General features: G+C 63.9%; 55 protein-coding genes (2 of these 55 running past the window's edge). 29 read left to right on the top strand and 26 right to left on the bottom strand.

Annotated elements, in window-relative coordinates; all coding sequences use genetic code 11:
- Both AC5RTE_RS02125 and AC5RTE_RS02120 read right to left on the bottom strand, forming a co-directional pair.
- Positions 1-92, bottom strand: the start of a protein-coding gene (locus tag AC5RTE_RS02125) for a DUF4870 domain-containing protein (protein WP_494039754.1). It extends 328 nt beyond the left edge of the window; the window shows 92 of its 420 coding nt (coding positions 1-92); it begins with the start codon at positions 90-92; its stop codon lies beyond the left edge, outside the window.
- A 160-nt stretch (positions 93-252) separates the two neighbouring features.
- The gene (locus AC5RTE_RS02120) at positions 253-1,107 is read right to left on the bottom strand and encodes a DUF3097 domain-containing protein (protein WP_494039753.1); all 855 of its coding nucleotides are present in this window, start codon (positions 1,105-1,107) and stop codon (positions 253-255) included.
- A gap of 175 nt (positions 1,108-1,282) precedes the next feature.
- Here AC5RTE_RS02120 and hrcA point away from each other — a divergent pair, with 175 nt between their 5' ends.
- The 3 genes from hrcA to AC5RTE_RS02105 all read left to right on the top strand — a co-directional run bounded on the left by hrcA (position 1,283) and on the right by AC5RTE_RS02105 (position 4,288).
- Complete coding sequence (gene hrcA / locus AC5RTE_RS02115; RefSeq protein ID WP_494039752.1) at positions 1,283-2,296, top strand: heat-inducible transcriptional repressor HrcA; 1,014 nt, start codon at positions 1,283-1,285, stop codon at positions 2,294-2,296.
- A 79-nt stretch (positions 2,297-2,375) separates the two neighbouring features.
- Entirely contained in the window at positions 2,376-3,503 is a 1,128-nt protein-coding gene (gene dnaJ / locus AC5RTE_RS02110) for a molecular chaperone DnaJ (protein WP_494039751.1), read from the top strand.
- 2 nt (positions 3,504-3,505) lie between these two features.
- A complete protein-coding gene (locus AC5RTE_RS02105; RefSeq protein ID WP_494039750.1) occupies positions 3,506-4,288 on the top strand; it encodes a 16S rRNA (uracil(1498)-N(3))-methyltransferase in 783 nt (260 codons plus the stop codon).
- Positions 4,289-4,307: 19 nt separating this feature from the next.
- Here AC5RTE_RS02105 and AC5RTE_RS02100 read toward each other — a convergent pair whose 3' ends face one another.
- On the bottom strand, positions 4,308-5,258 hold the full coding sequence (locus tag AC5RTE_RS02100; RefSeq protein WP_494039749.1) for a GerMN domain-containing protein: 951 nt from the start codon (positions 5,256-5,258) through the stop codon (positions 4,308-4,310).
- Positions 5,259-5,617: 359 nt separating this feature from the next.
- On the opposite strand from AC5RTE_RS02100, the gene AC5RTE_RS02095 reads away from it, so the two are divergent.
- The 5 genes from AC5RTE_RS02095 (at position 5,618) to AC5RTE_RS02075 (ending at position 11,114) form a co-directional block, all read left to right on the top strand.
- Positions 5,618-6,706, top strand: a complete 1,089-nt coding sequence (locus AC5RTE_RS02095; protein ID WP_494039748.1) for a PhoH family protein — start codon at positions 5,618-5,620, stop codon at positions 6,704-6,706.
- Positions 6,703-7,176 carry an rRNA maturation RNase YbeY gene (gene ybeY / locus AC5RTE_RS02090; RefSeq protein ID WP_494039747.1) on the top strand — a complete coding sequence of 158 codons (474 nt, stop codon included), beginning with the start codon at positions 6,703-6,705 and terminating at the stop codon, positions 7,174-7,176. Before AC5RTE_RS02095 ends, ybeY begins: the two co-directional genes overlap by 4 nt.
- Entirely contained in the window at positions 7,173-8,504 is a 1,332-nt protein-coding gene (locus AC5RTE_RS02085; RefSeq protein ID WP_494039746.1) for a hemolysin family protein, read from the top strand. The genes ybeY and AC5RTE_RS02085 overlap by 4 nt, the downstream gene beginning before the upstream one ends.
- Complete coding sequence (era, locus tag AC5RTE_RS02080) at positions 8,488-9,447, top strand: GTPase Era (RefSeq protein ID WP_494039745.1); 960 nt, start codon at positions 8,488-8,490, stop codon at positions 9,445-9,447. The genes AC5RTE_RS02085 and era overlap by 17 nt, the downstream gene beginning before the upstream one ends.
- Positions 9,448-9,542: 95 nt before the next feature.
- Positions 9,543-11,114: an LCP family protein gene (locus AC5RTE_RS02075; RefSeq protein WP_494039744.1), complete on the top strand. Its 1,572-nt coding sequence runs from the start codon at positions 9,543-9,545 to the stop codon at positions 11,112-11,114.
- 76 nt (positions 11,115-11,190) lie between these two features.
- On the opposite strand, the gene AC5RTE_RS02070 is transcribed toward AC5RTE_RS02075, so the two are convergent.
- On the bottom strand, positions 11,191-13,143 hold the full coding sequence (locus AC5RTE_RS02070) for a M13 family metallopeptidase (RefSeq protein WP_494039743.1): 1,953 nt from the start codon (positions 13,141-13,143) through the stop codon (positions 11,191-11,193).
- A gap of 252 nt (positions 13,144-13,395) precedes the next feature.
- Between AC5RTE_RS02070 and leuA the strand changes: the two genes are divergently transcribed.
- The 3 genes from leuA to AC5RTE_RS02055 all read left to right on the top strand — a co-directional run bounded on the left by leuA (position 13,396) and on the right by AC5RTE_RS02055 (position 16,835).
- Positions 13,396-15,135: a 2-isopropylmalate synthase gene (gene leuA / locus AC5RTE_RS02065; protein ID WP_494039742.1), complete on the top strand. Its 1,740-nt coding sequence runs from the start codon at positions 13,396-13,398 to the stop codon at positions 15,133-15,135.
- Positions 15,136-15,237: 102 nt separating this feature from the next.
- Positions 15,238-15,990 (top strand): DNA repair protein RecO, encoded by a 753-nt coding sequence (recO, locus tag AC5RTE_RS02060; protein ID WP_494039741.1) that lies wholly within the window; start codon positions 15,238-15,240, stop codon positions 15,988-15,990.
- Between the two features lie 2 nt (positions 15,991-15,992).
- On the top strand, positions 15,993-16,835 hold the full coding sequence (locus AC5RTE_RS02055; RefSeq protein WP_494039740.1) for an isoprenyl transferase: 843 nt from the start codon (positions 15,993-15,995) through the stop codon (positions 16,833-16,835).
- A 37-nt stretch (positions 16,836-16,872) separates the two neighbouring features.
- On the opposite strand, the gene AC5RTE_RS02050 is transcribed toward AC5RTE_RS02055, so the two are convergent.
- Positions 16,873-17,898 (bottom strand): alpha/beta hydrolase, encoded by a 1,026-nt coding sequence (locus tag AC5RTE_RS02050; RefSeq protein ID WP_494039739.1) that lies wholly within the window; start codon positions 17,896-17,898, stop codon positions 16,873-16,875.
- 91 nt (positions 17,899-17,989) lie between these two features.
- On the opposite strand from AC5RTE_RS02050, the gene AC5RTE_RS02045 reads away from it, so the two are divergent.
- Positions 17,990-19,060: a quinone-dependent dihydroorotate dehydrogenase gene (locus AC5RTE_RS02045; RefSeq protein WP_494039738.1), complete on the top strand. Its 1,071-nt coding sequence runs from the start codon at positions 17,990-17,992 to the stop codon at positions 19,058-19,060.
- 132 nt (positions 19,061-19,192) lie between these two features.
- On the opposite strand, the gene AC5RTE_RS02040 is transcribed toward AC5RTE_RS02045, so the two are convergent.
- Complete coding sequence (locus AC5RTE_RS02040) at positions 19,193-19,795, bottom strand: DUF3043 domain-containing protein (protein ID WP_494039737.1); 603 nt, start codon at positions 19,793-19,795, stop codon at positions 19,193-19,195.
- A gap of 90 nt (positions 19,796-19,885) precedes the next feature.
- Between AC5RTE_RS02040 and AC5RTE_RS02035 the strand changes: the two genes are divergently transcribed.
- The 5 genes from AC5RTE_RS02035 (at position 19,886) to AC5RTE_RS02015 (ending at position 25,109) form a co-directional block, all read left to right on the top strand.
- The gene (locus AC5RTE_RS02035; RefSeq protein WP_494039736.1) at positions 19,886-21,325 is read left to right on the top strand and encodes a dipeptidase; all 1,440 of its coding nucleotides are present in this window, start codon (positions 19,886-19,888) and stop codon (positions 21,323-21,325) included.
- Positions 21,326-21,525: 200 nt separating this feature from the next.
- Entirely contained in the window at positions 21,526-21,915 is a 390-nt protein-coding gene (locus AC5RTE_RS02030) for a HesB/IscA family protein (RefSeq protein WP_387554394.1), read from the top strand.
- 185 nt (positions 21,916-22,100) lie between these two features.
- A complete protein-coding gene (ctaC, locus tag AC5RTE_RS02025) occupies positions 22,101-22,973 on the top strand; it encodes an aa3-type cytochrome oxidase subunit II (RefSeq protein ID WP_494039735.1) in 873 nt (290 codons plus the stop codon).
- 10 nt (positions 22,974-22,983) lie between these two features.
- The gene (ctaD, locus tag AC5RTE_RS02020; protein ID WP_494039734.1) at positions 22,984-24,711 is read left to right on the top strand and encodes an aa3-type cytochrome oxidase subunit I; all 1,728 of its coding nucleotides are present in this window, start codon (positions 22,984-22,986) and stop codon (positions 24,709-24,711) included.
- Positions 24,708-25,109, top strand: a complete 402-nt coding sequence (locus AC5RTE_RS02015; RefSeq protein ID WP_494039733.1) for a cytochrome c oxidase subunit 4 — start codon at positions 24,708-24,710, stop codon at positions 25,107-25,109. Before ctaD ends, AC5RTE_RS02015 begins: the two co-directional genes overlap by 4 nt.
- A gap of 115 nt (positions 25,110-25,224) precedes the next feature.
- On the opposite strand, the gene AC5RTE_RS02010 is transcribed toward AC5RTE_RS02015, so the two are convergent.
- Positions 25,225-25,518 carry an HPr family phosphocarrier protein gene (locus AC5RTE_RS02010; protein ID WP_494039732.1) on the bottom strand — a complete coding sequence of 98 codons (294 nt, stop codon included), beginning with the start codon at positions 25,516-25,518 and terminating at the stop codon, positions 25,225-25,227.
- Positions 25,519-25,683: 165 nt separating this feature from the next.
- Between AC5RTE_RS02010 and AC5RTE_RS02005 the strand changes: the two genes are divergently transcribed.
- Positions 25,684-26,454 (top strand): GntR family transcriptional regulator, encoded by a 771-nt coding sequence (locus tag AC5RTE_RS02005; RefSeq protein WP_494039731.1) that lies wholly within the window; start codon positions 25,684-25,686, stop codon positions 26,452-26,454.
- 127 nt (positions 26,455-26,581) lie between these two features.
- On the opposite strand, the gene qcrB is transcribed toward AC5RTE_RS02005, so the two are convergent.
- From qcrB to ctaE, 4 genes are all read right to left on the bottom strand, one after another.
- Positions 26,582-28,252, bottom strand: coding sequence for a cytochrome bc1 complex cytochrome b subunit (gene qcrB / locus AC5RTE_RS02000; RefSeq protein ID WP_494039730.1), 1,671 nt, complete (start codon positions 28,250-28,252; stop codon positions 26,582-26,584).
- Positions 28,230-29,303, bottom strand: coding sequence for a cytochrome bc1 complex Rieske iron-sulfur subunit (qcrA, locus tag AC5RTE_RS01995; RefSeq protein ID WP_494039729.1), 1,074 nt, complete (start codon positions 29,301-29,303; stop codon positions 28,230-28,232). Before qcrA ends, qcrB begins: the two co-directional genes overlap by 23 nt.
- Before the next feature lie 102 nt (positions 29,304-29,405).
- Positions 29,406-30,194 carry a cytochrome bc1 complex diheme cytochrome c subunit gene (gene qcrC, locus AC5RTE_RS01990; RefSeq protein ID WP_494039728.1) on the bottom strand — a complete coding sequence of 263 codons (789 nt, stop codon included), beginning with the start codon at positions 30,192-30,194 and terminating at the stop codon, positions 29,406-29,408.
- 86 nt (positions 30,195-30,280) lie between these two features.
- Positions 30,281-30,919, bottom strand: coding sequence for an aa3-type cytochrome oxidase subunit III (ctaE, locus tag AC5RTE_RS01985; RefSeq protein ID WP_494039727.1), 639 nt, complete (start codon positions 30,917-30,919; stop codon positions 30,281-30,283).
- Between the two features lie 148 nt (positions 30,920-31,067).
- Between ctaE and trpD the strand changes: the two genes are divergently transcribed.
- Positions 31,068-32,126 (top strand): anthranilate phosphoribosyltransferase, encoded by a 1,059-nt coding sequence (gene trpD, locus AC5RTE_RS01980; RefSeq protein WP_494039726.1) that lies wholly within the window; start codon positions 31,068-31,070, stop codon positions 32,124-32,126.
- Positions 32,127-32,132: 6 nt separating this feature from the next.
- On the opposite strand, the gene AC5RTE_RS01975 is transcribed toward trpD, so the two are convergent.
- Positions 32,133-32,414 carry an Lrp/AsnC family transcriptional regulator gene (locus AC5RTE_RS01975; RefSeq protein ID WP_494039725.1) on the bottom strand — a complete coding sequence of 94 codons (282 nt, stop codon included), beginning with the start codon at positions 32,412-32,414 and terminating at the stop codon, positions 32,133-32,135.
- Positions 32,415-32,535: 121 nt separating this feature from the next.
- A complete protein-coding gene (locus AC5RTE_RS01970) occupies positions 32,536-32,937 on the bottom strand; it encodes a DUF3054 domain-containing protein (RefSeq protein ID WP_494039724.1) in 402 nt (133 codons plus the stop codon).
- Between the two features lie 97 nt (positions 32,938-33,034).
- On the opposite strand from AC5RTE_RS01970, the gene AC5RTE_RS01965 reads away from it, so the two are divergent.
- On the top strand, positions 33,035-33,406 hold the full coding sequence (locus tag AC5RTE_RS01965; protein WP_494039723.1) for a VOC family protein: 372 nt from the start codon (positions 33,035-33,037) through the stop codon (positions 33,404-33,406).
- Positions 33,407-33,468: 62 nt separating this feature from the next.
- Here AC5RTE_RS01965 and AC5RTE_RS01960 read toward each other — a convergent pair whose 3' ends face one another.
- From AC5RTE_RS01960 to AC5RTE_RS01950, 3 genes are all read right to left on the bottom strand, one after another.
- Complete coding sequence (locus tag AC5RTE_RS01960; protein WP_494039722.1) at positions 33,469-33,963, bottom strand: hypothetical protein; 495 nt, start codon at positions 33,961-33,963, stop codon at positions 33,469-33,471.
- A 101-nt stretch (positions 33,964-34,064) separates the two neighbouring features.
- Entirely contained in the window at positions 34,065-35,165 is a 1,101-nt protein-coding gene (locus tag AC5RTE_RS01955; RefSeq protein WP_494039721.1) for a chitinase, read from the bottom strand.
- 98 nt (positions 35,166-35,263) lie between these two features.
- Positions 35,264-37,609, bottom strand: coding sequence for a bifunctional polysaccharide deacetylase/glycosyltransferase family 2 protein (locus tag AC5RTE_RS01950; protein ID WP_494039720.1), 2,346 nt, complete (start codon positions 37,607-37,609; stop codon positions 35,264-35,266).
- Between the two features lie 273 nt (positions 37,610-37,882).
- Here AC5RTE_RS01950 and AC5RTE_RS01945 point away from each other — a divergent pair, with 273 nt between their 5' ends.
- The 9 genes from AC5RTE_RS01945 to AC5RTE_RS01905 all read left to right on the top strand — a co-directional run bounded on the left by AC5RTE_RS01945 (position 37,883) and on the right by AC5RTE_RS01905 (position 45,472).
- Positions 37,883-38,032, top strand: coding sequence for a hypothetical protein (locus AC5RTE_RS01945; RefSeq protein ID WP_494039719.1), 150 nt, complete (start codon positions 37,883-37,885; stop codon positions 38,030-38,032).
- Positions 38,033-38,522: 490 nt separating this feature from the next.
- A complete protein-coding gene (locus AC5RTE_RS01940) occupies positions 38,523-39,716 on the top strand; it encodes a type III polyketide synthase (protein WP_494039718.1) in 1,194 nt (397 codons plus the stop codon).
- 17 nt (positions 39,717-39,733) lie between these two features.
- Entirely contained in the window at positions 39,734-40,417 is a 684-nt protein-coding gene (locus tag AC5RTE_RS01935) for a methyltransferase domain-containing protein (RefSeq protein ID WP_494039717.1), read from the top strand.
- Between the two features lies 1 nt (position 40,418).
- Complete coding sequence (locus AC5RTE_RS01930; RefSeq protein WP_494039716.1) at positions 40,419-41,591, top strand: FAD-dependent oxidoreductase; 1,173 nt, start codon at positions 40,419-40,421, stop codon at positions 41,589-41,591.
- A 102-nt stretch (positions 41,592-41,693) separates the two neighbouring features.
- The gene (locus AC5RTE_RS01925) at positions 41,694-42,374 is read left to right on the top strand and encodes a peptide deformylase (protein WP_494039715.1); all 681 of its coding nucleotides are present in this window, start codon (positions 41,694-41,696) and stop codon (positions 42,372-42,374) included.
- Between the two features lie 54 nt (positions 42,375-42,428).
- Positions 42,429-43,316 (top strand): methyltransferase domain-containing protein, encoded by an 888-nt coding sequence (locus AC5RTE_RS01920; protein ID WP_494039714.1) that lies wholly within the window; start codon positions 42,429-42,431, stop codon positions 43,314-43,316.
- 124 nt (positions 43,317-43,440) lie between these two features.
- Complete coding sequence (locus tag AC5RTE_RS01915) at positions 43,441-43,905, top strand: NfeD family protein (protein WP_494039713.1); 465 nt, start codon at positions 43,441-43,443, stop codon at positions 43,903-43,905.
- 33 nt (positions 43,906-43,938) lie between these two features.
- Positions 43,939-44,883, top strand: coding sequence for an SPFH domain-containing protein (locus AC5RTE_RS01910; RefSeq protein WP_494039712.1), 945 nt, complete (start codon positions 43,939-43,941; stop codon positions 44,881-44,883).
- Between the two features lie 241 nt (positions 44,884-45,124).
- Positions 45,125-45,472, top strand: coding sequence for an RNA polymerase-binding protein RbpA (locus tag AC5RTE_RS01905; RefSeq protein WP_013600997.1), 348 nt, complete (start codon positions 45,125-45,127; stop codon positions 45,470-45,472).
- Between the two features lie 93 nt (positions 45,473-45,565).
- Here AC5RTE_RS01905 and AC5RTE_RS01900 read toward each other — a convergent pair whose 3' ends face one another.
- The 10 genes from AC5RTE_RS01900 to pafA form a co-directional block, all read right to left on the bottom strand.
- A complete protein-coding gene (locus AC5RTE_RS01900; protein ID WP_494039711.1) occupies positions 45,566-46,309 on the bottom strand; it encodes a polyprenol monophosphomannose synthase in 744 nt (247 codons plus the stop codon).
- A gap of 95 nt (positions 46,310-46,404) precedes the next feature.
- Positions 46,405-48,060 (bottom strand): amidohydrolase, encoded by a 1,656-nt coding sequence (locus AC5RTE_RS01895; protein WP_494039710.1) that lies wholly within the window; start codon positions 48,058-48,060, stop codon positions 46,405-46,407.
- 52 nt (positions 48,061-48,112) lie between these two features.
- Positions 48,113-51,040 (bottom strand): DEAD/DEAH box helicase, encoded by a 2,928-nt coding sequence (locus tag AC5RTE_RS01890; RefSeq protein ID WP_494039709.1) that lies wholly within the window; start codon positions 51,038-51,040, stop codon positions 48,113-48,115.
- A gap of 20 nt (positions 51,041-51,060) precedes the next feature.
- Positions 51,061-51,855 (bottom strand): twin-arginine translocase subunit TatC, encoded by a 795-nt coding sequence (tatC, locus tag AC5RTE_RS01885; protein ID WP_494039708.1) that lies wholly within the window; start codon positions 51,853-51,855, stop codon positions 51,061-51,063.
- A gap of 48 nt (positions 51,856-51,903) precedes the next feature.
- Positions 51,904-52,176, bottom strand: a complete 273-nt coding sequence (tatA, locus tag AC5RTE_RS01880) for a Sec-independent protein translocase subunit TatA (protein ID WP_494039707.1) — start codon at positions 52,174-52,176, stop codon at positions 51,904-51,906.
- A 26-nt stretch (positions 52,177-52,202) separates the two neighbouring features.
- Positions 52,203-52,556: a hypothetical protein gene (locus tag AC5RTE_RS01875; RefSeq protein WP_494039706.1), complete on the bottom strand. Its 354-nt coding sequence runs from the start codon at positions 52,554-52,556 to the stop codon at positions 52,203-52,205.
- 10 nt (positions 52,557-52,566) lie between these two features.
- On the bottom strand, positions 52,567-54,573 hold the full coding sequence (locus AC5RTE_RS01870) for a helix-turn-helix transcriptional regulator (RefSeq protein ID WP_494039705.1): 2,007 nt from the start codon (positions 54,571-54,573) through the stop codon (positions 52,567-52,569).
- A gap of 105 nt (positions 54,574-54,678) precedes the next feature.
- Positions 54,679-55,074, bottom strand: coding sequence for an FKBP-type peptidyl-prolyl cis-trans isomerase (locus AC5RTE_RS01865; RefSeq protein ID WP_104997974.1), 396 nt, complete (start codon positions 55,072-55,074; stop codon positions 54,679-54,681).
- A gap of 77 nt (positions 55,075-55,151) precedes the next feature.
- Complete coding sequence (locus tag AC5RTE_RS01860; RefSeq protein ID WP_494039704.1) at positions 55,152-56,114, bottom strand: FKBP-type peptidyl-prolyl cis-trans isomerase; 963 nt, start codon at positions 56,112-56,114, stop codon at positions 55,152-55,154.
- A gap of 113 nt (positions 56,115-56,227) precedes the next feature.
- Positions 56,228-57,373 carry the 3' portion of a Pup--protein ligase gene (gene pafA / locus AC5RTE_RS01855; protein ID WP_494039703.1) on the bottom strand. The gene runs 219 nt beyond the window's last position, so 1,146 of the gene's 1,365 nt are visible here — the last part of the coding sequence; its start codon lies beyond the right edge, outside the window; the stop codon is at positions 56,228-56,230.

Below are 57,373 nucleotides of genomic sequence, written 5' to 3'. Positions count from 1 at the left end.
GTCAGGGGCAGGGCATTCGCCGGAACGCCGTGGTACTCCGAACGGGCCTGGCCCACCGGGCTGTCCCTGTGATCGCGTGCATTTTCTGCCACAGTCTGTTCCTTCTGGAGTGCAATGGTGCTGACTAAGAATGCCATGCCTGCTGGCGGTCCTGCGGTCGGCAGGCACCGCAGTACCAAGAATACTGGGTGCAACGCCGATGCCCGACCCTATCCGCCTTCCGGCAGCGCGACAGCCCGGCCCGCGGCGGGCTCAGGGGACGGTGAGGAAATCGATGACTTCCTCCACCCTCCCCAGCAGCGACGCCTCCAGATCGGCGTAGCTGCGGACGGCGCCCAGCAGCTTCTGCCACCCGAGGCCGATGTCCTCTTTGGTCTCGTGAGGCCAGCCGAAGGCGGACAGGATGCCGGTTTTCCAGTCCTGCCCGCGCGGCACCACCGGCCATTTCTCGATTCCCAGCACAGCCGGGCGGATTGCCTGCCACACGTCAACGTAGGGGTGCCCCACAATCAGCACATTGCCTGCAGCGCCGGGAGAGGACATCACGGATTCGGCAATGCGCGACTCCTTTGAGTCGGGCACCAGGTGGTCCACGAGCACCCCCAGGCGCCTGGCCGGGCCCGGCTTAAAATCGGCCACAGCGGCAGCGAGGTCATCAATGCCGTGGAGGGGTTCGACGACGATGCCCTCCACCCGAAGGTCATCGCCCCATACCTTCTCGACGAGCTCGGCGTCGTGCTTTCCCTCCACCCAGATGCGGCTCGCCTTGGCAACCTGGGCCCGCTGCCCAGCCACCCGGACAGAACCCGACGCCGTCCTGCCGGCCGCGGCCCCGGAGCCCGCGGCCGGCCGCGGGGACGGGGGCATCAGCCGGATTGCCTGCCCTTCAAGGAGGAACCCGAAACCCAGCCGGAAGGACCGGGACTTGCCGCGGCGGTCCTCCAGGGCCACCACATGCATTCCACCCGATTTCTCTACCCGGGTCACCGCGCCCACCCAGCCGGACTGGACATCCTCCAGCACCATGCCCCGCTCCACGGGTACTTCCGGCAGTTGCGTCCGGGCAGGTGCGGACAGGTCCTGGGCTCCCCAGTTCTGGTAATGCATGGAATCACTCCGCTTCGTGCTGGATGGTGGCCCGGAATTTCGCCCGGAGCGGTACCAATGCTAACAACGGGGCGAGTCATATTAGACTGTTAGCACTTGGGCATGTCGAGTGCTAACCCCTGGAGAGATACGGTGCGGGCAGAACGACTGCCCTGAACCTGGATGGAGGTGGAGTGTGAGCGAGCCGCGCAAACTGGAAGTATTGCGGGCCATAGTGGAGGACTACGTCCACTCCCGTGAGCCCGTCGGGTCCAAGGCCCTGGTGGAGCGGCACCATCTCGGTGTCTCCAGCGCAACCATCCGCAACGACATGGCAGCGCTTGAGGACGAAGGACTGATCACCGCACCGCACACCAGCGCAGGCCGTATCCCCACCGACAAGGGCTACCGGCTCTTCGTCGACCAGATTTCCGCAGTAAAGCCTTTGTCCCAGGCTGAGCGGCGTGCCATCCAGTCACTGCTCGAAGGCGCGGACGACCTTGACGACGTGCTGGAACGCACCGTCCGGCTCCTGTCCCAGCTGACAAACCAGGTGGCGGTGGTCCAGTACCCACACCTCAACCGGGCACTGGTCCGCCACATCGAATTCGTTCTCCTTGCCCCGCGGAAGGTGCTGGTGGTACTGATCGCCGACAGCGGCAAGGTTGAACAGCGGGTCATCGACGTCGGGCAGGACCTCGCGGATGATGCCATCGCTGCTTTGCGCGGCCGCTTCCTCGGATCGCTCGCCGGAACTCCCCTGGCGCAGCTCGGACAGTCCCTGCCCGCAGTGGTGTCCGGGGCTGCCCCCGGTCAACGCCAGGCAGCCCAGGCACTTGCGCACGGGCTGGAGGCCCTGGCCCACAGCAGCCGCGAAGACCGGATGGTGATGGCCGGCACAGCAAACCTTGCGCGGTCCAACGTTGATTTTCCGCTAAGCATCGGACCTGTGCTGGAGGCGCTCGAGGAGCAGGTGGTGATGCTGCGCCTGCTGAGCGAGATGGCGCAGGACCACCGCGGAGTTGCCGTGAGCATCGGGCGTGAAAACCCCTACGATGGCCTGGCGGAGGCATCCGTCGTGGCCACGGGCTACGGCCCGGACAGTGTCGCCAAAATCGGCGTGCTGGGTCCCACCAGGATGGATTACCCCACCACCATGGCGGCAGTGAGGGCTGTGGCCCGTTACCTGTCACGGATCCTGGGACCCTGACCGCAGTACAGCGCCCCTGGGCGCACAGCAGTGTATGCAGCACGACTGCAGGCAGAACAACAAGGAAGAGATACAAACTTTGAGCAGCCACTACGAAGTCCTTGGAGTCGCACCGGATGCCACCGGGGAAGAGATCAAGAAGGCCTACCGCAAGCTGGCCCGAACCCTTCACCCGGATGTGAATCCCGGTGAAGATGTTGCGGACCGCTTTAAGGCAGTAACCCACGCCTACGAGGTTCTCTCGGATCCCCAGAAGCGCCGGGTCTACGACACCACCGGCAACGAGAACGGCACGGACAACGGATTCGGCGGCGGGGCCTACGCCGGCCAGGGCTTCGCTTTCCAGGACATCTTCGACACCTTCTTCGGCGCAGGTGGCACCACGGGCCCCGCCTCAAGGGTCCGGCGCGGGCAGGATGCGCTCATCAGCGTCAGGATCGAGCTCCGCGACGCCGTATTTGGGGTCAACAAGAAGCTCGAAGTGGACACGGCAGTACTCTGCCCCACCTGTGAGGGCTCCTGCTGCCGGCCCGGAACCCATCCTGAGCGCTGCGATATTTGCGGCGGCAGCGGCCAGGTCCAGAGGGCTGTCCGCTCAATCCTGGGCCAGGTCATGACCGCCGCGCCCTGCGGCACCTGCGAAGGTTTTGGAACTGTTATCAAGGACCCCTGCAACGAGTGCAGCGGGCAGGGCCGGATCCGCAGCCGCCGTTCCCTGACCATCAAGGTTCCTGCCGGCGTCGCCACAGGGACACGCATCCAGCTGTCCGGCCAGGGCGAAGCCGGTCCCGCCGGCGGTCCCGCCGGCGACCTGTACGTGGAAATCCGCGTCAACAACGATGCCACCTATGTCCGGGAAGGCGACGACCTGCACGCCACCCTGAACATTCCCATGACGGCGGCTGCCCTGGGCACCGACGTAACCCTGGAAACCTTCGACGGGCCCCAGGAGATCGACGTGAAGGCCGGCACCCAGTCCGGCGAAATCATCACCCTGCGCGGACTGGGCGTCACCCATCTGCGCGGGTACGGCCGCGGCGACCTGAAGGTCCATCTCCAGGTGGAGACTCCCGCCAAGCTCGATGCGCAGCAGGAGGACCTGCTGCGGCAGTTGGCCAAACTTCGCGGCGAGCAGATCACCGATGGCAAACTTGCTGCCGGCGGCGGCATGTTCGCCAAGCTCCGGGACCGGCTCGGTAACCTGTAGCGGTGAGCAACCCCGTCTTTTTCACCGCGCCCGGGTCACTGGACCGGATGGTGCCGGCAGGGACTTTTGTCCTGGAAGGACCCGAGGCGCGGCACGCGGTCACCGTTAAGCGGCTGGCACCGGGTGAGCCGGTGGACATTGTGGACGGCGCCGGGACCCGGATGAGCGGCAAGGTCACAGCTGCTTCGCCTTCCATGCTCGAAGTGGCTTGTGACTCAGTGGTTGTTGAGCACCGGCCGGACATCCGGCTGGTGCTGGTCCAGGCGTTGGCCAAGGGCGACCGGGATGAGCTTGCCATTGAAACGGCCACCGAACTTGGCATCGACGCCGTCGTCCCCTGGCAGTCCGAGCGGTCCATCGTGCGCTGGAAAGGCGACCGTGCGGCCAAGGCGCACGCCAAGTGGCAGTCGGTTGTTTCCGCCGCCGCGAAACAGGCACGCCGCGCCTGGATCCCCGAGGTGCGGGCTGCCGTCGACACTGCCGGCCTTGCCAACGCCGTGGAGCAAGCGGGCCTTGCCGTTATCCTGCACGAAGATGCCGTGCGCCCCTTCCGGGCAGTCCTGGCGACGTGGCTCGAAACCGGGGCCGCGGACGGGGTGCGGGAAGTACTCCTGATCGTGGGGCCGGAGGGCGGCATCAGCCAGCGGGAAGTGACGAGGCTGTGCGGCCGGGGCGCCGTCACGGCTCTCCTGGGGCACCATGTGCTGCGTTCGTCAACTGCCGGACCCGCCGCCGTCGTCCTTGCCAGCGACGTCCTGGGCCGCTGGGCCGCGCCGGCTCTCTGAGCCGGGAACAACAGCAGGGCTAACGGACCTTGAAGCTCCGGGTGTCTTCGCTGCCGTCCTCTTGGCCTTCCGGGCTGGAGGTCTGGGCCACGCGCAACTCGAAGTCCCCCTCCGGCAGGTTAAGGGCCAGGGTGAATACGCCTGCCTGTGCCGGGTCCGCAGCTGCTGTTGTCTCACCGGTCAGGAAGGGGGTCTTGTTTCCATTATTTTCGGACCGCAGGATCTGCCAGCGCAGCTTGCCCCCCGGAACTGTGCTCCGGCCAGTGATCTTGACACTGCCGTTCGCCATCTCCACGTTCTCCTGGGGGTCGATGACCCACACGGGAGCCACCAGCCCCGCCGTCCGGGCCATCGGCGAGCCCAGCTGCACATGGTTAAAGGCGACGTAGTCGGTGTGGCCATCCACAAGAATCCGGACGCGGATCTGCTGCCCGGAATCAATTAACCCCGAACTCGCCGCCGCCGCGGTCGCGGTATAAACCAGCTGCTGAACCGCCCGGGCTGCCATATCGGCGTCAAGATTGCTGTTAAAGGCATCCTCCGACACATCCACGGTGATGACGTCCTTGCCGGAGATCGACGTAGCAAGCTCGCGGGGATTCTGCCACGGCGTAAAGAAGTCGGGATCCAGCGGTTTTTCGGACATCATGGCGCGGAGGGCGGCCGTCACCGGATTCTCCTGACCGGGAACCTCCCGGAATTCCCGATAGAGGAAGACGCTGCTGTTGCTGCGGCCGATCCAGTAGACGGGTGCTTTGTTGGAGGACTGTGTAGTCTCCAGGGGAGCGCTGGTGGATGGGGCACTGGATGTGGTTCCCGGGCTGGAGGACAGGAGGCCGGTGGGCGCTGGCCCCGGTTCGGCGATGCAGCCCGTCAGGGCAGGGACCACGAGCAGGAGACCGGCGAAGACCGTTGAACGGGCGCCGCTGAAGAGGTCACGGGCGCGGCGGGGCGCTGCGGTTTCCGGCACCTTGATTGCCCTGTCCTTTCCTGGTCGGATAGGCCGATCCCCGGTCGGCCATGGTGTTCCAGCAGCGGGCTGGATTTCCAGCATTGCACAGCCCCGGGGAGCAGATGCGCCGGGATGCGCCGGGCCGGCCAACTGCAACGGGAACGATATGAGGCCGATATGAAGTTGATACCTAATAACGGGAACAAGTGCTGTGCCCGTTCCGGAAAGCACCGGAAGCCCGGATGCGGTATGGGGCCAGGAGTGCCTGCTGGCGTAGGATGGAAGGTACTGCTGGAGGCAACGGCAACATCCGCCGCATACCAGCTGACAGCTACTGTTTCGACATCGAGGGGATCACAGGCCTGCGGGCCAGCACTATGACTGAATCAGCTAACGGAAAGCGCAGGCTTGTCACCGGCGAGGGCGCAGCGGGCGAATTTCCCCACACACTTCCCGGCGTCCGTACCGAAGTGGTCCTCTTCGACAATTCCGACCAGATGGTTCAATCGCTGGGCAGCCACGACGAGGCGCTGCGGTTCATCGAGGAGCAGTTCCCCGACGTCAATTTCCACGTCAGGGGAAACGAGCTCTCCATCAGCGGCCCGGCGGCGGATGTCCCGCGGATCATGCGGCTCCTGCACGAGGTCCGCGGACTCGTTGCCCGCGGTACTGTCATCAGCCCGGCCGTGCTGCAGCAGCTCGTCGCACTCCTGCGCACGCAGTCCATGCAGAACCCTGTGGATGTGCTGACCCACGACATCCTGTCCAGCCGCGGAAAGACCATCCGGCCGAAGACGCTGAACCAGAAGAACTACGTTGACGCCATCGACGCCAATACTGTCATCTTCGGAATCGGCCCCGCCGGAACGGGCAAGACCTACCTGGCCATGGCCAAAGCGGTGCAGGCACTGCAGCAGAAGGAAGTCAGCCGGATCATCCTGACCCGCCCGGCAGTCGAGGCGGGGGAGCGGCTTGGGTTCCTTCCCGGTACCTTGAGCGACAAGATCGATCCCTACCTGCGCCCGCTGTACGACGCCCTGCACGACATGATGGATCCGGAATCCATACCGCGGCTCATGGCAGCAGGCACCATCGAAGTGGCGCCGCTGGCCTATATGCGCGGCCGCACCCTCAACGATGCCTTCATCATCCTGGACGAGGCGCAGAACACCACGCCCGAGCAGATGAAGATGTTCCTCACCAGGCTTGGCTTCGGCTCCAAGATGGTGGTCACCGGCGACGTTACGCAGGTGGACCTGCCCTTCGGTACCCGGTCCGGGCTGCGCATCGTCGAAGAGATCCTGCAGGGCATCGAAGATGTGAACTTTTCGGTCCTGGACGCGGCCGACGTCGTCCGGCACCGCCTGGTGGGAGATATCGTGAACGCCTACAGCGTCTGGGATGACGTCCAGCGGAACCGGGTCAAGCATTCGGCAAACCGGGAAAAACGTGGGGAGCACGCGTGAGCATCGAGGTGAACAACGAGTCCGGCGTCCAGATGGACGAATCGGAGCTCGTGGCCTTATCCCGGTACATCTTCGAGCAGCTTTACATTCACCCGCAGGCCGAACTGTCCATCCTCCTGGTGGACGAACCCGCAATGGAGAAGCTGCACATCGAGCTGATGGACGAGCCCGGGTCCACTGACGTGCTGTCCGTGCCCATGGACGAGCTGACTCCGGGCACCCCGGACCGGCCCACGCCGCAGGGCATGCTGGGGGATATTGCTGTGTGCCCGCAGGTTGCTGAGGTTCAGGCCCGGAACGCCGGTCACTCGCTGCAGGACGAGATGCTGCTGCTGACCACGCACGGCATCCTGCACCTGCTCGGCTACGACCACGCCGAGCCTGAGGAGAAGGCGGAAATGTTTGGCCTCCAGCGCGAGCTCCTGTCCGGCTTCACCGGCAAAGAAGCGCCCGCCGAGACCATTCAGTGACCCCCCTGCTCCTGGTCGCAATGGCCCTGGCTTTCCTGGCCGTTGCGGCTGTACTGACCGCGGCTGAGGCCGCCTTCAATTTCCTTCCGCGCCACGACGCTGAAGAGGCGCTCCTTAAGAGCCGCGGCACTGCCATGCGCCGGATCCTGGCACAGCCCGTGGCGCACATCCGCGCGTTGCGTTTTTGGCGCATCTGGTTCGAATCGGCGTCCGCCGTTGCCGTCGCTGTCCTGCTGTACAGCCTGCTGGACAATATTTGGCTGGCCGGACTGGCCGCAACCGGCATCATGGCACTCCTGGGATTCGTCATCGTGGGTGTCTCTCCCCGCCAGCTTGGGCGTCTCCACTCGGCCGCCGTCGTGCGTTTCACGGCACCGATGATCCGTTTCCTGACCTGGGTGCTGGGGCCCATCCCGGCGTGGCTCGTGGCACTGGGAAGCGCCGTGGCTCCTGGTGCGCCCGTTGGTGATGATGCATTCTTCAGCGAGCAGGAATTCCGTGAGCTCGTGGAACGGGCCACTGAGTCGGACATGATCGAGGACACGGAGGCCGAGATGATCCAGTCGGTCTTTGATTTCGGCGACACCCTGGTCCGAGCCGTAATGGTTCCCCGCACAGACATCCTCAGCATCGAAGCAGGTTCCAGCCTCCGGCGTGCCATGTCGCTCTTCCTGCGGTCGGGGTACTCCCGGATTCCCGTGATCGGCGAGGACACCGACCACATCCTGGGCATCGTCTACCTCAAGGATGTCGCCGCCGTCCTGCACGGGTTGGGCCCGAACGAGGAGCCGCCCCTGGTGGATTCGCTGGTCCGGGAGGTGCGGTATGTGCCCGAATCGAAGCAGGTCAGCGACCTGCTGCGCGAGCTGCAGAAGGAATCCACGCACGTGGCCATCGTTATCGACGAGTACGGCGGTACCGCCGGGCTTGTCACCCTCGAGGACCTGATCGAGGAGATCGTCGGCGAAATTGTGGACGAATACGATACCGAAAGCGCTGAGGCCGTGGAACTTGGTGACGGCACCTACCGCGTGAGTGCCCGGATGAGCATCGATGACCTCGGTGAGCTTTTTGACGTTGAGCTCGACGACGACGAGGTGGACACCGTGGGCGGCCTGCTCGCCAAGGCGCTGGGCAGGGTGCCCATCGTCGGCAGCAGCGTCGAAGTTGACGGCGTGTCGCTGCGCGCCGACAGGCTCGAAGGGCGCCGGAACCGGGTCAGCCACATCATTGCGTCCCAGGTTCCAAAAGTAGACACTGACCTTGAAGACCTCCTCCAGGAGGCGGAAGCAACCCAGCAGGGAGTTCCACGTGAGCAAGAAAAATAAGGCCGCCGACGCAGATGATTTCGGCGGCTTCCGCGCCGGGTTTTCCGTACTGGTGGGCCGTCCCAACGCCGGTAAATCGACGCTGACCAACGCGCTGGTGGGCAGGAAGGTGGCCATTACCTCCGCCAAGCCGCAGACTACCCGCCACACAATCCGCGGGATCGTCCACCGCGAGGACGCGCAGCTGATCCTTGTGGATACGCCGGGCCTGCACCGGCCCCGCACACTGCTGGGGAAACGCCTGAACGACCTCGTGGCGGACACACTTGCGGAAGTGGACGCCATCGGGTTCTGTCTGCCCGCCAACGAAAAGATCGGGCCAGGCGACAGGTACATCGCCGCCCAGCTTGCCGCTGTGGGCCGCCAGCCTGTCATCGCCATCGTCACCAAGGCAGACCTGGTGGACCGGCAGGCGCTTACCGAGCAGCTCCTTGCCGTTGCCGCGCTCGGGCGGGAAGTGCTGGGAGAAGAAGGTTGGAAGGACATTGTTCCGGTGTCCGCCGCCGACGGTTTCCAGGTCAAGACTGTAGCTGACGTACTGATCAGCCACATGCCGCCGTCGCCCCCGCTTTACCCTGATGGGGAGCTCACCGACGAGCCGGAGGCCGTGATGGTTGCGGAGCTGATCAGGGAAGCCGCGATTGAGGGCGTCCGTGATGAACTGCCGCATTCCCTTGCTGTAGTTGTTGAAGAGATCGTGCCGCGGGAAGACCGTCCTGAGGACAGCCCCCTGTTGGATGTCCGTGTAAATCTTTACGTTGAACGCCCGTCCCAGAAGGCAATCATCATCGGCAAAGGCGGTAGCCGACTGCGTGAAGTGGGCACGAACGCGCGCAAGGGCATTGAGGCGCTGCTGGGAACCCGCATCTACCTGGACCTGCACGTGAAGGTGGCCAAGGACTGGCAGCGGGATCCGAAACAGCTGGTAAAGCTCGGCTTCTGACGCTTTAATACGTTCGTCCGCCGGGCCGCCCGGGGATTTCCCAGCCTGGGCCACTAAAATGGACCGGATTCAGAATCTAGAGGAAGGTTCACCACGTGGGGCGAGGCCGCGACAAGCGCGAAAACGGAGCTGACGTATCAGCAGGGGGACCGGTGTCCCGCCACGCGGATGAAGGCACCGATGGAGCTGCCCGCCACCTTGGCTCTGTACGCAAGATGCCGCTGTGGCTGAAAATCATCACAGGCGTGCTGTCAGTGGCACTCATCGCCGCCATAGCGTTCGCCGGATTCTGGTTTGTGCGTCTCCAGAGCAACATCTCCAAGGCTCCGTTGAACGCCGGCGGCGGCAACGGAGCGGTGAGCGGTGCGACCGGGCGGATGCAGATCCTGATCCTCGGCTCTGATACCCGTGATGGCAAGAACGCCGGGTACGGCTCGGCGGACGATTCCAAGGGCCACGGGAAATCGGATGTCATGATGCTGATGGACATTTCCGAAGACAACAAGCGGGTCAGTGTCATCAGTTTCCCGCGGGACCTGCTGGTGGACATTCCTGAATGCACGGATGCGGAGTCCAAACAGACTTTTCCCGCCCGCAGCGGTGTGATGATCAACGAAGCGATGAATGAGGCCGGCATCGGCTGCGCCGTTGATACCGTCAACCAACTGACCGGCCTGGAAGTGGACCACTTCATGATGGCGGACTTCAACGCGGTGAAGGAACTGTCCAATGCGGTGGGCGGCGTGCAGGTGTGCATCAGCGACGCCGTGTTTGACCCCGACTCAGGGCTCCGGCTTCCCAAGGGCACGTCCGCGGTTGAGGGCGAGATGGCCCTCGCATACCTGCGGACCCGGCACGCATTTGCCGACGGCGGCGACCTGGGACGCATCAAAGCCCAGCAGGGGTTCCTCTCTTCGCTTACCCGGAAGATCAAGGATGAAGGCACTCTGTCCGACCCCGGCAAGATGCTCAGGATCGCCGATGTGGTCACCCAGAACCTGACGGTGGACGAGGGGCTGGCCTCAGTGCCCAGCCTGCTTTCCATTGGTAACAGGCTCAAGGACATCGACATCAGCAAGGTTGCCTTCGCAGCGGTTCCCACCGCCCCCGCCGATCTGGACCCGAACAGGCTGCAGATTGCCGAACCGGCCGGCTCCCAGTTGTTCGCCGCTATGCGGCAGGACATCGACCTGACCGACCCCACAGCGCCTGCCACACCGGCGCCCAGCGAAACCCCGGCACCGCCCACGGCCGCTCCCACTGAAACTGCTCCTCCGCAGCCTCCCTACGACAAGGCACTCCAGCCCGTCACCGTGGCCAACGGCAGTGGCGTGCCAGGGCGGGCACAGGAAATTGTGCAGGCCCTCATAGGCGGCGGATTCACCCAGGCAGCCCAGTTTGAGGCCACCGCCGCGGCACAGTCCGCTGTGTACTTCGGCGCAGGGTTCGAGGACGTGGCTGTTGACGTGGCCGCGCTGCTGGGGATTCCGGCCGCGCAGGTGCTGCCCGCTCCGGCGGTTTCGGGAGTCCAGGTCTACCTGGGCACCGACTTCACCTCGGGTGCCACGTACGGGAGCCCTGTGGCGCTGCCGGAAGACATCGTCAACCAGACAGCCGGGGACACCCTCTGCCAGCAGGCCAACCCATACCTCATCGTGAACAGTTAGCCGGCATCGCAGCTGAGCGTTAAACGCAACCGGGGCCCGCCGTCGAACATCCAACGGCAGGTCCCGGTTTTGTTTGTCACCAGATGCTGACTCGCTCCTCCGGCGGCATCCACATGCCGTCCTGGTCCGTGACGTCAAAGGCTTCATGGAAGGCGTCCAGGTTCTTCGCGATCGCATTGGTCCGGAACTCATTGGGCGAGTGCGGGTCCGTTGCCAGCCGGCGTATTGCTTCCTCGCTCCGGATCACCTGCCGCCAGCCCGCTGCCCAGGATGCGAAGAAGCGCTGCTGCCCGGTGAGGCCGTCAAGGACCTCCGGTTCCTTGCCGTCGAGGCTGATCAGGTAGGCCTTGTAGGCGATGGCAAGGCCGGCAAGGTCGCCGATGTTTTCGCCGAGCGTGAGGCGTCCGTTGACGTTGTGTCCCGGCGCGGCGTACGGGGAGAGCGCATCGTATTGGGCCACCAGCTTTGCGGTGAGCTTTTCGAAAGCCTGGCGGTCCTCGTCGGTCCACCAGTTCCGCAGGGCGCCGCCGCCGTCGAACTGCGAGCCCTGGTCATCAAAGCCGTGGCCGATTTCGTGCCCGATGACTGCCCCGATGCCGCCGTAGTTCACGGCATCATCGGCGTCCGCCGTGAAGAACGGAGGCTGGAGGATCGCCGCCGGGAAGACGATTTCGTTCATCATGGGGTGGTAGTAGGCGTTGACCGTCTGCGGCGTCATCAGCCACTTGTTGCGGTCCACCGGCTTGCCCACCTCGTCAAGGTGCCGGTCGACATCGGCGTTGTGTGCCCTTTCCACGTTGCCCAGAAGATCCGCCGGGTCAATTTCTACGGCGGAGTAGTCAATCCATTCCTCCGGGTACCCGATTTTCGCCCGGAACCCCTCCAGCTTCCGTAACGCTTCGGCCTTGGTGTCCTCGCCCATCCAGGTAACGCCGGTGATGCTGCGGCGGTATGCCTCGATCAGGTTGGCGACGAGCGTGTCCATGCGCGCCTTGTGTGTCTCGGGGAAGTGCCGGGCAACGTAGATCTGTCCCACCGCTTCGCCGAGGCCGCCCTCCACGACGGCCACGCCGCGCTTCCAGCGGTCCTTGTTCCGCGGGGTGCCGCTGATGGTGGTCCCGTAAAAGGCGAAGTTGGCGTCAACGAATGCCGAGGAGAGGTAGGGGGCCGCGGCGCTGACAACCCTCATGGCCAGCCATTCCTGCCAGTGGGCCAGGGGCTCGGACTGAAGAAGGCCGGCGGCGCCCTCGAAGAACGGGGGAGTGCTCATGACGATCTCCTCCCGCTTCTCCTCGTCGATGCCTGCGGCGTTGAACCAGGCGGAAAGCAGCGGGAACAGGGCGGAGGCCTCGTCCGCGGACTTCAGGTTGTAGGTCTTCTGGGGGTTACGGAGCGTGACGTTGTCCCAATGGTGGGACGCCAGTTTGGTCTCCAGTGCTACTACCCGTGCGGCAGCACCGTCAGCATCCGGAACACCGGCCAGGTCAAGCATCGTCCTGACGTGTGCCCCGTAGGCAGCCACCATCGGGGCGAACTTCTCTTCCCGGTAGTAGGACTCATCGGGCAGTCCGAGGCCGCCCTGGCCGGTGTAGAGAAGGACGCGGTCGGGGTTGCCGGCGTCGGGCGCGGGGTAGATGTAGAAAAGCCCGCCGACATCGGCCCGGAACAGCCTGCCTGCCAGGGCAACCAGGTCGGCCACGGAGGTGGTGGCAAAGACGTCCGCCAGCCGCTGGCGGATCGGTTCCAGGCCCTTGGCTTCAATGGCAGCTTCATCCATGAAGCTGTTGTAGAGGTCGCCCACCTTCTGCTCAATGCCGCTGGCGGCCCCGCCCTTGGCCGCTGCTTCCTCGATGATGTCCCGCACGGCAATCTCAGAACCATCGCGCAGTGCCGTGAAGGTGCCTTCAAGGGGCCGGTCATCGGGAATTTCGGTAGTCTTCAACCACGCGCCGTTCACGTGCTGGTAGAGGTCATCCTGCGGCCGGACGGTGTTATCGAAGGTGGACAGGTCGATCCCCGAAATGGGCACGAGAGCTCCTTTTTATGCTGGCCGCGGCCGGCGGTATACCGGTCGGCGTCTGCATGGTGGACGTAACGGACGGGCAGTGCCCTTTCATCTTACGCACCCGTGTTACTCTCAAATGGTGCGTGCAGAGCTTCTCCTTCTTAGCTGCCGCGGCGAGGCCTCAGACGCGATCTAGCGCAAGGCCCACCCTCGCTGCGGAGTTTGTGTTGCCCGGCCACCCTTTCACAGAAGAACCACAGAAAAGGCCCGATAGTAATGCGAAACGCACAGAAGCCCTCCGGAATGCCCGCCCACCGCTACACGCCGTTCCAGGACCAGATCAAAGTTGAGCTGCCGGACCGCACCTGGCCGGACAAAGTGATCACCAAGGCCCCGCGCTGGTGCGCTGTGGACCTTCGTGACGGCAACCAGGCGCTGATTGATCCCATGAGCCCGGCGCGCAAGATGAAAATGTTCGATCTGCTGGTCCGCATGGGCTACAAGGAGATCGAGGTGGGTTTCCCCTCTGCATCCCAGACGGACTTCGACTTTGTCCGCCAGCTCATCGAGGGCAACCACATTCCGGACGACGTCACCATCCAGGTCCTGACCCAGGCACGCGAGCACCTGATTGAGCGCACGTACGAGTCCCTGGTAGGCGCCAAGCAGGCCATCGTGCACCTCTACAACTCCACTTCAGTGCTGCAGCGCCGCGTGGTCTTCAACCAGGATGAGGACGGAATCCTGGACATCGCGCTCCAGGGCGCACGGCTGTGCAAGAAGTACGAAGAAACCCTCGTGGACACCCATGTGACCTATGAGTACTCTCCGGAGTCCTTCACAGGCACTGAACTCGAATACGCAGCACGGGTCTGCAACGCCGTCGCGGACGTCTTCGAGGCTTCCGCGGACCGCCAGGTCATCATCAACCTCCCCGCCACGGTGGAAATGGCCACTCCCAACGTTTACGCAGACTCAATTGAGTGGATGAGCCGCCACCTGCACCCCCGTGAAGGCATCATCCTGTCCCTGCACCCCCACAATGACCGCGGAACGGGTGTTGCCGCTGCCGAGTTGGGCTACATGGCCGGAGCAGACCGGATCGAGGGCTGCCTTTTCGGCAACGGTGAGCGGACCGGCAACGTTGACCTGGTCACCCTGGGCCTGAACCTCTTTGTGCAGGGCATCGACCCCATGATCGACTTTTCCAACATCGACGACATCCGCCGGACCGTCGAGTACTGCAACCAGCTGCCCGTGGCCGAACGTTCACCCTATGGCGGCGACCTTGTGTTCACGGCGTTCTCTGGCTCGCACCAGGACGCCATCAAGAAAGGCTTCGAGGCCCTCGAGCGGGACGCGGCGGCCGCAGGCAAGAATGTTTCCGACTTCACCTGGCAGGTACCGTACCTGCCGGTTGATCCCAAGGACCTCGGCCGCAGCTACGAAGCGGTTATCCGGGTCAACTCGCAGTCCGGCAAGGGCGGAGTTGCCTACCTGCTCAAGAACGAACACAGCCTGGACCTCCCGCGCCGGGCGCAGATTGAATTCTCCGGCGTCATCCAGAAGCGTACTGACACGGTAGGCGGCGAAGTCAGCGGAGCCCAGCTGTGGCAGGTCTTCCAGGACGAGTACCTGCCCTCCGGCAAGACGGACGGACAATGGGGCCGTTACTCCCTCGGCTCCGTCAGCACCGAGACGGATAACGACGGCGGCATGACCCTTCACGCATCCCTCACCGTGGACGGTGTCCAGGTCCGCCGGACCGGCACTGGCAACGGCCCCATCGCCGCACTGCTGAGCATCCTCCGCGAGGACGGCGTGGATGTTCGCGTGCTGGATTACAGCGAGCACGCCCTTTCCGAAGGCGGCAACGCGATGGCGGCCGCGTACGTGGAGTGCGCGGTGGGAGAGCGCGTGTTGTGGGGCGTCGGCATCGACGCCAACACCAGCATGTCTTCCCTGAAGGCAGTTATTTCTGCCGTGAACCGCGCCATTCGGGACGCCCAGGCCTGACCTGCCGGCGCACGTGTGCCGTCGGGACTTCCCGGCGCCACACGTGCGCTCCGCCCGGGAACGCCGGAAGGGCAGTATCCCCAAAGATGGGAAGATAAAGGCGTGGCCCAACACTCTTTCGCTTCCCGCGCGTACCGGGACGACGCCGTCGTGCTCCGTACCCACAAGCTGGGTGAGGCGGACCGCATCATCACGCTGCTGACCAAGCATCACGGCCAGGTCCGGGCGGTTGCGAAAGGAGTCCGGCGCACCAGCAGCCGCTTCGGCGCCCGCCTTGAGCCCTTTATGGTGGCGGACCTGCAGCTTGTGTCCGGAAAGACCCTGGACATAGTGACCCAGGCGGTGGCCAAGGGTGCCTACGGTGGAAGCATTGCCGCGGACTACGGCCGCTACACGGTCGCTGCCGCAATGACGGAGACCGCGGAAAAACTGACAGACGTGGACTGTGAGTCCGGCACCGCGCAGTACAACCTGCTGGTCGGCGCCCTGGCGTCACTGAGCCGGAACGAACATGCAGCCGGGCTGATCCTGGATTCATACCTCTTGCGGGCACTCGCTACCGGCGGTTGGGCGCCGAGCTTCACCGACTGCGCCCGCTGCGGCCTGCCGGGTCCGCACAGCGCCTTTTCCGCTCCCGTGGGCGGCATGGTCTGCGGCGGATGCAGGCCGCCGGGGTCACCGGCACCGGCGCCGGAAACAGTAGTCCTGCTCGCAGCGCTGCTGACGGGAGACTGGGGTACCGCCGACGGCTCCATGCCCGTGCACCGCAGGGAAGCGGCCGGTTTGGTGGCCGCCTACCTGCAATGGCATCTTGAACGAGTATTGAAGTCCCTCAAACATGTGGAGCGCAGCTGACAGTGGCCCTGGGAAAAAAGAACAACGCACCCCCAAAGCGGAGCCACCCGGTGGTTGCCCCCTACCCGCACCCCTCCGGGGCGCTGGCACCTTCGATTCCGGCCGAGTTCATACCCCGGCATGTTGCCATCGTGATGGACGGCAACGGCCGGTGGGCCAACCAGCGCGGGCTGCCGCGGATCGAAGGCCACAAGGCCGGCGAGCCCGCCCTGCTGGACGTCATGGCAGGGGCTATCGAGCTGGGCATTGAGTACGTCAGTGTCTATGCCTTTTCCACCGAGAACTGGCGGCGCTCCCCGGAGGAAGTGCGGTTCCTCATGGGTTTTAACAAGGATGTGCTGCGGAGGCAGCGGAACCAGCTTGATGAATGGGGCGTGCGCGTCAGGTGGGCCGGCCGCCGGCCCCGGCTCTGGGGCTCGGTCATCCGCGAACTCGAAGAGGCTGAAAATTTCACCGCCGGCAATAGCACCTGCACGTTGACCATGTGTGTTAATTACGGCGGCCGCGCCGAAATCACGGACGCCGTGTCGGCCATCGCCGCCGAGGTGGCCGCCGGAAAGCTCAAGCCGGGCGCCATCACCGAACGCACCATCCAGAAATACCTTGACGAGCCGGACCTCCCGGACGTGGACCTCTTCCTGCGCAGCTCCGGGGAGCAGCGGCTGTCCAACTTCCTGCTCTGGCAGTCCGCCTACGCCGAGTTCGTGTTTATGGACACCCTGTGGCCCGACGTCGACCGCCGGACGCTGTGGGCCGCGGTGGAAGAGTACGCCCGGCGCGACCGCCGGTATGGCGGGGCAGTGGATGCGGCGAAACCTGCTGACGGGGAAGGCCCGGCCGCGTAGCCGGCCACCAGGATAGCCCGGCAGGCACGTCACGCCGTCACGGCTGCTGCGGCATGTCTCCCGTTGCCGGGTTTTCGTCCGCCGGGTACCCGTCCGCCTGGTCCCCGTACGCACGCAGCCAGCGCGCCAGCCGCGCATAGGCGTCAGCGCGCACGGCGGTGGGGGAGAGGAACACATCGTGCAGTGCACCCTCGATACGTTCGATCGTCACTGTGCGCCCGAGGGTGAGGGCACGGGCAGCAATGACGTTGACGTCAAGGACGGCGTCCGTGCGCCGCATCTCTTCGGACCAGAAGAGGCCGTTCGCGCTTCCCCGGGACAGGAGCACCAGGATGGGAACTTCGATATTGAGGCCGCGGGCCACCCTGGTGTGCCCGGACAGCACGGCGCTGAGCCACCCCGCGCGCACCGGGAACGCCATCGGGGGGCGATACCGTTCATCCAGCACCCATTCCCCGTCCGCCGAACTGCTGATAGTGCGCCAGTAAAAACCCCGCTCGGGAAGCCTCAAAACAGCCTCCGGCCGGAACCGGGCCACCGGTCCCACCATTCCTGAGGCAGCGCGCCGAACCAGGGCGCTTCCGTGCATCTCCAGCCACGGACTGTTCAGGATAAGTTGGGACACCGCTCCGGGATGCCCGCTGGCCCACAGCGCCGCCACCAGCCCTCCCGTTGAATGCCCCACCAGGGTCAGCGGCCGGGTAACACCTTCCTGGCGGATGAGGTGGCAGGCCATGTCGATTTCGGCATCATAGTCGGCGAGGTTCGAAACGTAGCCGCCCGGAAATTGGGGGCGCAGGCTCCGGCCGTGGTTATGCATGTCCAGGGCAAAGAAGTCGTAGCCGGCCGAGGACCAGAAGCGCGCAAAGTCCACGTTGAAGAAATAGTCACTCCAGCCGTGCAGGAAGAGGACTGCCCTGCGGTGCCCGGGCGGGGGGAGGACTTCGACCGCGGCAGGGCGGAACCGGACCAAGGTGGCGGTACGCTCCACACCGTCAGCTCCTGCGGCGGTGAAGGCCTGGGACTCGAATCCTTCACCCAGGATGTCCCGCTGCCATTCCATGGCTTTATGCTATTCCGTTGCTGGAGCAGTCCGCGCAGTTTTGGTCTTCACCCATTTTGGTCTGGGCCAGCCGAGGCGGAAGACTGGAGGCATGCGCGTTTATCCCACATTCTTCCGCCTGGCCTTTTCATGGATGGACGCCGAGCGCGCCCACAACATTGGCTTCAAGGCCATCAGGCTGGCGCATCGCTCCGGTGCAGGCCGCGCCCTGGAGAATTTGACGGCGCCCGCACCGTCGCTTCAGACGACGGCCTTCGGCCTGACTTTTCCCTCGCCGTTCGGCCTTGCTGCAGGTTTCGATAAGGAAGGCCACGGCATAGAAGCACTGAGCCAACTCGGGTTTGGGCATATAGAGGTGGGCACCATTACCGGGCAGGCCCAGCCGGGCAATGAAAAGCCGCGGCTCTTCCGCCTGGTACAGGACCGGGCCGTTATTAACAGGATGGGATTTAATAACGACGGCGCCACCGCCGTTGCCCCGCGCCTCAAGGCAGCCCGTGCGGGGCTTCAGCGCAGGCACCCGTCGGTGCGCCCCATCATCGGCGTTAACATCGGCAAGACGAAGTCGGTTGAACTTGAAGATGCCGTTGAGGACTACCTGGTAAGCGCACGCAGCCTTGCGCCCGCCGCGGACTACCTCGTGGTCAACGTCAGCTCCCCCAACACCCCCGGCCTTCGTCTCCTGCAGGACGTGGAAAGCCTCCGGCCGCTGCTGACCGCCGTCGGCCGGGAAGCCGACCGGGCAGCAGGCCGCCACGTTCCGCTGCTGGTGAAGATCGCCCCGGACCTGAGCGACGAGGACATCGACGACGTCGCTCGGCTTGCCCTCGACCTCAAACTGGACGGCATTATCGCCACGAACACCACCATCGCCCGGACGGGCCTGGCTTCCCCGGCCGAACAGGTGGAAAAATGCGGCGCGGGCGGGCTTTCGGGCGCTCCACTCAAACACCGCTCCCTTGAAGTGCTTCGAAGGCTCAAGCAGGTCACCGGCGACGCCCTGACCCTGGTGGCCGTGGGCGGCGTGGAAACGGCACAGGACGTCCAGGACCGGCTGGATGCCGGAGCAACGCTGGTCCAGGGCTACACGGCCTTCCTCTACGAAGGACCGTTCTGGGCGGCCCGCATCAACCGGCAGCTGGCAAAGAACCGGCGCCTGTAGGGCGCAGATCCGCTTCTGTGGCTGTGGCGGCACCACAGACCGGCATTCCCAACCCTGCCCAGTTGCAAGGAAACCCCGGCGGAAAGTCTGCCGGGGTTTCTTTGTCTGTTGTAGGGGGACGCAGGAGGAAGGTCAGGCCGGGTACTGTCCGCGCTTAACCTGGGGCTTGGGCAGCCGCAGCTTCCGGAACTGCAGGGAGCGCATGGAGCCGTACCAGACGGTGCCGCGTTCCACCTCGCCGAACTTTTCGGTCAACCGCTTGCGGAGCTTGCGGGACAGGATAAAGACGTCAACGAAGACGGCCAGGAACATCACCCAGAAACCGCCCAGAACATAAATCATCAGGTCACTGGACGCTGGCACCACCAGGGACACCAGGACAAATACCAGGGCGCCGAACATCAGGTATTCCCCGAGGCTGAACCGGGCATCCACATAGTCACGGGTAAAGCGCTTCTGGGGGCCCTTGTCGCGCAGCGGCAGGAACTTTTCGTCCCCCGTGTCCAGCGCCTGGCGCATTCTAAGCCGCTGGTCCTGGATCACCTGGCGCTCGGCGGCCTTTGACGCTTTGCGGTCCTCCGGAACCAACGGGCGCTTGCGCGCAGCCTCCTGGGCCTTCCGCCTTGGGGTGGGGGCTCCCTTACCGGCTATGCCGTTCTGCCGGGCGGCAACTTCCGCTGCCTGCTGGTCTGATATTTCCTGCGCCGTAGGCGCTTCCTTTTTACGTCCGAACACCAGACCAGAATACCTTGCGGGGCGGCTCGGCCCTCTTGACCCCGGCGAGGGCTCCCGTAAGCAGAATGTGACGAGAGTAATGTTTTTTCCATGACTTCACCTGCAACGGCCACCCCCGACAACATTGATGGCCCCACACCTTTGGGCCTGAACCCCAACCCCGGCACGGCAGACCTTCGGGCGGCCATCGACCGCTCGTTTACCGCCACCCTTGCCCGCCTCAAGGAACTGGTTGCGATACCCGGCATCGCCTGGCCAAGCTTTGACCGGTCGCCGCTCGAACGCAGCGCCGAAGCCGTAGCAGAACTCCTGCGCGCGACCGGACTTGAGGAAGTGCAGATCCTGGCCTGCGACAAGCCGGACGGCACGCCCGGCGGCCCCGCCGTCGTCGCCCGTCGGCCGGCCGCGGAAGGCAAGCCGACCATCCTGCTGTACGCACACCACGACGTCCAGCCCGCGGGAGACGAGGGGCTGTGGGAGACGGCACCTTTCACCGCCGTTGAAAAGGACGGCCGTCTCTACGGTCGCGGGGCGGCCGATGACAAGGCCGGCATCATGGCCCACATCGCTGCTTACGCCGCCGCCTCCGAGGTACTGGGCGACGGCCTGGGCCTTGGTGTGACCTTCTTCTTCGAAGGCGAGGAAGAAGCGGGTTCTCCCACGTTCAGGCCATTCCTGGAGGCACACCGGGAACTGCTTCGTGCTGACGTCATCGTCGTTGCCGACTCCAGCAACTGGAAGGTGGGCGTTCCGGCGCTGACAACAAGCCTCCGCGGACTGGTGGACGGGACCATCGAAGTCCAGGTCCTGGAGCACGCGGTCCATTCAGGGATGTTCGGCGGGCCTGTCCTGGACGCCCCCACCCTCCTGTCCCGCCTGATCGCCACCCTCCATGACGACGACGGGAATGTTGCCATCCAGGGGCTGGTCGCCTTCGACAATGCGGCGGTGGAGTTTCCGGAGGCCGACTACCGCGCGGACGCGTCAGTGCTCGACGGCGTCCGCCTCGCCGGTTCGGGCAGCATCGCCTCCCGGCTTTGGACCAAGCCGGCGCTGTCCATTATTGGTTTCGACGCACCTGCCGTGGACGTAGCCTCAAACACGCTGCTGCCGAGGGCGCGGGCCAAGTTCAGCCTCCGGCTGGCGCCGGGGCAGCTTCCCGAGGAAGCGATGGAGGCCGTACGGCGGCATGTCGAGGCGCACGCTCCCTTCGGCGCAAGGGTGACCTTCACACCGGGGGAGAGCGGCAACCCGTTCCAGACGGATACTTCTTCGGCCGCTGCCGGGCTCGCGATGTGGGCCTTGGGGGAGGCCTGGGGCGTCCAGGCGGTGGAGACGGGTATTGGTGGTTCCATCCCTTTTATCGCCGACCTCACGGAGCTGTACCCGGACGTACAGATCCTCGTTACGGGTGTCGAGGACCCGGACTCCAGGGCGCACAGCGCGAACGAGTCGCTGCACCTTGGTGACTTCCGAAAAGCCATCCTCGCCGAAGCGCTGTTGCTGTCCCGTTTGAACGCCGGACTGTAGGAGCCCCAGGCCCTTCCCGCGGTCCGCCTCCCGGACACCCGGTGCGGCTCCCCGGGAACAAGGAAGGGCTTCCCGTGGTTACGTCAGGAGTTAGAGCTACGGGTGCGCCCCGCGTAGCATGTAGCTATAGCCCATACCGTATCCGTAGGGGCAGGCACCGCTCCCGCGGAGCCGCCAGACCATCCTAAGAAGGTAGGCCAATGAGCACCGCAACCAATGAGAACAGCACCCAGACCACCAGCGCGCCCAGTGAGGAACTGCCCGTTCATGAGGTCAACCTCACCGACGTCGCAGCAGGCAAGGTCCGCAGCCTTCTCGAGCAGGAAGGCCGCACCGATCTTCGGCTCCGGGTTGCCGTGCAGCCTGGCGGCTGCTCAGGGCTGATCTACCAGCTCTACTTCGATGAGCGGCTCCTGGACGGAGATGCTGTCCGTGACTACGACGGCGTCGAAGTTGTTGTAGACAAGATGAGCGTTCCGTACCTCAGTGGTGCCAGCATCGACTTCGAGGACACCATCTCGAAGCAGGGTTTCACCATTGACAACCCGAACGCCGGCGGCTCCTGCGCCTGTGGAGACTCCTTCCACTAAGCCGGTTATTTCGCCCGATGCCGGCGCCGTGCCTCCAGCCGTTCACCACGGTTGGAGGCACGGCGCCGACATGTGGGCGAAACGCCCGGGGGAGCGGTAAGCTCTACACCGAGTAGTAAAACTTTCAGTGTGCCCGCGGCGCCGATGGCTGCCCGGACAACAGCAACAAGTAGGAAGGGCCGTCTGTGAGTTCGCAGAACCGAACCGGCAGCCGACGCAAAACGATCACCACGATCTCAGGCTTGGCAATTGCCGGCGCGTTGGTTTTGACCGGATGTTCGCCAGAGGTAGAGAAAGGGTGGCTGCCCACAGAACGTGGCACCACCAGCAACAGCGACCGCATCATGGACCTCTGGGTCAACTCATGGATCGCCGCCTTGGCCGTGGGCATCATTACCTGGGGCCTGATCGTCTGGTGCCTCGTGGCCTACAGGCGCCGCAAGGGCACCGTGGGCTTCCCGCGCCAGACGAGTTTCAACCTTCCCCTGGAAGTGTTCTACCTGACCATTCCGCTCTTTATGGTCCTGGTGTTCTTCTACTTCACCGACCGTGATCAGCAGGCCATTGATGACCGGTCACAGCCTGCCGACGTCGTTGTCGATGTCCGTGGCAAGCAGTGGGCCTGGGACTTCAACTACAGGGCCGGCGACGTCATCGAAGAAGACGTCTACGAGGCAGGCGTCCAGGCGCACCTGACCGGCAACGCGATCGACAAGGAACAGCTGCCTACGCTGTACTTGCCCGTCAACAAGTCCGTTGACCTGGAACTCAACTCACGCGACGTGATCCACTCCTTCTGGGTTCCCGCCTTCCTCCAGAAGCGCGACATGATCCCGGGCAAGACCAACTACATCCGGTTTACCCCCACTAAAGAGGGCACCTACGACGGCAAGTGCGCCGAGCTCTGCGGCGAATACCACTCGGAAATGCTGTTCCGCGTCAAGGTGGTTTCAGAAGCTGAATTCCAGGCACACCTGGATGAGCTTAAGGCTGCCGGCAACACGGGCCTCCTCGGTGTGGAGTACGACCGCAACCCGAACCTGAACGAAATTAAGTAAGGGGAGCGACGTGGCTACGTACACTCAATCCGCACCCACCGGAGTCCTCACAGCTCCAGTGGTTCCCAAATCCAAGGGACGCATCGTCGTCAACTGGATCACTTCCACCGACCACAAAACCATCGGGTACATGTACCTGATTGCTTCGTTTGTGTTCTTCTGCCTTGGCGGCGTGATGGCCCTGCTGATCCGCGCCGAACTGTTTGAACCCGGGATGCAGATCCTGCAGACCAAGGAGCAGTACAACCAGCTCTTCACGATGCACGGCACCGTGATGCTGCTGATGTTTGCCACCCCGCTGTTTGCGGGTTTCGCCAACGTGATCATGCCGCTCCAGATCGGCGCGCCTGACGTTGCCTTCCCCCGGCTGAACGCGCTGGCTTTCTGGTTTTTTCTCTTCGGCTCCACCATCGCCGTGTCCGGCTTCATCACCCCCCAGGGTGCTGCCTCCTTCGGCTGGTTCGCCTACGCGCCGCTGTCCAACACCACGTTCAGCCCCGGCATCGGCGGGGACCTGTGGGTCTTCGGCCTGGCACTGTCCGGCTTCGGAACCATCCTGGGTGCGGTCAACTTCATCACCACCATCATTTGCATGCGCGCCCCGGGCATGACCATGTGGCGGATGCCGATATTCACCTGGAACACCTTGGTCACCGCCATCCTGGTGCTCATGGCCTTCCCGCCGCTGGCAGCAGCACTGTTCGCCCTCGGCGCGGACCGCCGCTTCGGTGCCCACATCTTCGACCCGGAAAACGGCGGTGCCGTCCTGTGGCAGCACCTGTTCTGGTTCTTCGGCCACCCCGAGGTGTACATCATCGCGCTGCCGTTCTTCGGCATTGTGTCCGAGATCTTCCCGGTGTTCAGCCGCAAACCGATCTTCGGTTACAAGGGCCTGGTCTACGCTACGATCGCCATCGCAGCCCTGTCCGTGACGGTGTGGGCGCACCACATGTACGTCACCGGCGCGGTGCTGCTGCCGTTCTTCGCGTTCATGACCATGCTCATCGCGGTTCCCACCGGTGTGAAGTTCTTCAACTGGATCGGCACCATGTGGCGCGGTTCGCTGACGTTCGAAACCCCCATGCTGTGGAGCCTCGGGTTCCTGATCACGTTCCTCTTCGGCGGCCTCACCGGCATCATCCTGGCCTCCCCGCCGCTGGACTTCCACGTCTCCGACTCCTACTTCGTGGTGGCGCACTTCCACTACGTGGTGTTCGGCACCGTGGTGTTCGCGATGTTCGCCGGCTTCTACTTCTGGTGGCCCAAGTTCACCGGCAAGATGCTGAACGAGCGCCTGGGCAAGATCCACTTCTGGCTCCTCTTCCTGGGCTTCCACGGCACCTTCCTCATCCAGCACTGGCTCGGTGTTGAGGGTATGCCCCGCCGGTACGCCGACTACCTGGTGGAGGACAACTTCACCTGGATGAACCAGTTCTCCACCGTTGCCTCCTTTGTCCTCGGAGCGTCCCTGATTCCGTTCTTCTGGAACGTTTACATCACCTGGCGCAGCGCCGAAAAGGTGCAGGTCGACGACCCCTGGGGCTTCGGTGCCTCGCTGGAGTGGGCCACGTCCTGCCCGCCGCCGCGGCACAACTTCACGTCGCTTCCCCGGATCCGGTCCGAGCGCCCTGCCCTGGACCTGCACCACCCCGAGCTTCGACAGGTCCACACCGTCGAGTCACCGGCTCCCGCAGCCTCCATGCTCGGTAACGCCGACCAGAAGGACACTGCACAGTGAAAATTGAATCTTGGATCTTTGGTTCCGGAGTCTTCTTCTTTGTACCGGTCTCGGTAATCTACGGCTTCCTTACCGACTGGGGTGAATGGGTCGGTATTCTGGGAATCCTCCTGGTGGGCGGCCTTGCCGGCATGATCGGCGGCTACCTCGGCTTCACCGGGAAGCGCGTCGGTATGCGTCCCGAGGACCGCAGCGACGCCGAAATCCACGAGGGAGCCGGCGAACAGGGGCACTTCAGCCCCTGGAGCTGGTGGCCGCTGGTGCTCGGCCTGGCCTGCGCCACAGGCTTCCTGGGCTTGGCGGTAGGCTTCTGGATCGTCTACATCGCTGCCGGCCTGGCAGTTGTGGCACTCATCGGCTGGGTTTACGAATACAGCCGCGGCGACCACGCCCACTAGGCACAAGAACAACGACGACGGGCCCCACCTTTTGGTGGGGCCCGTCGTCGTTGTTCTTGTCGTTGCGCTGGTCCTCCGGCACCTAACAGCGGCCGCTAGTCACCGGCAAGTGCGCCTATTCTGCTCCCTGGGACTCCAGCAGCTCGCCAAGCGTCCGGAGGGCCTCCTTGGCCCTTTCCTCGCTCAGGGCGCCACTGAGCAGTGAATCATCAATTCCCAGCTCCACTTCACAGCCATGGAGAAAGTCGGCAGTCATCACGTGAAGGAGAGATCGGGCATCCACGCCCCCGGTTCCCGGCTTCGTGATGGTCACAGGAAGCCCGGTAGCGGCCACCGCCCTGACAAATACAGCTGCCGGGCGCGCGTGCAGCCCGATCGTGGCTGTTACCACAGCCTTGTGTGTTGGCAACGGGACTCCTTCTTTATGACGGCCCCATCCGTCGGGTTTCGAAATTTTCCTGTCCAATATAGCGGGCCTGGAGCACCATCCCCGAATAGGCGCGGCCCGGGGCATCAGCTGGTCTAGACCTGCCCTAAAATTGCAGAGTGAACTCGAACCCAGGGGAGACCCACCGTGGCAGCTAGCGCCGGGGCGATTGCCGGTGAAATCGACAGAAGCAGCGGCACTGCCATCTACGTCCAGCTGCGCGAGATCCTGCGCACCTACATTGCCGAGTCGTGCCGGCCGGGTTCTGCGCTGCCCTCGGAGCGTGACCTCGCGGAGCGCTTTGGGCTTGCCAGGATGACTGTGCGGCAGGCTATTGACGCGCTGGTCGGTGAAGAGGTCATTGAACGAGTAGTGGGTCTCGGCACTTTCGTTCGCAGGCCGAAGCTGGACCTGCAGGTGAAGCTGACTTCCTACAGCGAGGAGATGCAGCGCCGCGGCATGGTTCCCGCAGCCAAAGTACTCAGCTTTGAACAGATTGGTGCCAGTGCATTTCTGGCCCGCGAGCTCCAGCTGGACGAGGGTACTCCTCTGGTCCGCTTCCGGCGCCTGCTCCTGGCAGATGGTGAACCGATGAGCGTGGACGAAAACTTCATCCCTGCCCACCGTGTTCCTGGTCTGCTGGACGGAGAGCCGCCCACCTCGCTGTACAACGTGCTAAGCGAACAGTACGGCCTGGTGATGGAATGGGGCGAGGACATGATTGAGGCCACCGCAGCGTCTCCGTCCACGGCACGGCTGCTCAACGTCGAAGTAGCCTCACCGCTGCTCAAGATCCAGCGGCATGCTTTTGTTGCACGCACCATGGTGGACTATTCCGTTTCGTATTACCGCGCGGACCGGTACAAGTTGTGGGTCCCGCTGCAGCGGCCGGGCGCGCGCCGGTCCCGTAACCACTGACCAACCAAGCCCTGCAGCGCCCCTGTTCCTTTGTTTCTGCCAGCCGGTCAGGCCCGGCGGGCGAGCAGGAACACAAAAGGCCCGGTCCTGTTGGACCGGGCCTTTCATGTTGATACGGGCAGAGTGCCTAGTGGCTCAGGCTCTTCGCTGCCTCGGGAGCTTCCACTGCCGCGTGGCCGTGGCCGTGGGCGGCTTCCAGCTCTGCGGGGGTGGCCGGGGCAACGCGGTCCTCGAAGAACCACTTGGAGAGCAGCGCCCGGCGCTTCTCCTTGCGGGTTACCACACCGTGTTCGTTCGGCACTGCCGGAAGAACGTTCGGTGACTCGAAGCCCACCAGCTTGTAGCGCTTGTACTCATCCAGCGGTGCATGGACTTCGATGAACTCGCCGTGCGGGAGGCGGACAATACGCCCGGTCTCGCGGCCGTGGAGGGCGATCTCGCGGTCCTTGCGCTGGAGTGCGAGGGCTACGCGCTTGGTGACGAAGAAGGCAATAAACGGGCCGATGATGAACAGCGTCCGCAGCCAGTAGGTGACATCGTTGAGCGAAACACCGAAGTGGGTGGCGATGAGGTCGGACCCTGCTGCTGCCCACATGACGCAGTACCAGACGAACCCTGCCATGCCGATCGCGGTGCGGGTCGGGGCGTTGCGGGGGCGGTCAAGTACGTGGTGCTCACGGTCGTCCTTGGTGATCCAACGCTCAATCCACGGGTACATGAACATAATCGTGAACAGGATGCCGGCCGGCACAAGGGCGGGCAGCAGCACGTTGAAGCTGAAGACGTGGCCGAACCACACCTGCTCAACCTGCCAGTTACCCAGGGTGCCCGGCATCAGGCGCAGGGCGCCGTCAACAAAGCCGATGTACCAGTCGGGCTGGGTTCCGGCGGACACGGGGGAGGGGTCGTACGGACCGTAGTTCCAGATCGGGTTGATCGTGAAGAAACCGGCCATCAGGGCGAGGACACCAAAGACGATGAAGAAGAATCCACCGGCCTTCGCGGCGTAGACCGGGCCAAGCGGGTAACCGACAACGTTGTTGTCGTTGCGTCCGGGGCCGGGGTACTGGGTGTGCTTGTGGACGACCACCATGAAGAGGTGGAGGACGATCATCAGCAGGATCAGCGCCGGCACCAGCAGGATGTGCAGCATGTACAGGCGGCCGATGATGGCAGTACCCGGGAACTCCCCGCCAAAGAGGAAGAAGGAGATGTACGTTCCGACAATCGGGATGGACTTGATCACGCCGTCGATGATGCGCAGGCCGTTGCCGGACAGCAGGTCATCGGGGAGGGAGTAGCCGGTGAAGCCTGCAGCCATGGCCAGGATCAGCAGGACGCTGCCCACTACCCAGTTCATTTCGCGCGGCCTGCGGAAGGCTCCGGTGAAGAAAACCCTGAGCATGTGCACGGCGATGGACGCAACGAACAGCAGCGCTGCCCAGTGGTGGACCTGGCGCATGAAGAGGCCGCCGCGGACATCAAAGGAGATGTCCAGCGACGAGTTGTAGGCCACCGACATTTCGACGCCCTTGAGGGGGACGTAGGAACCGTCGTAGTGGGTTTCCGCCATGGACGGATCGAAGAAGAACGTCAGGAAGGTGCCGGAAAGCAGCAGGATGACGAACGAGTAGAGTGCCACTTCGCCGAACATAAAGGACCAGTGGTCGGGGAAGACTTTGCGGCCGAATTCGCGAAGGATTCCGGAACCGCCAACACGCGTATCGACGAAGTCGGTGAACCGGCCTGTCTTGGTTTTGGCGACGAAAGCGGGCTCAGCTGTTGATGCTGCGCTCATGCATATCACGCTCCCAGTAACTTGGTCCTACAGGTTCTTTGAAGTCGCTGGTGGCGACCAGGTAGCCCTCGTCATCAACTGCGATAGGCAGCTGGGGGAGAGGACGGCTGGCGGGGCCGAAGATCACTTTGCACTCTTGCGTGAGGTCAAAAGTGGACTGGTGGCACGGGCACAGCAGGTGGTGCGTCTGCTGCTCGTAGAGAGCAACCGGGCAACCGACGTGGGTGCAGATCTTGGAATACGCAACGATGCCGTTGTAGCCCCAGTCTTCGCGGCCCTCTGAGGGGTTGAGCGACTCGGGATCCAGGCGCATGAGCAGCACAACGGCTTTCGCCTTCTCGTTGAGCTTGCCCTCGTGAAGTTCGTTCAAGCCCTCGGGGATGACGTGGAAGGCTGAGCCGATTGTCACGTCGGAGGCCTTGATGGGCGTTCCGTCGGGGTCACGGGCAAGACGCTTGAGCTTGCCTTCCTGAGGGGCCCACATGGTGTGGGCGAGCTTGTTGTCCGGGCGGGGTCCGAGGTCGCCGAAAATGGCAACCGCCGGCAGCGGCGCGAGGGCAACGGCTCCCAGAAGGGTGTTCCGGATCAGCGGACGGCGCTTGATGCCCGTCTCTTCCACGATGTCATCCACGATACGGACGGCCGCCTGGCGGTCCTCTTCGTAGCGGATCGCGTGGCGCGATTCGGAGACCTCGTGATCCGGCATCAGGGCTTTGGCCCAGTGCACGATGCCGGTACCGATGCCAAGCATCGCGAAAGCGGTGCCCAGGCCCAGCAGCATGTTCTGGAGCCGGATGTTGGCAATGGTTGATTCTGAGCCACCCAGATCAATGGCGAAGTACGCCACCAGGAAGATCAGGGTTCCAACAACAGAGATGCCAAATAGTAAGGCGACCTGCCGTTCTGCCCGCTTTGCGGCCTTCGGGTCCGTGTCAGCCAGGCGCAAACGGTGCGGAGGAAGTCCAGGGTCCTGGAACTTCTCCACCTCATTCTGACCAGCCGTAGCTACGGTGCCCGAGTGGTTCGGACTGCCGTCACTATGGTTGCCCATAATTCGCCTCATCCTTCTCTCGTCCCGGCGGGTGCCGGGTTAGTTTTCCAATATCAAACTGCTGACGGATCAGCAGAAGTAGTTCAGTGGTCCGCAGAGGTCCTAGGACGTCCGGGAAGTCAGCCAGATGGTGAAGGCGATGATGACACCGAGGCCTGCAACCCAAACGAAGAGTCCTTCGGCCACGGGGCCAAGTGAACCCAGCTCAGCGCCGCCGGGGGAGCCGGTGGTTTCGATCTGCTTGAGGAAGGTGATGATGTCGCGCTTGCCTTCGGGCGTGATGTTGGAGTCGCTGAAGACCGGCATGTTCTGCGGGCCGGTGACCATTGCCTCGTAGATGTGCTTGCCTGAGGTGTCTTCCAGGGCGGGTGCGAACTTGCCGCGGGTCAGGGCGCCGCCTGCGGCGGCAGCGTTGTGGCACATGGCGCAGTTCGTGCGGAACAGTTCCCCGCCTGCGGCTGCATCGCCCTTTTCGTCAAGCAGGCCTTCTTCAGGAATTGCCGGGCCGGCACCAAGGGAAGCAACATAGGCTGCCAGCTGGTGGATCTGCTCGTCGTTGAACTGAACGGGCTTCTCCAGCGCCTGGGGGCCGTTCATCTGCATGGGCATGCGGCCCGTTCCGACCTGGAAATCAACGGATGCGGCGCCCACGCCAACGAGGGACGGGCCATCCGGTGAACCGCTGGCACCCATGCCGTGGCAGGTGGCGCAGTTGGCGGCGAACAGCTTGCCGCCTTCTTCTGCGTCATTTGCACTGAAAGTGGTGCTGGAGGCTTTGGCCTCATTGACGGTGGTGGCCACGGCGTACAGCCCACCAGTGATGAGGAGCCCCATCAGAAGCAGCGCGATTGCTGCCAGTGGGTGACGCCGCTTTTGCGAGAGTGCCTTCACGTGGTGGTTCCTTTATTCGATCCTGCGCCGGCTCCTGGAGCCGATACCTGAAATTCTGCCTCTTGTAGAAAAAGAATCAAAGTTGGCTACTTGAGTACGTAGATGACCAGGAAGAGGCCGATCCACACGACATCCACAAAGTGCCAGTAGTACGAGGTGACAATCGCGGACGTTGCTTCGAAGTGCCCGAACTTCTTTGCGGCGAAGGAGCGGCCCATGATCAGCAGGAAGGCCACCAGGCCACCGATCACGTGGAGGCCGTGGAACCCTGTGGTCATGTAGAACGCTGAACCGTAGGCGTTGGAGGAGAGCGAGACGTGCTCGGAAACCAGCATCGCGTACTCCGTGGCCTGGCCTGCGACGAAGAAGGCCCCCATAAGGAAGGTCAGGGTGAACCATTCGTTCATGCCCCAGCGGGCGAACTGGAAGACCCCGCCGGTACGGCGCGGCTGCAGCCGCTCAGCGGCGAAGACGCCCATCTGGCACGTGAAGGAACTGGCCACGAGGACGATCGTGTTGGCGAGCGCAAAGGGGAAGTTGAGCTTGGCCGTCTCAGCCGCCCACATTTCCCCGCTGGTGGAGCGCAGGGTGAAGTACATGGCGAAGAGACCGGCGAAGAACATCAACTCGCTGGAGAGCCACACGACGGTTCCAACGGAAACCATATTGGGGCGGTTCAGCGTGGGGTGCGCGGGGGAACTGGGGGCATGGGTCGCAGATGTCACATAGACATTATGTCTGCAAAACTCCGTGCTGCCCAACGCAAACCGCCTTTTCGGGGGACTTTTTCTACAAAGACGCGAAATCGCACCAAAAAGTTCCGCCGCCCGTTCACATTGGTCAGCCCCGGCCATCCCTCGATAGCATCAGCAGGTGACTTCACAGGCATCCGCAGCATCGGCAGGCAACACCTGGCCCCGGCTGATCTCGGCACTGATCAAAGGCAATGACCTCACGGCGGACAGCACCGCCTGGGCCATGGATACCATCATGTCCGGGGAGGCGACGCCCGCACAGATCGCAGGATTCCTGGTTGCCCTCAGTGCCAAGGGAGAAACCGTTGAGGAACTCGCTGGCCTGGTGGAGGCCATGCTTGCCCACGCCAACCCCGTCTCCATTTCCGGCGAGAAGCTGGACATTGTCGGAACCGGCGGTGACCAGTTGAACACTGTCAACATCTCCACCATGGCGGCGCTGGTGGCTGCCGGAGCAGGAGCAAAGGTGGTCAAGCACGGCAACCGTGCGGCGTCGTCGTCGTCCGGTTCTGCTGATGTGCTGGAAGCCTTGGGCGTCCGCCTCGACCTGTCCATCGAACAGGTGGCGCGCAATGCGGAGGAGGCGGGAATTACATTCTGCTTTGCGCAGGTCTTCCACCCGTCCTTCCGGCACACCGCGGTCCCGCGGAAGGAGCTGGCCATCCCGACGGCCTTCAATTTCCTCGGCCCGCTGACCAACCCTGCCAAAGTCCAGGCGTCCGCGGTAGGGGTTGCCAACGCGAGGATGGCGCCGCTGGTAGCGGGCGTCCTGGCCCAGCGGGGAAGCCGGGGCCTGGTATTCCGCGGCAATGACGGGCTCGATGAGCTGACCACCACGGGTCCTTCAACCGTGTGGGAAATACGCGACGGCGCTGTGTCTGAGCTGACGTTCTCGCCCGCGGACCTAGGCATCAAACCGGCAACCGTCGAGCAGTTGCGCGGCGGCGACGCCCAGGTCAACGCCGTCGTCGTACGGGAAGTCCTCGCAGGCAAGGAAGGGGCGGCCCGCGACGCCGTTCTCCTCAATGCTGCAGCGGGCCTCGTGGCTTTCGACACCAGTGCGGACGGTCCGTTCCTTGAGCGTATGCAACGGGCCTTCAGCCGGGCATCGGAATCGGTCGGGACGGGTGCCGCCGCGGCCGTCCTGGAAAAATGGGTTTCCCTGACCCGCAGGTGAATCCGGCTACTGCTCGAAGCCCAGGGCGAAAGCTGCGTCGAGGTCGTGCTGCGAGTAGGCACGGAACGCTATGTGCGTTGTCGTGTGCACCACCGCGGGCACCTTGGACAGTCGGTCTGCAATAACGTCCGCCAGGTCCTCGTGCCGGGGCACCCTTGCCACCGCAATCAAATCCCACTCTCCGGTGACGGAATATACCTCGCTGATGCCATCTATCGCTGAGATCTCCTCGGCTGTTTCAGGTATGCGGGCAGCGTCAGTCTTGATCAGAACGAATGCGGTGATCACGAGATGAATCCTTCCGGATCTGTTGCGCCGTAGCAGAGCCCGGCAAGCTTTTGGGTGCTGCCAGCCTATTACATCCGGCCGCGCTGCCGGCCGGACCCGCAACCACTTCAGGCGAAGTTCTTCAGGCTCTCCTCAGCCGCTTTGCGCCGGCCCACGCCAGTCGCCATCCCACCAGCAGGAGCCCCAGGCTCAGCAACGCCACGATGATGAAGGGCAGCACTACCGTCTGGCCGGTCAGCAGGCGGAGCACCATGCCGCCCACCAGGGCACCCAACCAGACCGCCACCCCGGTCCGGCGTACGGACAGCGGATTCCGCCACGCCCTCACGGCCAGCCATCCGAGGGCCGCCCCTGCCAAAAACGGCCAGGCAGTCAGCAGGACACCGGACAAGACCTCGCCGCGCTGGTGCGCGTCACGGCCAACGGCTGCAAACACCATTATCAGCACAGCATCGGCGGTGGCAGCGGCGGCTGCCTGCCGCCCTGTAGAGGAGCGGATGGGCCGCTGGATCTGAGGTGTCATACCTTCGAGCCTAGCAACGGCGGTTGTGCCCGTGCGCCCCTTGTCCTTACCTCCGTGATTGAGCAGGATAGACAAACCGGGAAGGGGAGGCGAAACCATGCGATTGTTGCAGGTGGCCCAGTACGCGGAAGACCTCGGGAGGGCATCTGCGTTCTATGCCGAACTGCTTGGGGTACAGCCCAGCGCAGTGTTTGACCCGCCCGGCCTGGTCTTCTTCGACCTCGAGGGCGTGCGGCTGCTGCTGGAACCAGGCGCCCCAAGGGCTCTTCTCTACCTCCAGGTTCCGGATGTCCGGGCTTCTGTGGAGCAGTTGGCAGCCAGGGGAGTGGACGTGGTGGACGCGCCCCGCGTGATTTACAGCCACACGGACGGAGTGCTTGGTCCTGCTGGTACGGACGAGTGGATGGCATTCATCCGGGACAGCGAGGGCAACACGCTGGGACTCGTCAGCCAGGTGGCCGCAGGATAACGGGCACCCGGAGAATCCGGAGGCTGATTTCGTTGCATTCGTTACTGACATGGGTGGCAGCTTTACCGGCTGACCAGCTCGCTGCCGTAACCGGTGTCGCATTTGCCATCGTGAAGGACGCCCTTCCCGGGGGCCACGGCATAGTTTTCGCCAGGGTTGAGGACGGCCGGCTGCACGCCAGTTGCTTCGGTTATGCAGCGGTGGACGAAGGGAGCGCTTTCGCCCTCGCCGCCCACCCACATGTCGATCCAGAGGGACGCGCCGTCATAGTCCTCCGACCCTGAGTGGCACGGACCATCCTGGGGAGTTGGGCCGTCCCCGCAGGTGTCTTCCACAATGAAATACCGCCGTACATCGGGCAGGTAGATCCGGGTGCCGGCGGGGATGTCGAGGACGCTCTCGCCCGTCTCGCGGGAGTGACCGACGGCGATGGTCACCGGGTCTTCGTAGGTTCCGGTTCCACCGGCCGTTTTGTGCAGTACCGGATGGCTGATGATGGGTGAGCCTTCCGGAGTGTTGTCGTACCAGGAATAGCCGGTGACGAACACCTTGGGCACAACCTCCTCACCTGGCTCAAGGGGAGGAGGGCCCCCGCAGGCTGCCGCTGTGAGGACTGAAGAAAGCACGCCGCCTGCCAGCACCGCCTTCCAGCGCATAGTTATTGGGCTCCCGCGGGCCCGGCGTCAGTGAAGGCGTGCCCCAGCACCTTCCCGAACATGCCTGGCTCCTGGTCAAGGCCGCTGCAGTTATTGGATACTGCGCCGGATGTCTGCCCCTGCTTGCCCGGGTCGCAGCCGGTGTCGCGGTTCAGCGACCACATGGACATGCGTCCGACACCCCGCTCCAACGCGAAAGCGTTCAGCCCTTCGGCGTCCTCCTGGGAAAACACCTGGCCTTCCACGTCATTGCGGCCAATCATCGGCGTGAGCCCGATCCTGTTCCAAAGGGCTGCATCGTCCAGCGGTGTGCCCGCCTGCTCATAGAGTGTTTTCAGGGTCCTGTGGGTTCCCTCGGCTGCGCTGACTGAGGCAGCGAGCATGGTTTGCCCCTGCTTGAGCGGCCCGAAGTTCATGGTCATGATGTTTACGCCGGCAAGTTCAACTCCTTCCTCGAGCATCGTTTCCACGGAGACTTTCGCCGCGGCAGTAAGACCGTCCGCGGAGACGGGAAGGGTCAGCCACACCTTCAAGGGGTTGTCAGCCGGGCGCTCCGATTGAAGGCGGGCCATGGCAGCTGCACGCCGCTGGGCTGCGGCAGGATCGCCGGCGCCGTTTCCCTCGACGTCGAGGTCCACTGTGTCCAGCCCGTATCTGGCGATGACCGCTGAGTAGGCATCAACCAGGGCGCCGCTGTCAGCACAGGCAACCGCCAGCTCCGTGCCGAGTTGCCCGCCGAAGGAGACAGCGACGTCGTTGCCGGCCTTCCTGAAGGCCTCCACCTGCGAGTCGAGGTCCAGTTTGCCCTTTGCCTGTTCAAGGTCATAGGAGCCTCCCCAGGAGGGTTCGCAGGGCCGGTCCGGATGGGAGGTGATAAAGGACAACACGGCAGTAACGGGTCCTTGTGGGGGCGAGTCCTGCAGGCGCAGGGGAGGAACCAGTGTTACGTCGAGGTATCCGCCGAACCACCTGGGATTCAGCTCTGCGCGGTTGACTTCCACCCCCGGACTATTGCCGCCCTGCTGCCCCGGGCCGCAGGCGGCAAGGGGCAGCAGGGCGGCAAGCACGGCCAGGCTTCTGCCCAACCAGGTCAGTGAAGGCATGTTCCGATGCCACCTTCCTGGTCGTCTGAAGCGTGGATAACAGGTTGCTCACTATATTCCAGGCGAAACTTTTGAGCTACAGCCAAGTCGGTGCCGGTTCAGGCGGAACTGGGGGAGAGCGGCCCGAACGTCTCTGGAAGGGCGGAATTGGGCGGCAAGGCGGACACCGTCACGCTGTTGGTGCGTTCGGGTTTGTACCATCCCACGGCGGAGCCCCGCAGGGCCTGGATGGCGGATCCGAAAACCACGTACGCGCGCAGAGGTTCGTAAATGAGCCGGTAGATGGGCACCATGAGCAGGTGCAGGAGACTCTCACGCACCATCAATACCGCCACTATGGAGATGAGCATATGGGTTGCGGCAACAAAGGCAGAGAAAAGCGCGATTGCCTGCCATTCTCCACGGGCCAGGCTGCTGATGGCCACGATGACGGTCAGCGGCATAAAGATCAGCGGCACAAGCACGGAGATCAGTGCGTACGGCATGGTGAGCAAGCCGAGTGCTCCGAACTTGGGGTTGAAAAGCATGCCACGGTGCTTGTACAGGGTCTGGATGTTGCCGTAGGTCCAGCGAAGCCGCTGCTTGAACAAACCGCGTACCGTCAGCGGCGCCTCGGTCCAGGCCACCGCTTCGTTCTCCTGGACGATGCTGTACCCCAGGCGCTGCAGGGAAAGGGTAAGGTCGGCGTCTTCTGCCAGGGTGTCATGGGAGTAACCGCCAGCCTTCAGCAGCGCTTCCCGCCGCCAGGCGGCACAGGCCCCGGGCACGATCGAGATTGCCCCCATAAGGCCCTCCGCCATCCGCGTCACACAAATCCCGGACAGGTATTCCAGGCTCTGCCAGGCAGTGATGAGGTTCCGCCGGTTGCCCACCTTGACATGCCCGGCGACAGCCCCCACCTCCTTGCCGTTTCGGGGAGCCATGAAGTGCCGCGCAAACATCTTGATGGTTTGGGGCTCGAACAACGTGTCGCCATCGAGCGTGATGATGATTTCTCCCCAGGACTCATTGATGCCGTGGTTACTCGCCACTGACTTCCCGCCGTTGGGCTGGTTGATGACACGGAGTTGGGGCCACGTCTTGGCATACTCCGTCAGAACTGCCAGCGTCCCGTCTGTTGAGCCGTCGTTCACCGCCACGACTTCCATCAGTGGATAGTCGCTGGCCCGGAGGGCATCAAGGGTTTTGGTCACCACCGGTTCTTCATTGAACACAGGCAGCACCACACTGACGAACGGCCATTCCGTTTCCTTGATGTTGTCCCAGCGGCGCCTCTTTTGCCGTGCGTTATTAATCAGGGCCAGGACAACGAACAGGAATGTGAGGATGGTCAGGGACCCGATGCCGAACCAGAACAGCCAGTTCAGCAGGACGTTAGGGGTGACCAGGTAGGTGGTCACCGCTGCGAGGGTGACGTTGTCCTCCAGCGTGGCAGGGGCAGAGCGCTGGGGTACAAAGTCCGCGGGCAAAAGTGGCTGGACTGTGGTGAAGGTGTAGCCCTGCGCTTTGGCGCGCGGGATGAATTCCTTCAGCATGTTGACAGTTGCGGTGCGGTCACCGCCGGCGTCGTGCATCAAAACGATGTGGCCCTGGCCGTCCAGTTCGGGGGCTTGAATCGGCACTCCGGGCGCGTACTCCCAGTCGCGGGTATCAATGTCCATGTTGACGTGCAGATACCCCAGTTGCTGCGCCTGCAGCAGGGCAAGGGCGTTGTTTTCCGGGTTGCCGGTGGGGATCCGGAACAGCCTTGTATCGTAGTGGTCCATCGCCCGCATCACACGGTCCGCCCCAATAATCTGCTGCCGGTTAAAGGCATCGTCATGTGCCCAAAAATCTATATGGGACATCGTGTGGTTGCCGATCATGTGCCCTTCGCGGATGGTCCGCTTGAAGAGGTCCGGGTACTTGACGATGTTGTCACCCACGGGGAAGAACGTTGCCGGTACTCCCTCCTTGGACAGCAGATCCAGGATTTCGGGCGTGAAGCGCGGGTCCGGCCCGTCGTCGAACGTCAGCATGATGGTCTTGGCCATCGGCTCGCCATAGGCTTCCATGACGTAAGGACTGTCACCGATCAGTGCGATTTCCGCCGGCGTGGCTTCCCGCCATACGGTGTCGCTGAAGGGGTCCTTGAGGAGCGTTTTACCGTCCCTGTGATCCACCAGTGCTATGCGGTGGTAGACCGAGGTGCGCTCCTGGTAACCGATCCTCGGGATGTTTTCGAGGTCCTGCAGCGCAAGCAGGTTCCGTGGATAGTCCGAGGCCTGGTTTTGTTGCCCCGGCCTCAACGGCGCGGTTGCGGCCGGGAGGATGCCCACCGCTGAGAGGACCACCAACAGCACGCCGGCCAGTAGGAGGCTGAGAACTCTCTGCCAGCGGTAGCCGGTGGCATCGAAAAAGACAGGGGCCCTGCCGATTGAGTGCGGAGGAGCTGGTTTCGTCATGATTACCTTAAGAGGGAATCTTGCCTGCAGGTGTCTTTACAGGGGCACGGAGAGATGACAACCGAAGGAGGGCGGATCGGGGTTTGATCTGCCCACTGCGTGGCCCCGGACCCAGCATTTCCCGGAGTGTCACCGTGTCAAGAAGACTATGAGCGCCCCCGCTGCGGCACATGCGTAGCTTGTACTCGTGTTTTCCACGGCAACGTACCTGTATGGATACTCATCAGTGCCAGGGCGGTACTCCCAGCATTTCTGCCGGTAGCATCAGGTCCAATGAATAAAGCGCTGTGGATCTGCTGCCTCGTAGGCGCCGCCGTCGGGATCACCCTGGGTCTCGCTGTCTTTGACAGCCCGTTTATCGGCTTTGCCGTGGGACTGGGCGTTGGAGCAATCGTAGGCGCCGGTATAGGACCGCGGCGCTAGTCTGCCGGCGCCTGGCTGAACGCCGGGAGAGACCAGGTGGAACGGTCACTCGTGCGGTCCGCTGTTGTTGCAGCCGTCCGCAGCGCACCCGTCAGGGGAGTGCTGCCGGGATAGGCAGAACCAGTGTGATAGCTGCCCCTGATCCGGCTCCGTTTCACCTGCCGGCCCTGTCCGCTCAACTGGGAGTTTTCCTGTCCGCTCAACTGGGAGTTTTCGGATGGAGCGGCCAGTCGCCGGCGTTCTCCGGCGCCGTGGTCCCAGGAGCCAGCCTCAAGCAGACGCGGCAGCACCCGCCACCAAGGCCCGCAAAAGGGCGCGGCATTGGGGAGGCCCTTCTCAACGCTACTTGACATAATGTAGATTATCGGCGTTTTGGAACGGAGTCGGAAGGGGCAGGAATTGGCCCTCGAGGATACGGAACAAACCATGCCACGACAGGATGTCTCCGCAGGTCATTGTCTTATTGCGGGCGCTCGTTAAGAATGAGTCAATGACGGTCTACGTGCGATCACTTGAAACTGCAGTTCCAAAAACGATGCTGATCCAAACAGAAGCACGTGACGTGTTTGCGGCCCAGCCCGGTTTGTCCAGGCTTGGCTCGCGGCTGGTCAGCACCTGTTTCGACTCTGCCGCCATTGATACCCGCTATTCCGCCGTGGAGGAACTGACCGCGGATTTCCGCTCGGACGATCCCCAGTTCTTTGACCCTGACACCGGCCTGCTGCTGAACCCCAGCACGAAGGTCCGTAATGACATCTTCGGCCGCGAGGCGACCAAGCTCTTCGTCCAGGCCGCCCGTGCTGCGGTGGACGCAGCCCCCGAAATTGACTTACTTGACATAACTCATCTCGTGACCGTGTCCTGTACGGGGTTCTTTAACCCTGGCCCGGACTACAAGATCGTCCGCGAACTAGGTTTGGATCCGGCCGTGCAGCGCTACCACCTGGGATTCATGGGCTGCTATGCAGCTTTTCCCGCACTTCGGGCTGCCAAGCTGTTCTGCGAAGCCGACCCGCAGGCAGTTGTCCTGGTGGTGTGCGCAGAGCTTTGCTCCCTGCACGTGCGTACCTCCAATGATCCGGACACCATCATGGGCTCAGCCCTTTTCGCCGATGGTGCCGCCGCCGCCGTCGTCACTGCACGCAGCGGTGCCGAGGATAAGTCCCTGCTCCAGCTTGACCATTTCGAAACGGTGCTCACACCGGTCGGCGAGGACTCGATGGCGTGGAACATCGGCGACCACGGCTTCGAAATGGTATTGGGAAATTACGTGCCGCACATCATTGACGACCACATCGTCGGTGCCCTGCAGCCCCTCCTCGCCCGCGACCCGGAGCTGGAGGCACTCCCCTACACGTCCATCCGGCACTGGGCCATCCACCCCGGCGGGCGGAGCATCCTGGACAAAGTCCAGTCCCGGCTGGAACTCACTGACGAACAGCTGGTCCCGGCGCGGGAGACGTTGCGGAACTACGGAAACATGAGCAGCGCCACGGTGCTGTTTGTCCTCAAACACATCTTGGAGCAGGATCCGCAGGACGGGGATGAACGGATCTGCTCCATGGCATTCGGCCCGGGACTTACGGTGGAAACCGCCCTGTTCACCAAGCTGCGGCAGGCTCCCGCGACGGCACTGGTGGACCAGGCCGCCGGGCACGCCGCCGCGGAAGTACCTGTCTCCTGAGCGCCTTGGACCTGCTGATGCGGCAGCGCGCCGTCGATGCCGTGGAATTGATGGATGCTCCTGATTGCGATGTCGGGCGCCTGCAGAACACCTACCGCCAGTTCGCGGTGATTAACCGCGCGCTGTCCGGATGGCGAAGGCTGTACGTCCGGGAGCTTCGTCCTCATCTGGCCCGCTGCACGGCTCCGGCCACCCTGCTGGACATCGGCTGCGGCGGAGGGGACCTCCCCTATCAGCTGGCGCGCTGGGCGGGCAGGGACGGACTTCCGCTGAAGGTCACCGGCATAGACCCTGATCCGCGAGCGGCGGCATATGCGAGGGGACGTCCGCTCCTTCCCGGCGTCGAGTTCCGGCAGGCGCACAGCGCTGATCTGGTCCGCGAGGGCAGGCGGTTCGACTTCGTCATTTCGAACCACGTCCTGCACCACCTGTCGGAGGCCGAACTGCAGCAGCTGCTCGCCGACTCGGCTGCCCTCTGCATCAGCAAAGCGCTGCACAATGACCTGAGGCGCAGCCCTGCGGCGTATGCCCTTTTCTCCGCCGCAGCCCTGCCGTTCCCGCATTCCTTCATTCGGGCGGACGGCCTGACATCCATCCGCAGGAGCTACACCCTTTCCGAACTTACCGCCCTCGCTCCCCTGGGCTGGCTGGTCGAAGCCACCACCACGTTCCATCAGGTTCTCGCCCTGCGCAGGACATGAAGTGGCACGGTCAACGGATGTCCTAATCGTCGGTGGCGGTCCGGTGGGTTTGTACCTGGCCGCCCTGCTGCTGCAGGAGGGTGTCCGTGTTCGAGTACTTGAACAGCGGCAGGCCAGGAACCTGCACTCACGGGCCATCGGCATCCACCCACCTGCACTGGAGGCACTGCAGGAAGTGGAAATTGCCGCTTCCGCGGTCCGCAACGGGGTGCGGATCCGGGAGGGCATGGCTGTCAGTGGCGGGAAAACGGTGGGCGTCATGCCGTTTGCCGGGGCGTCGGAAACTTATCCTTTCGTCCTGGCCCTGCCCCAGTACAGGACCGAGCAGCTCCTGGAGGAGCGCGTCCACCAACTCGACTCCGGCGCCCTGGTCAGGGGTGTGCGCGTCAGGGACATCGCGGACGACGCCGGATCAGTCACCGTGGTGGGCGAACCCGCAGACGGCGCCAAGGGACGAAGGGCGTCCTTCACCGCGTCCCTCGTGGTGGCGGCCGACGGCGCCCGGTCGCCGATGCGTGATCTCCTGGGAGTGCCGGTAAGCAGGAAGGACTACCCGGACCACTACCTCATGGGTGACTTCCGGGACTCCGGGCTCTACGGCGAGCGGGCGGTCCTGTTCCTCGAAACGGGCGGAATTGTCGAGTCCTTTCCGCTGCCGGGCACAGTGCGCCGGTGGGTCGTCCGGCTGGAAAGCCCTGCCCGTACCACCGCGCCGGAGGATCTGGCACAACTGGTCCTGCGCCGGACCGGGATTCTTCCGGACGCGGGCACCAACACCATGGTGAGCGCGTTCAGCGTCAGGTCCACCGTGGCCCGGAGCATGCTGGCCGGCAGAGTGTTCCTGCTCGGCGATGCCGCGCACGAGATCAGTCCCATTGGTGGCCAGGGCATGAACCTCGGCTGGCTGGATGCCCAGGACCTCTCCCCCATCATTCAGGCAGCGTTGGCACACGGAATCCGCCACCAGGACGTGGAATGGCGGCTCCGGGAATTCCAGGTTCGACGCCGGCGGGCCGCCGCGGCGGCCAAGCGGCAGTCTGAGATCAACATGATGCTGGGACGGCCGCTGCCCAGGCCGTTGCTGGACCTGCGGAACCTGGGGATGAGCGCCGCTGCCGCCACTCCCGCTGTCAACCGTTGGGTGGCGAGGCGCTTCACGATGCAGCAGTGGTAGCTGTCCTGGCTGACAGTAAGTCCGTTTCCGGCTTTGGTCAGCTCAGCATGGCCAACAGCCGAGCGGAAGGACGGTCTGCCGGCCGGCGGTTAGGCTTTCCCCATGAGCCAAAGCTTGCCCGAGACCACGCACACCGCAGAGCAGCTCCGTGAAGCAGTGGAGCGGATGCTTGCGGCCGGTTCCCTCCCGCCGATCGTGCAGGCAGGCCATCCCGCACTCCGGCAGCGCGCTGCCGCCTTTGACGGGCAGTTGTCCGATGACCAGCTCGGGCGCCTGATATCGCTGATGCGCGAGGTAATGCACGAGGCTCCTGGTGTTGGGCTGGCAGCGCCCCAACTCGGGATACCGCTGCAGCTGGCCGTCATGGAGGACCAGTACGACGTCGATCCCGACGCTGCTGCCCTCCGTCACCGGAACCCTCTGGACTTCCTCGCCGTCCTGAACCCCCGCTACACACCGCTGGCTTCCGGCCTCGCGTCCTTTTACGAGGGTTGCCTTTCACTCAACGGACTCCAGGCCGTGGTGGCCCGGCACGAAAAGGTGCTTCTTGAGTTCCAGACACCGGAGGGAAGCGCCGTGGAGCGGGAGTTTTCCGGCTGGCAGGCCAGGATTGTGCAGCACGAAACTGACCACCTGAACGGTGTGCTGTACCTTGACCGCGCACAGCTCCGGTCCCTGAGCAGCAACGCCGAATACGCCGCCCATTGGGCCGAGCCGGGCATCGGCAAGGCGCAGCAGGGCCTCGGTTTCGACGCCGGTCCTGCCGGTATCAGCATCCGCTGACGCCGGCGCCCCGAGTGCCGCAGGAATCGGCTGCGGCAGCCCTAGGATGGTTCCATGCCCTCCACCACGGACCTTCCTCTACTGTGCCCGGTGTGCCGGAACCTGCTGGAACTCTTGGCCGCAGGTCCAGCCGGGCAGGGCCGGCTGGTCTGTCCTTCAGGCCATAGTTACGACGCCGCGCGGCAGGGCTATTTCAACCTGCTGGTGGGAAAGGGCACTGCCTTCGAGGCTGACTCTGCTGACATGGTCCAGGCGCGCTGCGACTTCCTGGATGCGGGGCACTACCGGCCGCTGGCAGCTGCGGTGGCCGCCGCCGTCGTACCCTGCCTGCCCGGGGAACGCGGCGCTGTCCTTGATGCAGGAACGGGAACCGGTCACTACCTGAGGTCCGTGCTGGACGAAGCGGCAGCCCATCACCGCGGCAAAGTGGCTGCGCTTGGCCTGGATATCTCCAAATTCGCCCTGCGCCGGGCGGCCCGGCTCAACCCCGAGGCTTTGAACCTGGTTTCGGACGTCTGGCAGCCGCTGCCGCTGGCAGACGCGTCAGTAGATGCCATTACGGTCATTTTTGCCCCGCGCAATGCGGCCGAGTTTGCCCGCGTCCTCCGGCCCACAGGCCGCCTGGTGGTGGTCACGCCCCGGAGCGGCCATCTCGCCGCCATCGCTGCAATAACCGGGATGCTCGGCATCGAGGAAGGCAAGGAAGCCAGGCTGACCGAAACGATGGGAAGCCACTTCCACCCCGAAAAAAGCATTGACGTCGACGTACCCCTGGCGCTGACACGGCGGCAGGCTGCTGACCTGGCCTTCATGGGGCCGGCTGGCCACCACCTTGATCAGGGGCACCTCGCTGAACGGCTGGCAGGCATGTCCGAGCCGATTGCAGCAGAAGCGAAGTTCCGACTGACAGTCTTTAGAGGCAGCAAACCGGCTGCGGAGTAACGACTTGGCCACTATCCCCCCACCACCGGTGGAAGCCCGCCCACCGCTGGCCAGGCCGCACTAATATTAAGAGGACAGTCACTGGCGGTGACCCCGTTCGGCTCCCCGTCGGAAAGGGGAAACATTGTTCGAATGGCTCGGGGAAAACTGGTGGGCATTATGGCTCACCGCCTTCCTGGCGTTTGCAGTGATCGAGATGATCACCCTTGACCTGTTTTTCATTATGCTCGGCGGCGGAACCCTCGCCGCGCTGGCAGCAGACTTCGCGGGCGCTGACCTCTGGCTGCAGATCGTCGTTTTTTGTGTGGTGTCCCTGCTCATGATTGCCTTCGTCCGGCCCGTCGCACTGGCCCATCTGAAAAACGGCCCCTCCGAGCAGCGCACGAATGTCGACCGTCTCATCGGTGAGACGGCCACTGTGATGGAGCCGGTCACGTCCGAGGGCGGCCTCGTTAAAATCGGCGGAGACATTTGGACCGCACGTTCCGCAGGCGGTGTCCTACCCGCCGGCCAAAAAGTAGTGGTATCCGCCATCGATGGAGCCACGGCGCTGGTGGCCGTGCCGCCGGAAGCAGCAAGCCCGTCCTGATACAGCCTGAACACATGGGGAACAAGGAGATGTATGGATAACGCAGGAGGAACTGCATTGGCTATTGTGCTGGTGGTCCTGATCGTGTTTGTGATAATCGTTCTGGTCCGGGCGGTGCGGATCATTCCGCAGGCCCGTGCAGGCGTGGTTGAACGGCTGGGCAAGTACCAGCGGACGCTCAACCCAGGGCTGACCATCCTGATTCCGTTCGTGGACCGGCTTCTGCCGTTGCTGGATCTGCGCGAACAGGTTGTTTCGTTCCCTCCGCAGCCGGTGATCACCGAGGATAACCTGGTGGTCTCCATCGACACCGTTGTCTATTTCCAGGTCACGGACCCGAGGGCCGCAACGTACGAGATCGCCAACTACATCCAGGCAGTGGAACAGCTGACAACCACCACTCTCCGCAACGTTGTGGGCGGCCTGAACCTCGAAGAAGCGTTGACCTCCCGTGACCAGATTAACGGGCAGTTGCGCGGGGTGCTGGACGAGGCCACCGGGCGCTGGGGCATCCGTGTCTCCCGCGTCGAGCTCAAGGCCATCGATCCGCCGCACTCCATACAGGACTCCATGGAGAAGCAGATGCGCGCGGAGCGGGACCGCCGCGCCGCAATCCTTACTGCCGAAGGTACCAAGCAGTCAGCCATCCTGACCGCCGAAGGCCAGCGCCAGGCGTCCATCCTGGCGGCGGAAGGCGACGCCAAGGCCGCGATCCTGCGGGCCGACGGCGAGGCTCAGGCAATCCAGAAGGTTTTCGACGCCATCCACAAGGGCAACCCGGACCAGAAACTATTGGCATACCAATACCTGCAGACCCTTCCGAAGCTTGCGGAAGGATCCTCCAACAAGTTGTGGATCATCCCCAGCGAAGTCGGCGAGGCCCTTAAGGGGATCGGCAACGCCCTGGGCGGAACAAACCCGGATCCTGCCGTAGCCGGGCTGTTCGACGAAGTGGGAGCCAAACCCTCCGAGCATTAGGAGCAGGAAACACACGGCGAGGGGCCGGCAGCGGATGCCGGTCCCCCTTGGTTTTGGTTGCCATGGCCCGCACCCGTATAATTGGGTATTTGTCCGGCAGGAGCAGATCCGCTGGAACAACCAAGCTTCGCAATGCGTTGAATCTTAAGATGCAGCACAGAGCACACAGTAGTCCGGCGGTGTTTTTCAGCCGCCGGCTAGCGCGGGTTTTTACTCCGCGAACCGACCAGAGGGAGAAAACATGAGCGATCGCAGCCTGCGGGGCATGCGCCTTGGCGCGCAGAGCATGGAGACCGAGTCCGGAGTTGAGCCGGCTCCGCGTCAGCGCGTCGAGTACCGGTGCGAGGACGGCGAGCAGGTTTTTGTGACGTTCTCCTCCGAGGCGGAGATTCCCCCGGTTTGGGTTTCCAAGACCGGCAAGGAAGCGCTCCTGGTCGACGGCGAACGCCCGGACACCAGCAATGACAAAGCCGTCCGCACGCACTGGGACATGCTGCTGGAACGCCGCTCCCTCCCCGAGCTGGAGCAGATCCTCGAGGACCGGCTGACCATCCTGCGCGAACGCCGTGGAGAGCGCCGCTCCGCATAGTACCTTGTATTGAAAGCAAGGGCCGTCCCCACATTGTGGGAGACGGCCCTTGCTGTTTGCCACTCTGCTTCTGGGCGGCAAGCGGGTGCGCGCTTACCGCTGTGCCGGCAACTTCTTCCGCGTAAGGGTGTTCCAACGGGCCTGGAGTCCCCATTTGGTGACGTTGATCATGGCTTCAACCACGATGTTGCCGCTCATTTTGGAGGCTCCAAGTTCCCGCTCCACAAAGGTAATGGGCCGTTCCTCGATCCGGAGACCCATGCGGGCCACCCGCCAGGCAAGGTCCACCTGGAAGCCGTAGCCCACCGAGTCCACCTGGTCCAGGTTGAGCTTTTCCAACGTGGTCCTGCGGAACGCGCGGTATCCGCCGGTTACGTCTTTGATCTTCAGGCCCAGCATCAGGCGTGCGTAGGTGCTTCCCACCCTTGAGATGGCCTGCCGGTACAGCGGCCAGTTCACGACGCTTCCGCCGGGAACCCAGCGGGATCCCATGGCAAGGTCGGCGCCCTGGTCGATGGCCTCAAGGAGCTGGGGAAGCTGTTCGGGCTGATGGGAACCGTCAGCGTCCATCTCCACAAGGACGTCATAGCCGGCATCAAGGCCCCACTTGAAGCCGGCGATGTAGGCAGCCCCCAAGCCTTCCTTGCCCTTGCGGTGCAGTACATGCACCTGCGAGTCCTCGGCAGCGATGCCATCGGCGAGCCGGCCAGTGCCGTCAGGGCTGTTGTCATCCACCACCAGCACGTCCGAAGCCGGGACGGCTGCGCGGAGCCGCTGCAGCGTAATAGGCAGCGATTCCAGCTCGTTGTAGGTGGGGATGATGGTAAGGACGCGCACAGAAGGCCTTCCTGAAGGGAACGGTCGGTGCACCCGCGGGCGAGCGAATTCGCTGGCAGGCGCAGCTACCCATTATAGGGCGGAGACTGGAGGGGTCAGGAACGCAGCGCAGGGCTCGTGTGCAGTTCCACGCCGTCCCTGACAGTCTGCAGGCACACGGGATCCGAGCCGGTGTCCAGTGCCGGCAGCAAGGGTGTCCGGGCCCGGGGATCGGTGCTCCACGACTGGACCCTTCCGTCGGCCACCTGCACCATCAACTCCTCGACTTCCCAGACCGCGAAACTGGCCGGCGCTCCGGGGACAAGCTGGCCCGCCATGGGGTTGTGGTACTTGGCGGCCCTCCAGCCTGCCCGGGTGTGGCCCAGGAAAGCGGCCCGTGCCGAAATCCGTTCAGCCTCGTTGTGGTGCTCAAGGCAGGCCCTGACGCTGGACCAGGGGCGCAGCGGCGTTACGGGGCTGTCGCTGCCAAAACAGACTGGAACCCCTGCAGAAAACAGGCTGGCAAAGGGATTCATGGATCTGCTCCGCTCCCCCAGGCGTGTCTCGTAGAGCCCGCCTGGACCGCCCCAGGCAGCGTCAAATGCGGGTTGGGCACTGACTGTAACGGAGTATCGGGCCAATGTGGCAACAGCGGCCGGTTCCACCATCTCCACGTGCTCAAACCGGTGGCCTGCCGCCCGAATCCTCTGCTCCCCAACCTCGGCCGCTGCCAGGTCCAACGCTTCCAAAGCTGCATCCAGCCCGGCGTCGCCAATGACGTGGAAACCACCCTGGATCCCGGCCAGGGAACAAGCAGCAAGATGGGCCGCTGCCTCCCCGACGCTCAGGTAGAGGCTGCCGGACTCGTTGGGGGCGTCGCTGTAGCCGGACCGCAGGGCTGCTGTCCGTGACCCTATGGAACCGTCGATGTTCAGGTCGCCGGCCAGTCCCCGGACGCTGACACCCAGCTGGTCAAGAATGCTGCGGGCGTGTTCTTCCGATGAAGCCAGTTCGCCCCAGTAAGTCAGGACTTCCGGCGTGGCTGTGCCGCCGTTGCTGTTCCAGTTCCCCGCAAGTTGAAGATCAAGGGCACCGCCGATGTGTGGAGCGCCAATCTCCGCCACTGCCACGTAGCCATTGGCTGCGGCCTCGGCGAGGGCACGGCCCTGGTGCCTTGCGAGCACCTCGGCCGGGAGCCGCCGAGTTGCCTGCCGGGCTGCTGCGTGCGCCGCCAGCCGTACCCTTGGGCCGCCGTCGAAACCATCAAGCCCGCGGAGGCCGGCCGCTGCAGCCAGGGACGCCGAGACTAGGGCCGAATGGACGTCAACGCGGGAGAGGTAGACAGGGCGGCCCCCTGCCGCCCTTTCCAGCTGCTCAGCCGTGGGGAGGGTGCCGTCCGTCCAGGTGGTGTCGTCCCAGCCATGCCCCAGGACCGGGCCGTCACCGGGCGCAGCAGCGACAGCGTCAAGGAGCTCCCTGGCCGACCTCACGTCCTGCAGTGACAGAGACTCCAAGGCAATTCCTGTCTCTGTCAGATGCATGTGGGAGTCTACGAAGCCGGGGGCAACCAGGGCTCCGCGGAGGTCAATGACCTCCATTGAACTGTCAGCGATCGAAGATGCTGCCTGTTCCGATCCAACCCACGCCACCGTGTCACCATCCACCAGCATGGCCGAAGCAAAGGGGTCAGCGGCCGTATACACCGAGCCGTTGCGGTAAAGGACAGGCTTGGTCTTGGGGCGGGATCCGGGCTGGTCTTCGGGACGGGGCATAGGAAAGCGAAACTCCTGGAAGTAGGACGGCCGGCAACAGCAGGCGGTGGGGTCAGAGGACGGACGAGTAGGCCACAACGCCGCGGCGGATCAGTGCGATGGCGTCGGAACAAAGGCGTGCGAGGCGCGGGTCCAGGCCGGGAATCTTCGCCAGTTGGTCCAGCAGGTCAACCACCTGCTTCACCCAGCGGACAAAGTCGCCGGCGGCAAGGTCCGTTCCACTCAGGACGTCCTGCAGGTGCCGGCCGCGGGCCCACTTGTAGATGGGCCATACCAGGCCCAGTTCCGGTTCGCCGGTCAACGGAAGTTTGTTTTCCTCTTCCGTATCTTCCAGGGCGGACCACTCCCGGACAACGATGTCCACCGAGGTCTCCAGTGAGATACTTGGCATCCTCGGCCGCATGCCGCGGTCCTCGCGCTTGGCCTGGTACACCAGGACACTGGCCAGGGCGGCGACTTCCACGGCGTCAAGGTCGTCGAAGGCGCCAAGACGGAGGGACTGGGAAATCAGAAGGTCCTTTTCCCCGTAAATCCGCCTCAGCCTCTGTCCGTCAGGGCTGATGTTCAGCCTGCCGTCCGGTGTCGGCTCCAGGTATCCGTAGGAGGAAAGGACGTCGCAGACCCGGTCAAAAGTCTTGGCAATGGTGTTGGTGCGGCCTTGGATCTGCCGGACCAGCCCGTCCGTCTCCCGCCGGAGCTTCCACCAGCGTTCTGACCAGCGGGCGTGGTCCTCCCGTTCGCTGCATCCGTGGCACGGGTGCGCGCGGAGGGCGCGTCGCAGGTCAGCGATGCGCTTTTCCTGGTTCGGCAGGGCGGTGGCGAGGCCGAAGTCGTTGTTGCGGTTGTTGCCTGGGGCCGGCGGGCGGTTCTCCCGCAGCGCGTTCCGTGCTGATGATGCCAGGTCGCGCCGCGATTTGGGCACCTTCGCATTGAAGGACTTGGGTATTCGGATGCGCGTCACCGGAGCAATGGGACCTTCGAGATCGTCGGTCCCGATCCGGCGCAGCTGGTTGTCCAGCGTCAGCACGGCGGGCCGGGGCTCGCGGCTGCTGTGGTCCGAGCTCAGCACAATCGCCGGTCCGGGGGCCCGCCCGCCGGGGACATTCACCACGTCTCCCGGGAGCAGGCGCGCCAATGAATCATCGCTAAGTGACTTCCGGGCGCGTGACTTGGTCCGGGAAGTGACGTTTTCGGCGTCGGACAGTTCCCGGCGCAACCGCGCGTACTCTGTGAAGTCGCCGAGATGGCAGGTCATCGATTTCGCATAGCCCGCCAGCGATTCCTCGCGGCTGCGGACCTGCTTTGCCAGGCCCACCACCGAGCGGTCCGCCTGGAACTGCGCGAAAGAGGATTCCAGGATTTCGCGCGCCCTGGCCCGCCCGAACTGGGCCAGGAGGTTGATGCTCATGTTGTAGGTGGGCCGGAAACTTGAGTTCAAGGGATAAGTGCGCCGTGAAGCCAGGCCGGCCACCGCCGTCGGGTCTGTACCAGGCTGCCAGAGCACCACGGCGTGGCCTTCGACGTCGATGCCCCGCCGCCCGGCGCGCCCGGTCAGCTGCGTGTATTCCCCTGCGGTGATGTCCACGTGCGCTTCGCCGTTGAATTTGTCCAGCTTTTCGAGCACAACGGAGCGGGCAGGCATGTTGACGCCCAGGGCGAGGGTTTCGGTGGCGAAGACGGCCTTCACCAGTCCGTCCGCGAAGAGCTTCTCCACCACTTCCTTGAAGGTGGGCAGCATGCCGGCGTGGTGGGCGGCGAAGCCGCGCAGCAGGCCATCACGCCAGGTCCAGAAGCCCAGAACGTCGAGGTCGTCCGGGGGGATGTCGCGGCCGGCCTCGTCCACGCGCTCCGCGATGATCCGCTGCTCTTTTTCGGTGGTGAGCCACAGGCCCGAACCGACGCATTGGGCAACGGCAGCATCACAGCCGGCCCGGGAGAAGATGAAGGTAATGGCCGGGAGGAGGTCCATGCGGTCCAGGCTTGCGATGACCTGCGGCCGGCTCGCCGGGCGGACGCCGCGTTCGTCGCCGCCCCTGCCTGGACGGTCGTTCCCTCGCCTGCCGCGTTGGCCGCGGCCGGGGGCAGACCTGGCACGGAAGCTTTGCATGCTTTCGCTGCGGGCAACCGTGAGGAGATCGGGGTTTACATCAAAACCACGGCTCGCGGCAGTGTCCTTGCGGGAGTCCGGCTGCGCTTCGTCAGCATCCACGGGCGGAGCTATCTCGTCGAAGGTTGTCTCGCCGGCAAAAAGGTCCATGATCTGGCGGCCCACCATGACGTGCTGCCACAGCGGCACGGGCCGGTGCTCGGACACAATGATGTCCGTGTCGCCGCGCACCGTATCAAGCCACGCACCGAACTCCTCGGCATTGGAGACCGTGGCGCTGAGGGAGGCCACCTGCACTTCGCTGGGGAGATGGATGATGACTTCTTCCCAGACGGCACCGCGGAAGCGGTCGGCAAGGTAGTGCACCTCGTCCATGACCACGTAGCCCAGGTCGCCCAGGGTTGCTGAATCGGCGTAGAGCATGTTGCGGAGGACTTCAGTGGTCATCACCACCACTGGAGCGTCACCGTTGATGCTGGTGTCACCGGTCAGGAGGCCCACGCTGTCGGAGCCGTACTTGTCGCTGAGCTCGGTGAACTTCTGGTTGCTCAGTGCCTTGATGGGTGTGGTGTAAAAAGCCTTCAGGCCCCGTTCGAGGGCAAGGTAGATGGCGAATTCGCCGACAATCGTTTTGCCGGCCCCGGTAGGCGCCGCAACCAGCACTCCCCTGCCCTCCTGCAGCGAACGGCAGGCCTGGCGCTGAAAATCATCGAGTTCAAAGTCGAGGGTGCGGGAGAAAGCGCCGAGGTAGGTGGCTGCCTCGGCCCGCTGCTCGGCGCTGAGGCGGTACTTCTCCGCCGGTGAAAGCTCTTCGGGCTCGCCCGGACCGGTAGGAAACTGCCTGGGCTGGAACGAACCGTCGTTGGAGGACATACCCCAAGCCTAATGGGCGCTTAGAGGTTCTTCAGCTCACTGCCCGGGGTGGCGACGTCGGCTGTGGCCTCGGTCTCGGCCATCCGTTTGGCCTCACGGCGGGCCCTGCGCTTGTCGTTCATCAGGCAGACACCGATGGCTGCGAAGAAGAGCACCAGCAGCGGGCCGGCCAGCATGAACATGGAAATGGCGTCAGCACCGGGGGCAGCGATGGCTGCCAGGACAAACACCAGGAACACGGTGATGCGCCAGGCCTTGAGGATGGTTTGGCCGGAGATAACGCCGGCCATGTTGATGCCCACCAGCACCACCGGAACCAGGAACGCAATTCCCAGCACAAGGACCATGCGCGTGACGAACTCAATATATGTGCGGGCATCAATGACGCTGGACGAGCCCTCCGGCGTGAACTGTGTCAGGGCATGGACCACCTGCGGCACCACCAGCCAGCCCATCCAGATGCCGGCAAGGAACAGGGGGACAGCTGCAGCCATGTAGCCCAGGGTGTAGCGGCGTTCCTTGGAGGTAAGGCCCGGGGTAATGAACGCCCACAACTGGTAGATCCAGATGGGGCTCGAGATGACCGCCCCTATCAGCAGTGACATCTGAAGCTTGAAATCGAACGGGGAGGCGATGCTCCCGAAGTTGATTGCGGCGAGCCCGCCGGTTTGTGCCGAGATGCGGTTGACCGGCTCGGCCAGCGCCTTCAGCAGCGGATCGTAAAGTATCCATCCTCCAATGCCGCCAATGACGACGCCGATGGCCGACTTGATCAGCCGGTTCTTCAGCTCCTTGAGGTGGTCCCAAAGAGCCATCCGCCCTTCGGGGTTGGCTTTACGGGCCCTCGACAGTGCCACTGGGGGTCAGGCGCGGTTCGACGGCGGAACGTCAGTGCCGTCGGTTGGCTCGCCGTGCTGCGCCTTGGGGTGGTTGACGATGGTGCCTTCCACGGGGCCTGAGGCGTCAGTGGAGTCGGTCTTGCCGTCGTTCTTCATTTCCTTGACTTCGGATTTGATGATCCGCATGGACTGTCCAAGGCTGCGCGCCATGGCCGGAAGTTTGGGCGCGGCAAAAAGAAGCAAAGCAACAACAATGATGATTACGATGGGCCAGGGGCCATCAAAGAGTCTTCCCACGGGAATTCCTTTCGTCTAAGTACATTTTACTTCCAGGTGAAGTCCAGATCGCCGAGCGCCTGTGGCTGGCCCCGGTCCGTCTTGCGCTGCACCCGTTTGAGGCGGCGTTCTTCCCGTCGGGATGACTTGGATGCCTCGTAATCATGTCGCATGACGGTCGGCGAGGCAAAAACTGCCGAACCGGGCTGCGGCCTTGCCGGGTCCGCGCCCATGGCCGGCTGCTCCATGGGGCCAAGGTGCCCCAGCTTCTCGCCTGCCGCCCCCAGATCCCGGAGGGTGGCCATGAACTGGCGGAACAGCCGGATGCCCAAAAAGACATAGAGGAGCAGTGACAGCGCAACGAGCGCCACCCATATGAGAATCCAGGACCACCAAGGCATGTTTTGAAGTCTAGCCGCCGTATCTGGCCAGCGACGCCGCCAGCCACGCCCGGGCAGCGTCGGCAAGCTCCGCCGGAGCCACGATACGGGCGGAACCGCCGTGCTGGGCCACGAACATCGGTAGCCACGCTGTATTCCCGAACCGTATCTCAGCCACCAGCCCGCCGTCGTCAAGTTCTGCTGTGCGTTCCGCGTAGTAGTCGTCCGCCAGGCCCCTCCCCTGCCGGGTGAGCTGGACGGTGACAAGGGTGTCGTCCTCCTTGGCGGTGAAAAGTTTTGCCGGAGCCCCCGTGGCCGGCGTGGTCCCTGCTGGAACGGGCCGCCCGTTCGGTTGAACGTCCTGTATGCGGTCCAGGCGGAAATTCCTCAGCCCCTCCACCGAATGGCAATAGGCCTCGAAGTACCAGGTGCTGTCCAGCGAGTAGAGGCGCAGCGGGTCCACATCCCGTTCCGACACGCTGTCCCGCTGCGGAGCCAGGTACTGAAGGCGCAGTTGGGAACCCGACTCGATGGCCTGCCGGATGGTGGCGTGCGTGGTCGCATCAGCCGGTGCCACTTCCGGCCCGGCAAGGGAGGCTGCCCGCAGGCCTTCCTCACCGGCCGCCGCCAGGAGCTTGAGGGTTACTGATTGCAGGGCACCGTCCTCAGCTACCTCCGGCAGCCCGTTCAGTGTCTCCAGCCCGGTCAGGAGGGCGCAGGCTTCCTGCACGGTGAAGCGTACGGGCTGGGTCAGGTCCAGGTCCTGGGTTATATAAACGTGGTCATCCTCCCACTGAATGTCCAGCAGGTCGTCCGGGTATCCCTCCGGCAGCCCTGAACATATGAGGATTTGCAGATCATCCTCCAGTTCCTTCCTGCTGATGCCGAAGTGCCGGGCGACGTCCTGGATGTGCAGGCCCTGGTTGTGCACCAGGAAGGGGACCAGTTGAAGCATCCGTTTGAGCTGGTCCTCGGAAGTGCGCGCCCGGACGGAACGGGCGGGCACACTGGCGAACTGGAACTGGGGAACGGGGGCTGCGCTGAACTCCGCGGCGGCGTGAAGTCTTCGCCGGACGGCGTCGGCAAGTTCGGCGGGAGCCACGGCCAGGGCGTCAGGGCCGTAGGAAGCGAGCTCTTCCGCCAGGGCCTCCGGGTCCCTGTACTGCAGGCTGATCCTTTCGTACCCGGCTTCGGGTTGATCGCCGCGAGGGCTGTCCTGGATGGTTTCCCGTGCAGACTCCGGCGCGGTACTGCGGCGTCGCAGTGCCAGCAGCCGCCCTTCCCGGACGTCCAAGACGGCGGGGCGCAGCGGCAGTTCCGGCAAACGGTCCAGTTCCTGCCGGATGTTGAACCCGAGCGGTGGCGCAAATTGCTCCCGTTCGAGCGTGGTCACCGCGCTGGTGAAGCGGGAGAGCCGGAAATGGCGGGGGGCTTTCCGGCCGCGGTCGTAACCGGCGAGGTACCAGTTCCCGAACCGGCTTCCCAGGCCCCAGGGCTCAACGGTCCGCTGTTCCTCTGTTCCGGTGCTGCCCGCAAGGTAGGTGAACGTGACGGGGTGTTTGGCATGCATTGCCGCAACGAGGTCGTCGAAGGCCTGCCCCGCGGGTTTGATCCTGGGCTGGACACCGGCGGGAAACTGGACGTCCGCCATCGCGCCGGACGCCTGTAGCTTGCGCAGCGCGCTTTGGGCGGCCGTGCCCAGCGCTGCCCGCTCCCAGAGTTGGGAGGCCAGGAGGAGTACTGTCCACTCCCCCGGTCCGAGTTGGACTTCCGGCAGGCGGTTGGATTCCTTGCCGATGCGGTAGCGGGTGGTGGCGGGATCGTCTTCGCTCCAGCCAAGGTCGGTCAGTGTTTCGACCTCGAACCCGAACTTGCGGAGATCGCTTTTGTCGCGTTCAAACATCCGTCCGAAGGAGGCCTCATTGCCCGGGGTGTCCCGGTAGATCGTGTCACGCAGTTCACTGCGGCGCAGGCCGTACCTCGTGTTGAGCAGGGCGATCAGGAGGTTCAGGAGGCGTTCAGTACGGGATGCGGACACCCTCGTTACGTTACTAAACTCCGTGCCGGAACGCAGGAAGCGCGGCAGCAGCAGGATGTGATGGTCCTGTTGCTGCCGCGCTCCTGACGGCTTGCCGGTTCCTGGTTAGCGAACGCCCACGAGGTCAACCACGAAGATCAGGGCTTCGTTGGGTGCAATTGCGCCACCGGCGCCACGGGAGCCGTAGGCCAGCTCGGAGGGAATTTCGAGGCGGCGGCGGCCGCCTACCTTCATGCCCAGGAGGCCCTGGTCCCAGCCCTGGATGACCTGTCCGACTCCCACGCGGAAGTCCAGGGGTGCGCCACGGCCCCAGGAGGCGTCGAATTCCTCGCCGGTGGACCAGGCTACGCCCACGTAGTGGGTGGAGACGGTGTCTCCGGCCTTGGCTTCGCGGCCGTCACCTTCGATGAGGTCGGTGATGACGAGTTCCGTGGGGACATCGCCCTCGGGGAAGTCGATTTCGGGCTTCTGGCGGTCAAAATCGCGCTGTCCAAAAGACATGGTAGCTCCTTGGTGTTCGGCAGATGATGTGCTGCTGGTGGATGCCGCGGCGAGGGCCGGGCCTGTTGCCATTGTTGCTACTTGGCTCCGAGGATGTCCACTACGAAGACGAGGTCGCCCTTGGCCTCGCCCTGGCCGGCGTCGCCGTAGGCCAGGTCCTTGGGGATCACCAGAAGGACGCGCGAGCCTACGGTTTTGCCCGCGAGGCCCTGCGTCCAGCCCTTGATAACGCCGGTAAGCGGGAAGCTTGCCGGTTCGCCGCGGTCGAAGCTTGAGTCAAATTTCGTGCCGCCCACAAGGGTGACGCCAACGTAGTTCACCGTCAGGGTGTCAGATTCCTTGACGGTGGCGCCCTTGCCCTTGATCAGGTCCTGGGAGATAAGCGCGGCAGGCGCGGCAACACCTTCGACGTTAATCTCGGGGATGCCGTCCTTCTCGGTGACTGTAGGCAGGCCGGCCGGCGGGGTCACTGTCTCACCTTCGGGCTTCTCCAGGACAGGGGTTACGTCAGAAGCGGAGAGGACCTTGATGATCAGGAGCTGCGTGGGCTGCGCTGCGGGTGACGGGCTCGGGCTGGCGCCGTCGGAGGGGCTGGGGGCGGCTGCACTCTGCTGCCCGGGCACGGCGAGGGCAAGGCTGGAGCCGACCTTGGCGCCAACAAAGGCGTTGTAGATCACTTCGCTGCCGGTCTTCAACTCCTCGTTGAGTTCCAGCGGCTCGGGCTCACTGGGGAACGTGTCCTCCAGCGTCGAGCCATCCGCGCCGTTCAGGGCAAGGATGGAGATGTTGGCGATCTGGTTCGCCTTCACGGTGTCGCCGTCGCCCTCGGTGACCACTTTGATGGTGGGTTCAGTGACTTCGAGCGGCTTGGCGAATTCCACGCCGGGAGCTTTTTTGTCCCCGTTGTCGGTCAGTTTGAGGGAGTCGAACTTCGCAGTCTCACCAGCGGACTTGCTGGTGGGTTCCGGCTCCGCAGTTGAACCGCCGCAGGCGGTCAACAGCAGCAAAGCGGGAAGAAGGAGTGCTAATAGTCGGCGCACGTGAAAGAACTTTCGTCGGGGCAAGGTGGAGGCGGTGCTCCGCAACTCGGCGGGCGGCACCGCGGCAGGCCCTCAAAAGGGGCTTTATCCAGAATAGCCCCTGAAGCTGGGTGTCAGCCCATAGAGTCGAGAAGGGCATCCACTCGATCATCGACGCTGCGGAACGGGTCCTTGCACAGGATGGTCTGGTGGGCGCGGTCGTTCAGTTTCAGGTGAACCCAGTCCACGGTGTAATCGCGGCCCAACTCCTGCGCCCGCCGGACAAAGTCACCACGAAGTTTAGCGCGGGTGGTTTGGGGCGGCGCGTCAACTGCATCCTTGACTACTGTGTCGTCCACAATGCGCCGTGCCGCCCCCCGGGACTGCAGCAGGTAGAAGAGCCCGCGGCTGCGGGAGATGTCGTGGTAGGTCAGGTCGAGCTGGGCTATCCGGGGTGCGTCCAGTCCAAGGCCGTGCCGTTCCCGGTAGTTGTCCATCAGCTTCTTTTTGATGGCCCAGTCAATCTCCGTGTCGATGCTTCGGGTGTCGCCGCTTTCGATCGCCTTCAGCGTTCGCTCCCAAAGGTCGAGGATCACAGGAACGTGGGGGTTGTGGGCGCCGTTTTCCCTGACGAACGCTGTTACTTTTGTCAGGTACTCCTGCTGGATCTCCAAAGCGGTGAGCTGGCGCCCGTTGGCGAGCCGGACCAGTGCACGGCCGCTGAGGTCGTGGGAGATTTCGCGGATGCTGCGGATGGGATTTTCCATCCGCATGTCCCGCATGATGACCCCGGCCTCGATCATTCTCAGCACCAGGTCCACTGTGCCCACCTTCATCAGGGCGGTGGCTTCAGACATGTTGGAGTCGCCAACGATCACATGGAGGCGGCGATAAAACTCGGCATCCGCGTGCGGCTCATCACGGGTGTTGATGATGGGCCGGGACCGGGTGGTGGCTGAAGAAACCCCTTCCCAGATGTGGTCTGCACGCTGGGAAAAAGCGAAGGTTGCCCCGTGGGGGGTCTTCAGGATCTTTCCCGCGCCGGCGACGAGTTGCCTGGTGACCAGGAAGGGGATCAGGATTTCGGCCAGCCGGGAAAACTCGCCCCTGCGGGGAATGAGGTAGTTTTCGTGGCTGCCGTAGGAGTTCCCGGCGGAGTCCGTGTTGTTCTTGAACAGGTAGACGGTGCCGTTGAAACCTTCAGCTGCCAGGCGTGCCTGCGCCTCGTCCACGAGGTCGTCGAGGATCAGCTCTCCGGCACGGTCGTGGGCGATCAATTG

This window comes from Arthrobacter sp. K41, assembly GCF_059089645.1.
Note: the sequence above shows the minus strand (reverse complement) of the source record. Positions and strands in the feature narration are given on the sequence as shown.

What these genes read in the sequence shown, in the direction of transcription:
- AC5RTE_RS02120 (WP_494039753.1), bottom strand. Translation starts at nt 1,107, where the DNA reads ATGCATTACCAGAACTGGGGAGCCCAGGACCTGTCCGCACCTGCCCGG.
- AC5RTE_RS02095 (WP_494039748.1), top strand. Translation starts at nt 5,618, where the DNA reads ATGACTGAATCAGCTAACGGAAAGCGCAGGCTTGTCACCGGCGAGGGC.
- leuA (WP_494039742.1), top strand. Translation starts at nt 13,396, where the DNA reads ATGCGAAACGCACAGAAGCCCTCCGGAATGCCCGCCCACCGCTACACG.
- AC5RTE_RS02050 (WP_494039739.1), bottom strand. Translation starts at nt 17,898, where the DNA reads ATGGAATGGCAGCGGGACATCCTGGGTGAAGGATTCGAGTCCCAGGCC.
- AC5RTE_RS02045 (WP_494039738.1), top strand. Translation starts at nt 17,990, where the DNA reads ATGCGCGTTTATCCCACATTCTTCCGCCTGGCCTTTTCATGGATGGAC.
- AC5RTE_RS02035 (WP_494039736.1), top strand. Translation starts at nt 19,886, where the DNA reads ATGACTTCACCTGCAACGGCCACCCCCGACAACATTGATGGCCCCACA.
- AC5RTE_RS02030 (WP_387554394.1), top strand. Translation starts at nt 21,526, where the DNA reads ATGAGCACCGCAACCAATGAGAACAGCACCCAGACCACCAGCGCGCCC.
- qcrB (WP_494039730.1), bottom strand. Translation starts at nt 28,252, where the DNA reads ATGAGCGCAGCATCAACAGCTGAGCCCGCTTTCGTCGCCAAAACCAAG.
- qcrA (WP_494039729.1), bottom strand. Translation starts at nt 29,303, where the DNA reads ATGGGCAACCATAGTGACGGCAGTCCGAACCACTCGGGCACCGTAGCT.
- AC5RTE_RS01970 (WP_494039724.1), bottom strand. Translation starts at nt 32,937, where the DNA reads ATGACACCTCAGATCCAGCGGCCCATCCGCTCCTCTACAGGGCGGCAG.
- AC5RTE_RS01965 (WP_494039723.1), top strand. Translation starts at nt 33,035, where the DNA reads ATGCGATTGTTGCAGGTGGCCCAGTACGCGGAAGACCTCGGGAGGGCA.
- AC5RTE_RS01955 (WP_494039721.1), bottom strand. Translation starts at nt 35,165, where the DNA reads ATGCCTTCACTGACCTGGTTGGGCAGAAGCCTGGCCGTGCTTGCCGCC.
- AC5RTE_RS01950 (WP_494039720.1), bottom strand. Translation starts at nt 37,609, where the DNA reads ATGACGAAACCAGCTCCTCCGCACTCAATCGGCAGGGCCCCTGTCTTT.
- AC5RTE_RS01945 (WP_494039719.1), top strand. Translation starts at nt 37,883, where the DNA reads ATGAATAAAGCGCTGTGGATCTGCTGCCTCGTAGGCGCCGCCGTCGGG.
- AC5RTE_RS01940 (WP_494039718.1), top strand. Translation starts at nt 38,523, where the DNA reads ATGACGGTCTACGTGCGATCACTTGAAACTGCAGTTCCAAAAACGATG.
- AC5RTE_RS01935 (WP_494039717.1), top strand. Translation starts at nt 39,734, where the DNA reads ATGCGGCAGCGCGCCGTCGATGCCGTGGAATTGATGGATGCTCCTGAT.
- AC5RTE_RS01925 (WP_494039715.1), top strand. Translation starts at nt 41,694, where the DNA reads ATGAGCCAAAGCTTGCCCGAGACCACGCACACCGCAGAGCAGCTCCGT.
- AC5RTE_RS01920 (WP_494039714.1), top strand. Translation starts at nt 42,429, where the DNA reads ATGCCCTCCACCACGGACCTTCCTCTACTGTGCCCGGTGTGCCGGAAC.
- AC5RTE_RS01910 (WP_494039712.1), top strand. Translation starts at nt 43,939, where the DNA reads ATGGATAACGCAGGAGGAACTGCATTGGCTATTGTGCTGGTGGTCCTG.
- AC5RTE_RS01905 (WP_013600997.1), top strand. Translation starts at nt 45,125, where the DNA reads ATGAGCGATCGCAGCCTGCGGGGCATGCGCCTTGGCGCGCAGAGCATG.
- AC5RTE_RS01895 (WP_494039710.1), bottom strand. Translation starts at nt 48,060, where the DNA reads ATGCCCCGTCCCGAAGACCAGCCCGGATCCCGCCCCAAGACCAAGCCT.
- AC5RTE_RS01890 (WP_494039709.1), bottom strand. Translation starts at nt 51,040, where the DNA reads ATGTCCTCCAACGACGGTTCGTTCCAGCCCAGGCAGTTTCCTACCGGT.
- tatC (WP_494039708.1), bottom strand. Translation starts at nt 51,855, where the DNA reads ATGGCTCTTTGGGACCACCTCAAGGAGCTGAAGAACCGGCTGATCAAG.
- AC5RTE_RS01875 (WP_494039706.1), bottom strand. Translation starts at nt 52,556, where the DNA reads ATGCCTTGGTGGTCCTGGATTCTCATATGGGTGGCGCTCGTTGCGCTG.
- AC5RTE_RS01865 (WP_104997974.1), bottom strand. Translation starts at nt 55,074, where the DNA reads ATGTCTTTTGGACAGCGCGATTTTGACCGCCAGAAGCCCGAAATCGAC.